The sequence below is a fragment of the Mesorhizobium salmacidum (SeqCode) genome (assembly GCF_037179605.1).
Classification (GTDB): Bacteria; Pseudomonadota; Alphaproteobacteria; order Rhizobiales; family Rhizobiaceae; genus Mesorhizobium; species Mesorhizobium salmacidum.
The window spans coordinates 115,344-171,091 of sequence record NZ_JAPYKS010000008.1 but is presented as its reverse complement, the minus strand read 5'-3'; the positions used below and the strand labels follow the sequence as shown (position 1 = coordinate 171,091).

57 protein-coding genes and 1 pseudogene (2 of these 58 cut by a window edge) are annotated in these 55,748 nt (G+C 63.8%); 28 read left to right on the top strand and 30 right to left on the bottom strand.

All coding sequences use genetic code 11. The features are described from left to right. Nucleotides 1-256, top strand: partial view of a histidine utilization repressor gene (gene hutC, locus O7A60_RS13325; RefSeq protein ID WP_337106704.1) — the final stretch only. Its footprint begins 476 nt before the window's first position; only the last 256 of its 732 coding nucleotides appear in the window; its start codon lies beyond the left edge, outside the window; its stop codon occupies nt 254-256. A gap of 28 nt (nt 257-284) precedes the next feature. On the opposite strand, the gene O7A60_RS13320 is transcribed toward hutC, so the two are convergent. After that, nucleotides 285-500, bottom strand: coding sequence for a hypothetical protein (locus tag O7A60_RS13320; protein ID WP_337106703.1), 216 nt, complete (start codon nt 498-500; stop codon nt 285-287). 188 nt (nt 501-688) lie between these two features. On the opposite strand from O7A60_RS13320, the gene O7A60_RS13315 reads away from it, so the two are divergent. The 3 genes from O7A60_RS13315 to O7A60_RS13305 are packed head-to-tail and all read left to right on the top strand — an operon-like array spanning nt 689 to nt 3,381. Continuing rightward, nucleotides 689-1,696 (top strand): ABC transporter substrate-binding protein, encoded by a 1,008-nt coding sequence (locus O7A60_RS13315; RefSeq protein WP_337106769.1) that lies wholly within the window; start codon nt 689-691, stop codon nt 1,694-1,696. Nucleotides 1,697-1,724: 28 nt separating this feature from the next. Continuing rightward, nucleotides 1,725-2,588, top strand: a complete 864-nt coding sequence (locus tag O7A60_RS13310; protein WP_415926822.1) for an ABC transporter permease — start codon at nt 1,725-1,727, stop codon at nt 2,586-2,588. 10 nt (nt 2,589-2,598) lie between these two features. Further along, nucleotides 2,599-3,381 carry an ABC transporter ATP-binding protein gene (locus O7A60_RS13305; protein ID WP_337106701.1) on the top strand — a complete coding sequence of 261 codons (783 nt, stop codon included), beginning with the start codon at nt 2,599-2,601 and terminating at the stop codon, nt 3,379-3,381. A gap of 562 nt (nt 3,382-3,943) precedes the next feature. Here O7A60_RS13305 and O7A60_RS13300 read toward each other — a convergent pair. After that, nucleotides 3,944-5,836, bottom strand: a complete 1,893-nt coding sequence (locus tag O7A60_RS13300; RefSeq protein WP_337106700.1) for an ABC transporter ATP-binding protein — start codon at nt 5,834-5,836, stop codon at nt 3,944-3,946. Next, the gene (locus O7A60_RS13295) at nt 5,836-7,689 is read right to left on the bottom strand and encodes an ABC transporter ATP-binding protein (RefSeq protein ID WP_337106699.1); all 1,854 of its coding nucleotides are present in this window, start codon (nt 7,687-7,689) and stop codon (nt 5,836-5,838) included. Before O7A60_RS13295 ends, O7A60_RS13300 begins: the two co-directional genes overlap by 1 nt. A 139-nt stretch (nt 7,690-7,828) precedes the next feature. On the opposite strand from O7A60_RS13295, the gene O7A60_RS13290 reads away from it, so the two are divergent. Both O7A60_RS13290 and O7A60_RS13285 read left to right on the top strand, forming a co-directional pair. Further along, on the top strand, nt 7,829-7,954 hold the full coding sequence (locus tag O7A60_RS13290) for a hypothetical protein (protein ID WP_337106698.1): 126 nt from the start codon (nt 7,829-7,831) through the stop codon (nt 7,952-7,954). Between the two features lie 52 nt (nt 7,955-8,006). Then, a complete protein-coding gene (locus O7A60_RS13285) occupies nt 8,007-9,449 on the top strand; it encodes an NAD(P)-dependent oxidoreductase (protein WP_337106697.1) in 1,443 nt (480 codons plus the stop codon). 10 nt (nt 9,450-9,459) lie between these two features. Here O7A60_RS13285 and O7A60_RS13280 read toward each other — a convergent pair whose 3' ends face one another. The 5 genes from O7A60_RS13280 to O7A60_RS13260 form a co-directional block, all read right to left on the bottom strand. Beyond that, a complete protein-coding gene (locus O7A60_RS13280; RefSeq protein ID WP_337106696.1) occupies nt 9,460-10,956 on the bottom strand; it encodes an HAL/PAL/TAL family ammonia-lyase in 1,497 nt (498 codons plus the stop codon). A 148-nt stretch (nt 10,957-11,104) separates the two neighbouring features. Next, complete coding sequence (locus O7A60_RS13275) at nt 11,105-12,208, bottom strand: alcohol dehydrogenase family protein (protein WP_337106695.1); 1,104 nt, start codon at nt 12,206-12,208, stop codon at nt 11,105-11,107. Nucleotides 12,209-12,217: 9 nt separating this feature from the next. Continuing rightward, nucleotides 12,218-13,597 (bottom strand): aspartate aminotransferase family protein, encoded by a 1,380-nt coding sequence (locus O7A60_RS13270; RefSeq protein WP_337106694.1) that lies wholly within the window; start codon nt 13,595-13,597, stop codon nt 12,218-12,220. A 36-nt stretch (nt 13,598-13,633) separates the two neighbouring features. Beyond that, nucleotides 13,634-15,127, bottom strand: coding sequence for an NAD-dependent succinate-semialdehyde dehydrogenase (locus O7A60_RS13265; protein ID WP_337106693.1), 1,494 nt, complete (start codon nt 15,125-15,127; stop codon nt 13,634-13,636). Nucleotides 15,128-15,256: 129 nt separating this feature from the next. Next, nucleotides 15,257-15,748 carry an Lrp/AsnC family transcriptional regulator gene (locus tag O7A60_RS13260; RefSeq protein ID WP_015319082.1) on the bottom strand — a complete coding sequence of 164 codons (492 nt, stop codon included), beginning with the start codon at nt 15,746-15,748 and terminating at the stop codon, nt 15,257-15,259. Nucleotides 15,749-15,831: 83 nt separating this feature from the next. Between O7A60_RS13260 and ehuR the strand changes: the two genes are divergently transcribed. The 10 genes from ehuR (at nt 15,832) to doeB (ending at nt 25,696) form a co-directional block, all read left to right on the top strand. Continuing rightward, nucleotides 15,832-17,217 carry a MocR-like ectoine utilization transcription factor EhuR gene (ehuR, locus tag O7A60_RS13255; RefSeq protein WP_140505768.1) on the top strand — a complete coding sequence of 462 codons (1,386 nt, stop codon included), beginning with the start codon at nt 15,832-15,834 and terminating at the stop codon, nt 17,215-17,217. Nucleotides 17,218-17,361: 144 nt separating this feature from the next. Then, nucleotides 17,362-18,153: an ectoine/hydroxyectoine ABC transporter ATP-binding protein EhuA gene (gene ehuA / locus O7A60_RS13250; RefSeq protein WP_027145205.1), complete on the top strand. Its 792-nt coding sequence runs from the start codon at nt 17,362-17,364 to the stop codon at nt 18,151-18,153. A gap of 70 nt (nt 18,154-18,223) precedes the next feature. Further along, entirely contained in the window at nt 18,224-19,075 is an 852-nt protein-coding gene (ehuB, locus tag O7A60_RS13245) for an ectoine/hydroxyectoine ABC transporter substrate-binding protein EhuB (protein ID WP_027145206.1), read from the top strand. A 171-nt stretch (nt 19,076-19,246) separates the two neighbouring features. Beyond that, entirely contained in the window at nt 19,247-19,906 is a 660-nt protein-coding gene (gene ehuC, locus O7A60_RS13240) for an ectoine/hydroxyectoine ABC transporter permease subunit EhuC (protein WP_027145207.1), read from the top strand. Nucleotides 19,907-19,940: 34 nt separating this feature from the next. Continuing rightward, complete coding sequence (gene ehuD / locus O7A60_RS13235; protein ID WP_027145208.1) at nt 19,941-20,600, top strand: ectoine/hydroxyectoine ABC transporter permease subunit EhuD; 660 nt, start codon at nt 19,941-19,943, stop codon at nt 20,598-20,600. 3 nt (nt 20,601-20,603) lie between these two features. Continuing rightward, complete coding sequence (gene eutA / locus O7A60_RS13230) at nt 20,604-21,383, top strand: ectoine utilization protein EutA (protein WP_337106691.1); 780 nt, start codon at nt 20,604-20,606, stop codon at nt 21,381-21,383. Nucleotides 21,384-21,388: 5 nt separating this feature from the next. Beyond that, a complete protein-coding gene (eutB, locus tag O7A60_RS13225; protein ID WP_337106690.1) occupies nt 21,389-22,381 on the top strand; it encodes a hydroxyectoine utilization dehydratase EutB in 993 nt (330 codons plus the stop codon). After that, entirely contained in the window at nt 22,378-23,370 is a 993-nt protein-coding gene (gene eutC / locus O7A60_RS13220; protein WP_337106689.1) for an ectoine utilization protein EutC, read from the top strand. The genes eutB and eutC overlap by 4 nt, the downstream gene beginning before the upstream one ends. A 140-nt stretch (nt 23,371-23,510) precedes the next feature. Then, entirely contained in the window at nt 23,511-24,689 is a 1,179-nt protein-coding gene (gene doeA, locus O7A60_RS13215) for an ectoine hydrolase DoeA (protein WP_337106688.1), read from the top strand. 5 nt (nt 24,690-24,694) lie between these two features. Continuing rightward, a complete protein-coding gene (doeB, locus tag O7A60_RS13210) occupies nt 24,695-25,696 on the top strand; it encodes a N(2)-acetyl-L-2,4-diaminobutanoate deacetylase DoeB (protein ID WP_337106687.1) in 1,002 nt (333 codons plus the stop codon). 114 nt (nt 25,697-25,810) lie between these two features. Here the strand turns inward: doeB and O7A60_RS13205 are convergent, their stop codons facing one another. From O7A60_RS13205 to O7A60_RS13170, 8 genes are all read right to left on the bottom strand, one after another. Next, entirely contained in the window at nt 25,811-26,263 is a 453-nt protein-coding gene (locus O7A60_RS13205; protein WP_337106686.1) for a MaoC/PaaZ C-terminal domain-containing protein, read from the bottom strand. Between the two features lie 8 nt (nt 26,264-26,271). Next, the gene (locus O7A60_RS13200; protein WP_337106685.1) at nt 26,272-27,348 is read right to left on the bottom strand and encodes a Gfo/Idh/MocA family protein; all 1,077 of its coding nucleotides are present in this window, start codon (nt 27,346-27,348) and stop codon (nt 26,272-26,274) included. Beyond that, nucleotides 27,341-27,670, bottom strand: a complete 330-nt coding sequence (locus tag O7A60_RS13195) for an L-rhamnose mutarotase (protein ID WP_027145216.1) — start codon at nt 27,668-27,670, stop codon at nt 27,341-27,343. Before O7A60_RS13195 ends, O7A60_RS13200 begins: the two co-directional genes overlap by 8 nt. Before the next feature lie 10 nt (nt 27,671-27,680). Beyond that, nucleotides 27,681-28,793: a mandelate racemase/muconate lactonizing enzyme family protein gene (locus tag O7A60_RS13190; RefSeq protein ID WP_337106683.1), complete on the bottom strand. Its 1,113-nt coding sequence runs from the start codon at nt 28,791-28,793 to the stop codon at nt 27,681-27,683. 5 nt (nt 28,794-28,798) lie between these two features. Continuing rightward, complete coding sequence (locus O7A60_RS13185) at nt 28,799-29,896, bottom strand: ABC transporter ATP-binding protein (RefSeq protein WP_337106682.1); 1,098 nt, start codon at nt 29,894-29,896, stop codon at nt 28,799-28,801. Nucleotides 29,897-29,900: 4 nt separating this feature from the next. Continuing rightward, nucleotides 29,901-30,767, bottom strand: coding sequence for a carbohydrate ABC transporter permease (locus O7A60_RS13180; RefSeq protein WP_337106681.1), 867 nt, complete (start codon nt 30,765-30,767; stop codon nt 29,901-29,903). A gap of 17 nt (nt 30,768-30,784) precedes the next feature. Then, nucleotides 30,785-31,678 carry a carbohydrate ABC transporter permease gene (locus O7A60_RS13175; protein WP_337106680.1) on the bottom strand — a complete coding sequence of 298 codons (894 nt, stop codon included), beginning with the start codon at nt 31,676-31,678 and terminating at the stop codon, nt 30,785-30,787. Nucleotides 31,679-31,801: 123 nt separating this feature from the next. After that, nucleotides 31,802-33,121 (bottom strand): ABC transporter substrate-binding protein, encoded by a 1,320-nt coding sequence (locus O7A60_RS13170; protein WP_140505742.1) that lies wholly within the window; start codon nt 33,119-33,121, stop codon nt 31,802-31,804. Nucleotides 33,122-33,289: 168 nt separating this feature from the next. Here O7A60_RS13170 and O7A60_RS13165 point away from each other — a divergent pair, with 168 nt between their 5' ends. Continuing rightward, nucleotides 33,290-34,087, top strand: coding sequence for an IclR family transcriptional regulator (locus O7A60_RS13165; protein ID WP_337106679.1), 798 nt, complete (start codon nt 33,290-33,292; stop codon nt 34,085-34,087). Between the two features lie 53 nt (nt 34,088-34,140). Next, nucleotides 34,141-34,980, top strand: coding sequence for an amidohydrolase family protein (locus O7A60_RS13160; protein WP_337106678.1), 840 nt, complete (start codon nt 34,141-34,143; stop codon nt 34,978-34,980). Nucleotides 34,981-34,999: 19 nt separating this feature from the next. Here O7A60_RS13160 and O7A60_RS13155 read toward each other — a convergent pair whose 3' ends face one another. The 6 genes from O7A60_RS13155 to O7A60_RS13130 form a co-directional block, all read right to left on the bottom strand. Beyond that, nucleotides 35,000-36,121, bottom strand: a complete 1,122-nt coding sequence (locus O7A60_RS13155) for an extracellular solute-binding protein (protein WP_337106768.1) — start codon at nt 36,119-36,121, stop codon at nt 35,000-35,002. Nucleotides 36,122-36,153: 32 nt separating this feature from the next. Continuing rightward, complete coding sequence (locus O7A60_RS13150) at nt 36,154-37,314, bottom strand: CaiB/BaiF CoA transferase family protein (RefSeq protein WP_337106677.1); 1,161 nt, start codon at nt 37,312-37,314, stop codon at nt 36,154-36,156. A 2-nt stretch (nt 37,315-37,316) separates the two neighbouring features. Further along, complete coding sequence (locus tag O7A60_RS13145) at nt 37,317-37,868, bottom strand: MaoC family dehydratase (RefSeq protein WP_337106676.1); 552 nt, start codon at nt 37,866-37,868, stop codon at nt 37,317-37,319. Nucleotides 37,869-38,223: 355 nt separating this feature from the next. Further along, a complete protein-coding gene (locus tag O7A60_RS13140) occupies nt 38,224-39,216 on the bottom strand; it encodes a Tim44 domain-containing protein (RefSeq protein ID WP_337106675.1) in 993 nt (330 codons plus the stop codon). A gap of 74 nt (nt 39,217-39,290) precedes the next feature. Beyond that, nucleotides 39,291-39,590, bottom strand: coding sequence for a TFIIB-type zinc ribbon-containing protein (locus tag O7A60_RS13135; protein WP_337106674.1), 300 nt, complete (start codon nt 39,588-39,590; stop codon nt 39,291-39,293). Between the two features lie 185 nt (nt 39,591-39,775). After that, on the bottom strand, nt 39,776-40,765 hold the full coding sequence (locus tag O7A60_RS13130; RefSeq protein WP_337106673.1) for a zinc-dependent alcohol dehydrogenase family protein: 990 nt from the start codon (nt 40,763-40,765) through the stop codon (nt 39,776-39,778). Between the two features lie 102 nt (nt 40,766-40,867). On the opposite strand from O7A60_RS13130, the gene O7A60_RS13125 reads away from it, so the two are divergent. Both O7A60_RS13125 and O7A60_RS13120 read left to right on the top strand, forming a co-directional pair. After that, entirely contained in the window at nt 40,868-41,770 is a 903-nt protein-coding gene (locus tag O7A60_RS13125; RefSeq protein ID WP_337106672.1) for a LysR substrate-binding domain-containing protein, read from the top strand. 94 nt (nt 41,771-41,864) lie between these two features. Continuing rightward, entirely contained in the window at nt 41,865-43,511 is a 1,647-nt protein-coding gene (locus O7A60_RS13120; RefSeq protein ID WP_337106670.1) for an acetolactate synthase large subunit, read from the top strand. Nucleotides 43,512-43,572: 61 nt separating this feature from the next. Here O7A60_RS13120 and O7A60_RS13115 read toward each other — a convergent pair whose 3' ends face one another. The 3 genes from O7A60_RS13115 to O7A60_RS13105 are packed head-to-tail and all read right to left on the bottom strand — an operon-like array spanning nt 43,573 to nt 44,553. Continuing rightward, nucleotides 43,573-43,752 carry a hypothetical protein gene (locus O7A60_RS13115; protein WP_337106669.1) on the bottom strand — a complete coding sequence of 60 codons (180 nt, stop codon included), beginning with the start codon at nt 43,750-43,752 and terminating at the stop codon, nt 43,573-43,575. Between the two features lie 34 nt (nt 43,753-43,786). After that, on the bottom strand, nt 43,787-43,909 hold the full coding sequence (locus tag O7A60_RS13110; protein WP_337106667.1) for a hypothetical protein: 123 nt from the start codon (nt 43,907-43,909) through the stop codon (nt 43,787-43,789). Further along, the gene (locus O7A60_RS13105; RefSeq protein WP_337106666.1) at nt 43,906-44,553 is read right to left on the bottom strand and encodes a GNAT family N-acetyltransferase; all 648 of its coding nucleotides are present in this window, start codon (nt 44,551-44,553) and stop codon (nt 43,906-43,908) included. Before O7A60_RS13105 ends, O7A60_RS13110 begins: the two co-directional genes overlap by 4 nt. A gap of 174 nt (nt 44,554-44,727) precedes the next feature. On the opposite strand from O7A60_RS13105, the gene O7A60_RS13100 reads away from it, so the two are divergent. The 4 genes and pseudogenes from O7A60_RS13100 to O7A60_RS13085 all read left to right on the top strand — a co-directional run bounded on the left by O7A60_RS13100 (nt 44,728) and on the right by O7A60_RS13085 (nt 49,056). After that, nucleotides 44,728-46,029, top strand: a complete 1,302-nt coding sequence (locus O7A60_RS13100; RefSeq protein WP_337106665.1) for an ArgE/DapE family deacylase — start codon at nt 44,728-44,730, stop codon at nt 46,027-46,029. Beyond that, nucleotides 46,026-46,844: pseudogene (locus O7A60_RS13095) on the top strand (phosphotransferase); the annotation flags it as partial. The gene O7A60_RS13100 and the pseudogene O7A60_RS13095, both read left to right, overlap by 4 nt. A 240-nt stretch (nt 46,845-47,084) precedes the next feature. Next, nucleotides 47,085-48,383: an aspartate aminotransferase family protein gene (locus O7A60_RS13090; RefSeq protein ID WP_337106767.1), complete on the top strand. Its 1,299-nt coding sequence runs from the start codon at nt 47,085-47,087 to the stop codon at nt 48,381-48,383. A 16-nt stretch (nt 48,384-48,399) separates the two neighbouring features. Continuing rightward, the gene (locus tag O7A60_RS13085; RefSeq protein WP_337106664.1) at nt 48,400-49,056 is read left to right on the top strand and encodes a GntR family transcriptional regulator; all 657 of its coding nucleotides are present in this window, start codon (nt 48,400-48,402) and stop codon (nt 49,054-49,056) included. A 22-nt stretch (nt 49,057-49,078) separates the two neighbouring features. Here O7A60_RS13085 and O7A60_RS13080 read toward each other — a convergent pair whose 3' ends face one another. Genes O7A60_RS13080 through O7A60_RS13060 form a run of 5 tightly spaced genes read right to left on the bottom strand, consistent with a single transcriptional unit; the run spans nt 49,079 to nt 53,814 of the window. Beyond that, nucleotides 49,079-50,386, bottom strand: coding sequence for an NAD(P)/FAD-dependent oxidoreductase (locus O7A60_RS13080; RefSeq protein WP_337106663.1), 1,308 nt, complete (start codon nt 50,384-50,386; stop codon nt 49,079-49,081). Further along, nucleotides 50,383-51,366, bottom strand: a complete 984-nt coding sequence (locus O7A60_RS13075; protein WP_337106662.1) for a branched-chain amino acid ABC transporter permease — start codon at nt 51,364-51,366, stop codon at nt 50,383-50,385. The genes O7A60_RS13080 and O7A60_RS13075 overlap by 4 nt, the downstream gene beginning before the upstream one ends. Then, entirely contained in the window at nt 51,363-52,271 is a 909-nt protein-coding gene (locus O7A60_RS13070) for a branched-chain amino acid ABC transporter permease (protein ID WP_337106661.1), read from the bottom strand. The genes O7A60_RS13075 and O7A60_RS13070 overlap by 4 nt, the downstream gene beginning before the upstream one ends. Then, nucleotides 52,268-53,017: an ABC transporter ATP-binding protein gene (locus O7A60_RS13065; protein WP_337106660.1), complete on the bottom strand. Its 750-nt coding sequence runs from the start codon at nt 53,015-53,017 to the stop codon at nt 52,268-52,270. Before O7A60_RS13065 ends, O7A60_RS13070 begins: the two co-directional genes overlap by 4 nt. Next, nucleotides 53,014-53,814 carry an ABC transporter ATP-binding protein gene (locus O7A60_RS13060; protein WP_337106659.1) on the bottom strand — a complete coding sequence of 267 codons (801 nt, stop codon included), beginning with the start codon at nt 53,812-53,814 and terminating at the stop codon, nt 53,014-53,016. Before O7A60_RS13060 ends, O7A60_RS13065 begins: the two co-directional genes overlap by 4 nt. Before the next feature lie 125 nt (nt 53,815-53,939). Here O7A60_RS13060 and O7A60_RS13055 point away from each other — a divergent pair, with 125 nt between their 5' ends. The 4 genes in view from O7A60_RS13055 to O7A60_RS13040 are tightly spaced (each overlapping or abutting the next) and all read left to right on the top strand, a layout consistent with a single transcriptional unit that may run on beyond the window. After that, nucleotides 53,940-54,674, top strand: coding sequence for a GntR family transcriptional regulator (locus tag O7A60_RS13055; RefSeq protein ID WP_337106658.1), 735 nt, complete (start codon nt 53,940-53,942; stop codon nt 54,672-54,674). Next, complete coding sequence (locus O7A60_RS13050; protein ID WP_337106657.1) at nt 54,671-55,162, top strand: DUF3830 family protein; 492 nt, start codon at nt 54,671-54,673, stop codon at nt 55,160-55,162. Before O7A60_RS13055 ends, O7A60_RS13050 begins: the two co-directional genes overlap by 4 nt. Further along, nucleotides 55,155-55,508 (top strand): TIGR04076 family protein, encoded by a 354-nt coding sequence (locus O7A60_RS13045; RefSeq protein ID WP_337106656.1) that lies wholly within the window; start codon nt 55,155-55,157, stop codon nt 55,506-55,508. The genes O7A60_RS13050 and O7A60_RS13045 overlap by 8 nt, the downstream gene beginning before the upstream one ends. Continuing rightward, nucleotides 55,505-55,748 carry the 5' portion of an aldo/keto reductase gene (locus O7A60_RS13040; protein WP_337106655.1) on the top strand. The gene runs 812 nt beyond the window's last position, so only the first 244 of its 1,056 coding nucleotides appear in the window; the start codon lies at nt 55,505-55,507; its stop codon lies off the right edge, out of view. Before O7A60_RS13045 ends, O7A60_RS13040 begins: the two co-directional genes overlap by 4 nt.

The following is a 55,748-nucleotide window of genomic DNA, read 5'->3' as shown; positions in this document are numbered from 1 at the left end:
GCAAGACTTCACCAGGACGGCGACCTACGACTACCTCATGCAGAAGACCCCGGTGACCGAGGTCGAGCATATCATCTCCGCCATCCCGGCCGACAAGGAGACGGCGCAGCATCTCGGCATCGATGTCGGCAGTTGCTGCCTTCTCCTGCATCGCCGGACATGGACGGGGGCGGTCGTGGCCACGATAAGCAAGCTGACCTATGCCGGCAGCCGCTACTCGCTCGGCAGCCGCTACTCGCCTTCCAGGGCAAGCTGAAGCCAACGAGCCAATGCAAGCCGAGATTTCACGGCGACAGGAAAAGTCCTGATCGCAGCATTGCTCGCCAATCCACCGGCAGCATGCCGCGACGCTCGAGTTCCAACAGCAAGGAATGGTCGGCGGCGCGCCCGATGGCGGAACCGACCGGATGACCGGTTTTCTCGATCGGATCGATCCTGAAAAAGCGTGAGCACTCGGGCGGGAGATTCGCCGGTTCAAACGTAAAATTGGACTCCACCAACTTGTATATGCATGTATGTATTTCAGCCTTGACATCCGCTGCCGCTGACGCTGAGATATGTCGGCACTTCAACCATGAAGTGGCGGGCAAGACGCCGAGGCACAGTGCCGCAAGAGCAGAACCCCGCAGTCTCACCAGACCGGATGCCTGGGTAAAAGCGGTCTGATCATCAAGGGGAACGAAAGATGATGCTCAACCTAGCAGGACAATTTCGCGCATTGGTGATGGCCGTTGCCGTCGGGCTCACCGCCGCCCCGGTGGCCCATGCGGCCGATGCGGCCATTCCCACGACGCCCGAGGCCGGATCGTTCAAGATCGGCATCGAGCCCTGGCTTGGATATGGCCAGTGGCACGTCGCCGAGGCCAAGGGCCTGTTCAAGACGAACGGCCTGTCGGACGTCCAGATCGTCAATTTCGCCGAGGACAAGGATATCAACGCGGCACTCGCCAGCGGCCAGCTCGACGCCGCCAACATCGCCACCCACACGGCGATGGGCATGGTTGCGGCCGGCCTGCCGGTGAAGATCGTGCTGCTGCTCGATGTCTCCATGACGGCCGACGCCATCGTCGCCGGCAAGGACGTCACCTCCATCGCCGATCTCAAGGGCAAGCAGGTCGCTTTCGAGGAAGGTACGACGAGCGACATCCTGCTCAAATACGCGCTCGCCAGGAACGGCATGTCGGTAGCCGATATCCAGCCGGTTCCAATGCCTGCAGCCGACGCTGGCAGTGCTTTGATCGCGGGCCAGGTGCCGGTCGCGGTCACCTACGAGCCGTATCTCACTGTCGCCATGGCACAGAACAAGGACGTCAAGCTGTTGTTCACCGCCGGCGAGGATCCCGGCCTGATCAGCGACGTGCTGGTGGTGCGCGACGAGGTGATCAAGTCGCGGCCCGGCCAGGTGCTGGCGATGATCAAGAGCTGGGACGCCGCACTCAAGGACTATAAGGCCGATACATCAGGCGGTCGCGCCATCATCGCCAAAGCCGTCGGTTCCGACGTCAAGGACCTCAACACCGCCTTCGACGGCGTGCGCTACTACTCCCTGTCCGAAAACAAGACGGCGCTCACCGGCGATTTTACCACCAAGACATTCGCCGATGTCGAAGCGGCGGCCAAGAACGCCAAACTGCTTCAGGCCGATGTAACGCCGGAGCAGATGATCGACCCGTCCTTCGTCAAGGCGGCGCAATGACGAGATCCGGATCGCGGTGGTAACGCAGATGTCCGGGGAGCCTCCCGCGAAAACCGGTTTGGCCCGCCCGACGCCGGCGCCCGCCGCAAAACCGGCGAGGCGTCGCCGATCCTCCGGGATCGGCGTGCCCATCGCCAGGTCGCGTTTCCTGGCGATAGCGGTGGCTGTCTTTGTCGGTCTTGGTCTCGCCTGGTGGGCGGCGACCGGGCTGGAATGGGTGAAACCCATCTTCCTGCCGTCGCCAGGCAGCGTCGCGACCCAGATCACCAAGCTCGCGGCCGACGGCACCTTGTGGCTGGACCTCAGGGCCTCGATGTACCGCATTTCCATCGGCTTTCTCTTCGCCTCGGCATTGTCCATACCGATCGGGGTGCTGATCGGCAGTTTCCGCTCCTGGGAGGCGGCCATCGAGCCGCTGGTGGATTTCATCCGCTATATGCCGGTTGTCGCCTTCGTGCCGCTCTCCATCCTGTGGGCCGGTACCGGAGACACCCAGAAATTCCTGATTATCTTCATCGGCACCTTCTTCCAGCAAGTGCTGATGGTCATGGACAATGTGAAACGGGTTCCTACCGACTTCATCGGCCTTGGCCGCACGCTCGGTCTGCCGGACCGCAAGATCCTGACGCGCATCGTCGTACCCAGTGCCTTGCCGGGCATCTGGGACACGCTGCGCATCAGCCTTGGCTGGGCATGGACCTGGCTGGTGCTGGCCGAGCTCGTCGCGGCGACATCCGGCCTGGGCTATCGCATCACCGTGTCGCAGCGCTATTTCCAGACAAACACCATCATCGGCTACATCCTGCTGCTGGGCGTGCTCGGCCTCATTACCGACCAGGTCATGAAGGCCTTGGAGAAGGTACTGTTCCGGCAGGAGGGCCACCCGCAATGAGGAACCGCCGATGACAGTTCCCAAATTGCGCATCGCCGGTCTCGACAAGAGCTTCGGCACCGGAGAGCGGCGTACGCAAGTGCTGCGGGACATCAATCTCGACCTTGCCGACAATGAGTTCGTCTCCCTCGTCGGCACGTCGGGCTGCGGCAAGAGCACGTTGCTGTCGATCGTCGCCGGACTGCAGGATTTTGACGCCGGCGACCTCAGCATCGATGGCGCACCGATCTTGCAACCGGGTCTCGACCGTGGTGTCGTGTTCCAGTCTTACACGCTGCTTCCCTGGCTGACGGCGCGGCAGAACATCGAGTTTGCCCTCAAGGCCGCCGGCTATGACCGATCCTCGTGCCGCGAGATCGCGCTCGAGCATCTCGACCTCGTCAAACTGTCGCAAAGTGCTGATCGTTTCCCGTCCGAACTGTCGGGCGGCATGAAGCAGCGCGTCGCCATCGCGCGCGCGCTCTCCTATCGCCCCAAGATGCTGCTGATGGATGAGCCCTTCGGTGCGCTCGATGCCTTGACGCGGCATCAAATGCAGGAACTGCTGACCCAGATCTGGGAAGAGCATCGGCTCACAGTGCTGTTCGTCACGCATGACGTCGAGGAGGCAGTCTACCTCTCGGATCGCATCGCAGTCATGGGGATCGGCCCGGGACGCATCATGCAGACCTTCAACGTCGACATCGAGCGCCCGCGCCGGGAAGAGGTGATGGAAACTCCGGCCTTCATGGATTTGCAGCGCGGCGTGCACAAGGCGATCCGCGAGGCGTCAAGACGTCCCGAAATGGCGTGATACCAGCAAACTTCGTTGGCCACCGACGGTCAGGAATCAGGGGCCGTGGGGACTGCATATGTCGAGCGTCCATGCGATGGTGCCGCAAAAGTCGCCGGCATACCCACGGTAACTGCCGTAACCATTGTAATAGCTGTCCATCCAGTTGCTGTTATCGGTCGAATTCCCGCCGGTCCAACCGCTACCGACCCAACCGTAACGGTGTCCGTGTCTGCGGTTCGCGGCGTGCGTGTGGCCATTATGGGCGGTGGTGACGCGGACATAGTGATGCCTGGTGACTGCGGCATCGGCGACAGTGGCAAACGGGACAGCGCTCGTGGCCAACGTCAACACGATGGAACAGAGGAATACGCTTGGCTTTCTCATAAGCATGTCTCCTTTTCATTCGAGACATATGGAAAAGAACGCGCGCCTCCCCGCACACGTTCCTTCACGAAATCGGGCCTTCACGATCCCGAGGACGGCGTGCGGGTCAGCGGCCACATCAGGGGATCTCGCAAATAGGTCTTCTCGGCAAGGGGTATGGAAGCAATCCGTCCGTTCGCACCCCGCCAGCACGAGCTTACGTTGCTTTGCCGGCCGCCGCGTCCATTCCCATCTCTTCCTCGGAAATGTCGTCGAAGGAAGCGTAGTTCATATTGTAGAGGCGGGCATAGAGGCCTTTCCTCTTCATCAGCTGCTCATGATTGCCGCTTTCGACGATCTCGCCGTTCTGCAGCACGATGATGCGGTCGGCGCCGCGGATGGTGGCCAGGCGATGCGCGATGACCAGCCCGGTGCGGCCCTCCAGCAGTTTGATCAGCGCCTTTTGGATCAGCATCTCGGTGTAGGAATCGATGCTGGCCGTGGCCTCGTCGAGGACGAGGATCTTGGCGTCGGCCACCAGCGCCCGCGCGAAGCTGATCAGTTGGCGCTGGCCGAGCGAGAGGTTGCCGCCGCGCTGTTCGAGCTCGGTGTCGTAGCCGTCAGGCAATTGCTCGATGAAGTCGTGCGCGCCGACGGCCTGGGCGGCGCGCACCACCTCTTCACGGCTGGCACCGGTCTTGTGATAACGGATATTCTCCAGCACGGTGCCGGAGAACAGGAACGGCTCCTGCAGGACCATGGCCACCTGGTCGCCGAGCGAGTCCTGCGTCAGGTCGCGCACATCATGGCCGCCGACCAGGACCTCGCCCGACCAGACATCGTAGAAGCGGTGCACAAGCGCCATCGAGCTCGACTTGCCCGACCCGGTGGGCCCGACAAGCGCGACCGTTTCGCCGGGATTGACCCGAAAAGAGATGTTCTTCAGCACCGGCTGGTTCGGCCGGTAGCCGAAAGTGACATTCCGGAACTCGACCGAACCGTCCATGTCGCGCGACAATGCCACCGCATTTTCCTTGTCGCTGACATCCACCGGCACGTCGAGCACTTCGGAGATGCGCTGGCCCGAAGCCATGGCGCGCTGCATGACGCTGTATTGCATGGTCAGCGAGCGGATCGGGTCGAAGAAGCGCTGGATGTAGAACAGGAACGCCACCATCACGCCGATGTCGAGACTGTGCGACAGCACCATCGACCCGCCGACGACGATCACGGTCGCCATGGCGATGCCGGTCAGCGTATCGACGATGGGCACCATCACCTGCGCGTATCTCGCCGATCGCAGATGCGCGTTGAGATTGGCCAGCACCTTCTCGTCGTAGAGGTCGAAATTGACGTGCTGGCGCTCCAGGCTCTGCACGGTGCGCACGCCATGGATGCCTTCCGCAAGCGCGCCGTTGGCGATGGAGTTGGTCTCGTGGGCGGCCATGAAGGCGACCTTGGCGCGCGGCAGCCAGAAAAGGCGCACGATGAACAGCATCGGCATGGTCGACAGCGTCAGCAGGCCGAGCCGGAAGTCGAGCCACAGCAGGACGGTGACGATGCCGAACAACAGCACGATGTCGCCCACCGACATCACGGAGGTCTCGAGGAATTCCTGCATCGAATTGACGTCGCCCTGCAGGCGCGACATCAGCCGGCCGACCTCGGTCCTGTCCATGAAGCCGAGAGAGACCCGCTGCAGATGGCTGAACATGGCACGACGCAGGTCGGATAGCACGTTCTCGGCCACCTTGCCGACGACGCTCTCCTGGACATGGCTGGCGGCGTAGTTGATGAGGATGATGACGGCAAAAGCCACGATCGCGGAGATCATCACCGATCGGTCGAGCTTGCCTGGCGCCATGCCGTGATCGATGGCGTAGCGGATGACCAGCGGGATCGCCAGCTGCGTCAGCGTGAACACCAGCACCGCGGCGACCGAGATAAAGATCCGGCCCTGATATGGTCTGACAAAGCTCCAGATGCGCCTGACGATGCGCGGATCGTAGGCCTTGCCGAAGACCTCTTCCTCATCGCGGTGCGAGCCGACGACCGCCTTGGTCGGGCGCCGGCTTGTGTCTTCCTTCTCGTCGTCGTCCTGCGTCGACATCAGGCGGCTCCCTCGAGCCGATCTTCGTCCGGCCGCAGCTGCAGGTCGTAAAGCGCGCGGTAGCGTCCGCCGAGCGCCAGCAATTCCTCATGCGTGCCGCGTTCCACGATCCGGCCGCCCTCGACGAACAGGATCTGGTCGGCATGCATCAGCGAACTCAGCCGATGCGAAATGATGAGCGTCACGCGATCCCTGGCGAAGCGCTTCATCGCCGCCCGGATCCGCTGCTCGGTGCCAGCGTCGACGGCGGCCGTGGAATCGTCGAAGACCAGCACCGATGGCCGCAGCATCAGGCTGCGCGCGATGGTCAGGCGCTGCCTCTGACCGCCGGAAAGCGACGCCCCACGTTCCCCGACGACCGTGGTGTAGCCGGCCGGAAGGCCGATAATGTAATTGTGCAACTGGGCATACTCGGCGGCTTGCCCGATGCGGGTCTCGCGCGCCCAGGGATTGCCATAGGCGATGTTGTTCTCGATCGAGGTGGTGAACAGGAACGCGTCCTGCTGCACGACGCCGACTGCCTTGCGCAGCGATTGCAGCGTGACTTTGCGGATGTCCTGCCCGTCAATGGTGATCGCGCCCGAGGTCACGTCGTAGAAGCGCGGGATCAGATGCGCGATGGTCGACTTGCCGCTGCCCGGCGGGCCGACGATGCCGACGGTCTCGCCGGGCCTGGCTTCGAAGGAAACGCCGGAAAGCGTCGGACGTTCGCCGGCGCCCTCATAGCGGAAGCCGACATTGTCGAAGCGCAGCACGCCGTCGGTGATGACCAGATCTTTGGCATCGGGCGCGTCCTCGATGTCGAGCTCCGCATCGAGCAGTTCGAACAGCCGCGTGCCGCAGGTCGAGGCGCGCGCGAAGGAGTTGACCATCAGGCCGAGCTGGCGCACCGGCATCTGCAATATGGTCATGAAGGTGAGGAACTGGGCCAGCGTGCCGACGCTGATCTGGCCCGCGATCACCTTCTGGCCGCCGAACCACAGTACCAGGCCCATGGCGGCCAGGAACGAAAAGTTCATGGCGCTGGTGTTGGAGACGCGGATGTCGACGCGCTCATTGGCGAGCTCCAGAGCATCCTGCTTGGCGCGGTCGAACTTTGCCAGCTCATGCCGCTGAGCCGCGAAGGCGCGCACGACACGGATGCCGCCGAGATTCTCGTCCATCACTCGGCTCAGCACCGACAGCCGCTCCTGCAGCGTCAGCCAGGTGCTGCGCAGCCGGAGCTGCGTCACCGAGGAGCGCCAGGCGACGAATGGTACAAAGCTGAGGCTCAACAATCCGAGCACGAGATCGGTGCTGATCAACAAATAGGCGCCGACGCCGATCAGCACGCCAAGCAGCACCACGCGCAGGATGCCGGTGGAAAAGAACATGCGCACGCCGTCGAGATCGAGCAGCCCGAGCGTGATGAGGTCGCCGGTATGGACCTTGTCGTGGAAGGAAAAGCTCAGCCGCTGGATCTTCTCGTAGAAGGCGAGCCGCAGCTCATAGCCGGTCTGATGGCCGACGGCCTCGCCATAGTAGTTCTGCGCCATGGTGAAGAGGCCGCGCAGGATGCTCACGACCAGCAGCGTCAGCGCGGTATTCCACAGCGCCTGCTCGGCCGCGATGCCGGCACCCGCGGCCATCACCCCTTGCGCCTGGTCGATGGCGCGGCCCAAGAGGCGCGGAATGAAGAGTTGCAGCGTCGCTGCGACAAAGGTCGAGATGAGGGTGATGGCAACCTGCCAGGGATGGCGTAGCGTCATGCGCACAATGCGCAGCAACGTGCTGAGGCCCTTGCCCCAGGAGGCTTCCGCCACATGGGCAAATGATTTGCCACGCTTGGCCGCGCTGGTTGCATCCGTGTGCAAGGAAATACCCAGACCGATCCGGACATTAGCCCGAACGAATGTAGCAGACTCAATCAGATAGCGCGATTTTACGCGCGTCCGGCTTGCCCGTTCAAGGGGTCAATCACGGCATCGCACTGTACCTGAAAGGCGGTGCCGCGTGCCATCTCGGCCAGGCCATCAGCGCCTGATCTGCGGAGCGCTCACCGGCAAGATCGTGTCGCAACTCGCCGCTGGTCTGCCGCCGGTGATCGATCTCGCGACTTTGCGGGCGGATAGGTTCTGATTATTCAGCGCCTGCTCTTCCAGCGGGCTTCCATCCTTCATGAGGGAACGACGTGACCGCGACAACAGACACACACGTCGTTGAATCGATCGATCCGCAACGCGCCTACGCCGTTCTGATGTGCGATCTGATCGGCCTGCGCTTTGATGCTGACGGAGAACCCGACCCTTCGGAGGTGCGTGCCCATATCGAGGCCAAGGGCGGCCGCTTTCATGCGACCGGACTTGGCGACAAGACCGCTCTCGAACCTGGCCGAGTGCATTTCTTCTACCAGCCGGATCTCAGCACCCGCGAAGAGCTGATCGGAGCCGCCGGCGACGGGCGCTATGACGCCGTCATTGCCGCCGCCACCTTCCTGCCGGCAGAGACCGTCTTTCCGCTGGCCGGTGTGCGGATCGGCGCCGGCACTGGCAATATGGGCTCGCGCTCGTGGGGCGGCGGCAGTGGCGAGGGCGGCTCGGCGGTCCTGATGAACACGCCAGGCATCAACAGCCGCGCAACCGCGCAGATGGTGATGAAGGCGATCCTGAAAGTGCTGCCGGATCTCCCGGTGGACTTGCTTCACGACCGGGTGGCGCGGGGCCTCTTCGACACCGGCAGGGAGCTGCGCGATTTCCCCACCGGAAAGCTCGAAGGCAAGACCATCGCGATCATCGGCTATGGCAATATCGGCAGGGAGGTGGCCAAGCTTGCCCGCGCCTTCGGCATGCGCGTGGTGATCCACGCGCGGCCCCGGCATCGGGACTGGATAGAAGCCGAGGGCTTTGCCTTTGCGGCGGACCTCGCCGACGCGGCTGCAGGCGCCGATGTGCTGAGCGTTCACGTCGGCCTGGGCAACCAGGATGCGCGGACCGGCCGCTATGCCAATGCCGGGCTCATTGGCGCGGACATTTTGTCTCGCATGAAAGGCGGCGCGGTGCTGGTCAACTACGATCGCGGCGAGCTCGTCGACGTCGCGGCCTTGGGCGACGCCCTGAATGCAGGGCAGGTGCGCCACGCCGCGATCGATGCCGACCTGTTCAGGGATTCCTCCACTGGCAGCCTGTCCGGCCCGATGCTGCCTTATCTCGATCTCGTCGAGAGGCATGGCGCCAGGCTTGAGCTCCTGCCGCATGCGGCGGCCGACACGGATCATCCCTCGCGCGTCGCCGGCGCCAAGCAGGCCGTCGACCAGATCTTCGATGTCATCTGCCGCAAGACAGTGACGAACGCAAAAGGCACCGTGCCGCCAAACTATCTTTCCGTTGGAGCGACCACGCCTCCAGGCATCGGACCGGTGACCTCCGACCACCTTTTGAAACTGACCGCCAGCGAATGCTGCGAGTTGGCGGATCTCTGTGATCGCCAAAGCCGGTTGTGGAAAGCTCTCTCGGATACTCCGCCTGCCGAGCGAGGCGCGATTGTCGCCGAACAGGGCGAAGACCTTGTCCGGTTGATCGACCGCTTCTGCCTTCTGGCCGAGAACCTCGATCTCAGGGGACCTTTCCAGCAATAGGCCGGAGCTCTCAATCTCGGGGACCGGCCACCATACGGGCGACCCGCGTCATGTCGGCGCTCATCTCACGATCGTCGTCGAGCGGGCTGACGAGCGCGCGGATGGCGGCAAAGGTGCGCTGCGGTCCTTCGCCCATGCTGTCGACGACGCCACGCAACTCCACGCCCGTCGCCGCGAAGATCAGCTCCATCGCCACGAGATAGCGCAGGCGTTCGACAATCTCGGCGGTCTTGGCCACCACCCGTGGCGCCATCGACGACTGGTCCTCGACGCCATCCGATACGGCAAGCGGGCTGAGCGACATCGGGTTAGCCAGATGCCGGATCTCGGCTTCCAGCGCGGCGAGCGGCTTTTGCAGTTCAGCGTAGCCCTGGCGGCTGCCGCCCCTGGCCGACAGGAAGCGCGGCAGCTCCGCAATTGTCGGCGACATCAGCTTCATGCAGCGGTTGGCGGTGCCCACCGCGCAATGCGCGAGCGCCTGGCCGAGATGCTCCCAGGCCAGCGTCATCGCCGTGAGGTCGAAATTGCCGTTCGAGACGACGCGTCCGCCTTCGGGCAGGATCACCGGGTTGTCGCCGGAATGGGTCAGTTCGATCTCCGTCGCCAGCTTCGCCTGTTCGAATGCATGCAGCAGGCCGCCCAAGACCTGCGGCACGCAGCGATAACTGAGCGGATCCTGGAGCCGCCGCGCCGCTTTGTCCTTCCACAGGCCGCTTCCCGCCAGTTCCGCACGCAGCCGCGCGCCGATCTCGCGCTGGCCGAACGCCGGCCGGGCGGCCAGGGCATCTTTGTCGATCGCGGTCAGGGAAGAACGGAACGCCTCATAATTGAGCGTCACCGCCGCCAGCGCCCAGTCGATGAGATGCGCGACATCTTCGAGACACAGGCACGCCGTGCCGGTCGACAGGCTGTTGGCGACGATGATGGCGTGGCCGTCCTTCTCGCGCAGATCGAGCGGTTCGAGCCCGGCGAGTGCGAGCGCCTCGGCCGACGGCATGATCTTGCCCTGGTATTCCGTCTCGCCGTCGCCGCGCAGCGCTCGCGCCATATGGCCGAGATGGGCAAGGTCCGCCGCGCCAATCGATCCCCAGGTGGGGATCACCGGATGGACGCCGGCGTTGAGCGCCGCCACGAGGCCCATCACCACGCGTTCGGAAGTGCCGGTGCCGCCCGCGGCCATGCCCGAGATGCGCGCGGCCATCAGCGCCCGCACCGCCTCAGTCGGAAGGGCCGGGCCGATACCCATGCTGTGGCTGAGCGGCACGCTGTGCTGGAAGGCGATCAGATCGGCCTGCGCGAGCGGCGTGTCGACACAGGCGCCAAGGCCGGTCGTGACGCCATACATCGGCTTGCCGAGTTGCGTCAGCTGCTCGATGAGCGCGCGGCTCGCCCGGATGCGCCGCATCGCCTCCTCGCCCAGCATCAGCCGCGCATTGCGCCGCGCGATCTCGGCGACGTCAGCCGCGCTGAGCGGCTTGGCGTCGAGCAGTATCATTCGGGCTGTCATGTCTCGCCTGTATCCCGTGACCGGATGCCCGGGCCGGTGGCGCTGCGAGCGTCATCGTTTGTGGCGCCTTGCTGGCACGACTGCAAGCCATTCCGATTATGGCAGCGATGAGAAGGCAGGCAGAAGCAAGGGAGCAGGATTTCCGCGACTACGCCGATCGCTCCGCGACAGCGTCGGGCACCACCACCAGCTTGCCGACGAAATCCTTGGCGATGAAATCGGCCTGCGCGTGGTGGAAATCGGACAGCTTGTAGACGCCGCCGACCAACGGCCTGATCTTGCCCTCCTCGATGTAGCGAACGATGCGGCGGAAATCGGCGCGCGTGCCCTGGCTCGAACCATGCAACTGCAGCTGCTTGAGATACATGGTCCTGAGGTCGAGCTGGACGACCGGACCTGCAATCGCGCCGGCGGTGGTGTAGCGGCCTTCGGGTCGCAGGATGCGCAGTAGATCGTTGAAGATCGCGCCGCCGACGAGATCGGCGACCACGTCGATCGGCTGGCCGCCGGTCGCTTCGGTCACGGCTCGCGGCAGGTCTGCGACGCCACGGGTGATGACCGCCTCGGCGCCGATGTCGAGTACGGCCTGTTCCTTGCCTTTGCCGACGACGGCATAGGGAATGGCGCCACGCGCCCGCGCCAGCTGCACGATGCCGGAACCGACGCCGCCCGAGGCGCCGGTGACCAGCACCCGTTCTCCGGCCTTAAGTGCGGCGCGTTCCAGCATCTGCTCGCCAGTAAGGTAAGCGCAGCAGAACGTGGCGAGTTCGACGTCGCTCAAGGTGGTGTCAACGACATGCGCGTTGTCAGCCGGGACGGTCTGGTATTCGGCATAACCGCCATCGCGGCCATGGCCCATGTAGTCGATGTCGGCGAGTGAATCGTCGTCGCGGTTGTAGATGGAGAAATCGACCATCACCCGTTCGCCGATGCGATCGGGCGAAACGCCTTCGCCGACGGCAACGATGGTGCCGACCGTGTCGGTGCCCTGGATGCGCGGGAAGGTCAGCGTATTGCCCTGCCTTCGCCAGGTCGACACCGCGTCCGCGTCCTCCTCGGTACCATAGGCGCCCTGACGCACCCAGACATCGGTGTTGTTCATCCCGCAAGCGCTGACCCTTATCAGCACTTCACCTGAAGCGGGGGCAGGCACTTTGACATCGGTGCGGTAGACGAGCTTTTCCGGTCCGCCGTGCCCGGTGAGCAGCACGGCGGCCATGGTGGCGGGGAGCGTTTTGGTCATGGCATTCATCGGTTGGTCTCAGAGATTGGCGAATACGCTGTTCACGGCATCGGTGGTCTTGGCCACCACGATGTCGGCTTCCTCGCGGGTCAGGCACAGCGGCGGCGCGAAGCCGAGGATGTCGCCCTGCGGCATAGCGCGGCCTATGACGCCGCTTGCGGCAAGGGCCGTGGCAATTTGCGGTCCGATCTTCAGCGAAGGGTCGAAGAAGACACGGTCGTCACGATCTCTCACGAATTCGACCGCTGCCAGCATGCCGTCGCCGCGCACCTCACCGACGTGTTTGTGACCGCCGACGGCCTTGGCCAGTTCGGCACGGAAATAAGCGCCGGTCTCGCCGGCATTCCGCACCAGGTCCATCTCGTCGATCAGTTCGAGATTGGCGACCCCGGCGGCGACGCAGATCGGATGCGCCGAATAGGTCCAGCCATGGCCGAGCGAGCCGAGCTTGTCGGAGCCCTGCACCAGCACCTGCCACATCTTGTCGGCGACGATGACGCCCGACAGCGGCGCATAGGCGGAGGTCAGACCCTTGGCTATGGTGATCAGGTCCGGCTTGATGCCGTAGTGATCGGAGCCAAACATCGTGCCCAGCCGGCCGAAACCCGTCACCACCTCGTCGGCGACCAGGAGCACATCATACTTTTTCAGCACCGCCTGGATCTTTTCCCAGTAGCCGGCGGGCGGCGGCACGATGCCGCCAGTGCCGAGGATCGGCTCGCCGATGAAGGCGGCAACCGTGTCGGGACCTTCGGCCAGGATCATCTCCTCGAGCTTGTCGGCGCAATGCTGCGAGAACTGCTCCTCGCTCATCGAGCGGTCGGCGCGGCGGAAATAATAGGGCGCCTCGGTGTGCAGGATCGGCGCGCGCGGCAGGTCGAAGGCGTTGTGGAACAGGTCGAGCCCGGTCAGCGAGCCCGTCATCACGCCCGAGCCGTGATAGCCGCGCCAGCGCGAGATGATCTTCTTCTTCTCCGGGCGGCCCAGGACGTTGTTGTAGTACCAGATCAGCTTGATGTTGGTTTCGTTGGCATCCGAACCGGACAGGCCGAAATAGACCCTCGACATGCCCTTCGGCGCGCGGTCGATGATCATCTTGGCCAGCGTGATCGAGGCCTCGGTGCCATGCCCGACATAGGCGTGGTAATAGGCGAGGTTCTTCGCCTGGGTCGCGATGGCATCTGATATCTTCTGGCGGCCATAGCCGACATTGACGCAATAGAGGCCGGCGAAGGCATCGATGCTCTTCTTGCCGTTGTTGTCCCAGACGGTGACGCCTTCACCTCCGGCCATGATCCGCGTTGGGCTCTCGCCCCGGGCATGGGTGCCCATATGCGTCGAGGGATGGAAGAAGTGGTCGCGATCCCAGGCGGCGAGTTCGTTGGACTGATCGAGCATCTTTTTTGACTCCTTGAAAAAGATCCGGGTGCGAGCCTACGCCACATCCAGGCAAAGGTATTTGAGGTCGGTGAAAGCTTCCAGCCCGTGGCGCGAGCCTTCGCGGCCGATGCCGGACTGCTTGACGCCGCCGAACGGGATCGGCGCGCCGGTGATCTTCACACGGTTGATGGCGACCATTCCATAGTCGAGCGCGCGGCCCATGCGCTGTTGGCGGGCGCCGTTCTCTGTCACCACATAGGCGACGAGGCCATATTCGGTCGCATTGGCGCGGGCGATCATCTCGTCCTCGTCGTCGAATGCTTTCACCGCGGCGACCGGACCAAAGGTCTCCTCGCGCATGATCAGCGCTTCGTCGGCGACATCGACGAGCAGTGTCGGCTGGTAGAACAGCGGCCCGGCCTGATGCCGCTTGCCGCCGGTGAGGCAACGCGCGCCAAGGGCCATGGCGTCAGCAACCTGTTCCTCGACCTTCTTGACGGCGCGCTCATGCATCAGCGGCCCGATGTCGATGTCATCGGCCAGGCCATTGCCGGCCCGCAGCGCCTCGATGCGCTTGGCGAAAGCAAGGCAGAAGCGGTCGTAGAGCGGACGCTGGACATAGATGCGGTTGGCCGCAAGGCAGTCCTGGCCCGAGGTGGCGAATTTGGCGTCGATAGCGATGGCCACCGCTTTGTCGATATCGGCGTCGGCAAAGACGATCAGCGGCGCGTGGCCGCCAAGCTCCATCACCAGCCGCTTCATCGTCGGCGCACTTTGCGCGGCGATCAGCCGGCCGATCTCGGTCGAGCCGGTGAAACTCATGGCCCGCACGCGCGGGTCTTCGCACATGCGTCCAACGATCGTCGCGGCCTTGCCGGTGACGATGTTGAAAACGCCGGCGGGCAGGCCGGCGCGTTCGCCGAGTTCGGCCAGCGCCAGCGCCGAAAGTGGCGTCTCCGAGGAGGGATGCGCGACGATGGTGCAGCCGGCGGCGAGTGCGGCAGCTGCCTTGCGCGTCAGCATGGCCGACGGAAAATTCCACGGCGTGACCACGCCGACGACGCCGAGCGGTTCGCGCCGCACCATCATCTCCGCGTTCGGTAGATGGCTGGTGACACTCTCGGCGTTGAGGCGTTTTGCTTCCTCGGCATACCATTCGATGAAGGAGGCGGCGTAGTCGATCTCGCCGAGCGACTCCTTCAACGGTTTGCCCTGCTCCAATGTCATCAGCAGGGCGAGGTCGTCTTTCGCCGTGATGATCAGGTCGAACCATTTCCGCAGGATTTTCGAGCGCTCCTGCGGCAACAGCGCCCGCCATGCCGGAAAGGCGCGCGCGGCGGCGTCGATTGCCTTTGTGGTCTGCCCGGCATCGAGCGCTGCAACGAAGGCCACGGTGGCGCCGGTCGCCGGATCGGTGACCTCGAAGCTCTCCGCAGCCTCACTCGCCGTCCAATGGCCGTCGACGTAAGCGAGTTCGCGCAGCAGCCGGCGGTCGGCGAGCCGGTCTAGCGCTTCGTGGCGGTGCGAGCGGGCGAAATGCGCGGACATGGTCGAAGCCTCCCGGTTCGGTTTGATGCGGGGAGACTATCCATCAGGGGCAGACAGAGAGGCTGTTTGGACGCCTGGCCGTAGAGAGAATCTCTCTATTGCGACGAGAGGGCAGTAGATCTCTCTGGTCTACGTCGATGCCGGCAACAGGTCCGCTATCGGCAGCGCGATATCATCCTTCACCGTCTTGATGACGATGTAGGTGAAGTAGCGGTCGATGCCGATCTCGCGATCGAGCAACCCGTCGACCAGCCGCTGATAGGCGTCGATGTCGCGTGCCATTACCTTCAACACATAGTCGACGCCGCCACCCACCGACCAGCAGGCGACGATCTCGGGGATGTCGCGAATGACGCGCTCGAAGCGGTCGAAATCGGCCTGGCGGTGGCTGGCCAGCGTCACCTCCATCAGCACGGTGGCGACCGGCGCCACGACGCGCATGGCGATCCGGGCGTGATAGCCCGAAACGATGCCGGCTTTTTCGAGCTTGCGCAGCCGCATCCAGCACGGTGTTGGCGACAGCCCGACCTGCTCGGCCAGCGCCAGCTTGGTGATACGTCCGTCACGCTGGATGGCGTCGAGGATTTTGAGGTCGATCGCGTCGAGTTTCGCAGCAGTCATCAGCGCTCACTTTTTCGTCGATCGTACCATGACGGCGCATTATTTCGATTGTCAATTGCACTGATTTCGATCTCTAATAAGTCATGACATTGTGGCAACCCGATCCTACGCTCATCCGGCGGCCAGCCTATCAATCGTTGGCCGATCAGTTCGCGCGCGCCATCCACGACGGACGCCTTGCCAATGGCGCGCGGCTGCCGACGCATCGCAGGCTGGCGGACGATCTCAAGCTGTCAGTGCAGACCGTGAGCCGCGCCTACGAGGAGTTGATCCGGCGCGGCCTGATTTCGGGCGAGATCGGCCGCGGCAGCTTCGTCCAGACGCAGCGCCGCGAACCGGAGCCGCCTTATCTGCCCGAGCGCCTCGGCGAGGTCATCGACCTGTCGATTCTGAAACCGGTCTGCGAGCCGATGCACCTGGAGCGCATGAAGCAGGCGCTGGGCTGGCTCGCCGAAAACCTGCCGTCGAGTTCGGTGCTGTCGTTCCGGCCAAACATGGTATTCCCGCGCCACCGCGCCGTGGCGGTCGAGTGGCTGAAACTGTGCGGCCTCGATGCCTCCCCGCAGAACATCAGCCTGACCAATGGCGCCACCGCCGGCATGACGGTGGCGCTGATGAGCGTGGCGCCGCCGGGCTCCACCGTCGCCACCGAGGCGATCGGCCATCACACGCTGGTGCCGCTCGCCCGTTATCTCGGCTTCAATCTCGAAGGCCTGCCGATTGACGGCAATGGCTTGATTCCGGAAGCGCTGGACGAGGCCTGCCGGCTTTCCGACATCCGCGCCGTGTTCGTCCAGCCTTCCGTCATAAATCCCACGGCAACGCTCATGGATGCGGCGCGCCGCGAGCAGATCGCGGCGGTGGCGCGCAAGCACGACATCGCAATTATCGAGAACGATGTGCTGGGTCCGCTGGTCGAGGATCGACCGCCGCCGGTCGCCGCTTTCGCACCTGAGCGGACGCTCTACGTCACCTCCTTCACCAAGATCACCGTGCCCGGCCTGCGCATCGGTTATCTCGCCGCGCCCGATCGTTACGTCGCGGCCGTCGCCAACCGGCATCTTGTCTCGAACTGGATGGCGACACCAATGGTGGCCGAGATCGCCACCAAATGGGTGACCGACGGCACCGCGATGGAACTGGTGCGCTGGCAGCGCGCGGCGTTGCATCGCCGGCAGGATATCGCTGGCGAGGTACTCTCAGGCGTCGACTACCGTGCCCGCCGCGACGGATTGCATATCTGGCTGCAACTGCCGGCCGACCGCTCCGAGGAGAGCTTTGTCGCCCAGGCCCGATTGCAAGGCGTGGCCATTGCGCCGGGCACCTCCTTCCGCATTTCGGATGCGCCCTGGCATCCGGCGGTGCGCATCTCGCTGGGTTCGACCACCGAGGGGGAACTGCGCGCCGGTCTCGGCGTTGTCACCAAACTCTTGCTTGGCGATCCCGAGCATTTGCTGCTCGCAATCTAAGCCTGCCCAAAAAGCCGGGCTGTGCTTGACTGAAAAATGTGCGCAATCGGAATAATTGTCATGATATTATTTTCTCAATTGACATGATTTGGCGCGTTCCGCATCGTTAAGGGCACCAGCCTTCTCCAGCACGGGGAAATTCATTTGTCCGCATCCGCACCCATCATCAAGGTCGACAGCATCTCGAAGAGCTTTGGCAGCTTCAAGGTCCTGGACGGCCTCTCGATGCAGGTCATGCCGCGCGAGAAGCTGGCGCTGATCGGCCCCTCCGGCTCGGGCAAGACGACGATCCTGCGCATCCTGATGACGCTGGAGCGCATCGATGGCGGTCACATCCAGATCGACGGCGAGCAGCTCTACCATATGGAGCGCAACGGCCAGCTGCTGCCGGCCGACGAGCGCCACCTGGCGCGGATGCGCCAGAAGACCGGCATGGTCTTCCAGCTGTTCAACCTGTTTCCGCACAAGAGCGTCATCGACAATGTGACGTTGGCGCCGATGTTGACCAAGGGAACGCCGCGCGCCGCTGCCGAGAAGCGGGCGATGGAACTGCTCGAGATGGTCGGCATGGCCGACAAGGCGAAGGCGATGCCGGCCCAATTGTCCGGCGGCCAGAAGCAGCGCGTGGCGATCGCCCGCGCGCTCGCTTTGCAGCCGAAGATCATGCTGTTCGACGAGGTGACGTCGGCGCTCGACCCGGAACTGGTCGAGGAAGTGCTTAACGTCTTGTGGCGCCTCTGCGCCGAGACCGACATGACCATGCTGCTGGTCACGCACGAGATGGGTTTCGCCCACGACTTCGCCGACCGGGTGCTGTTCTTCGATCGCGGCCGCATAGTCGAGGAAGGCAAGCCAGACGAGATTTTCCGCAATCCCAAGCAGGAACGCACGCAAGGCTTCCTGAAGAAGATCATCGCGGCCGGACACCGTGTCTGACCGCATGCCAAAGGCGGCCAAGCCGTCTTGAAATCACGCAAACCAGGACAAGAACAAGGAGTTGGGAACAATGAAGAAACTTGGCATTCTCGCCGGCGTCGCTGGCCTCGCACTGACTGCGGTGCTTGCGACATCAAGCGTGGGCTCGGCCGCGGACAAGAAGCTCGAACAACTCAAGGCGCAAGGGTTCGCACGCGTCGCCATCGCCAACGAGCCGCCCTATACGGCGGTCGCGGCCGACGGCAAGGTGTCTGGTGCCGCGCCTGACGTGGCGCGCGAAATCTTCAAGCGTCTCGGCGTCGGCGATATTGTTGCCTCCATTTCCGAATACGGCGCCATGATCCCCGGCCTGCAGGCTGGTCGCTTCGACGTCGTCACCGCCGGCCTGTTCATGAAGCCGGAGCGCTGCGCGGCGGTCGCCTATTCGGAGCCGGTGCTGTGCGACGCCGAGGCGATGCTGGTGAAGAAGGGCAATCCGAAGGGCTTCAAGAGCTATGAGGATGTCGCCAAGGACACGTCCGCCACCATCGGCGCGCCCGGCGGCGGCACCGAGGAGAAGCTGGCGCTCAACGCCGGCGTGCCGCGCGAGCGGGTCATCGTCGTGCCGGACGGCCAGAGCGGCCTGAAGATGGTGCAGGACGGCCGCATCGATGCCTATTCGCTGCCTGTGCTGTCGATCAATGATCTGATGAAGAAGGCCGCCGATCCGAACCTCGAAGTCATCGCTCCGGTGCAGGGCGCGCCGGTCTATTGCGACGGCGCCGCCTTCAAGAAGGGCGACGAGGCTCTGCGTGATGCCTATGATGTCGAACTGGCCAAGATGAAGAAGTCGGGCGAGTTCGCCAAGATCATCGAGCCCTACGGCTTCTCGGCGGCGGCGGCAATGTCGACCACGCGCGACAAGCTCTGCTCGGCGAAGTAGCGCGCGCTTTTCTTGCCTTCTCCCCGCTCACGGGGAGAAGGTGGTCCCGAAGGGCCGGATGAGGGGCGGCGCCCCGTTTGCCGAACTGGCGCTGCCCCTCATTTGCCTGCCGGCAATCTTCTCCCCGTAAACGGGAAGAAGGACCCTAGTCCTACAAACGTTGGAATCTCAATGACCCAGTGGTCCGGCTATTTCGGCCTGATATTGCAGGGAGCGCTTGTCACCATCGAGCTGACGCTGATGGGGTCCGTGCTGGCCCTGATCATGGCCTTTCTCGCCGGCTTGGGGCGCCTGTCGCGCTTCTTCGCGCTGCGGGCCCTGGCGACGGCCTATATCGAATTCTTCCGCGGCACATCGATCTTCGTGCAGCTGTTCTTCGCCTATTTCGTGTTGCCCCTGCTGGGTCTCGAATTGACCCCATTGCAGGCCGGCGTATTGGCGCTGGGCCTGAATGTCGGAGCCTATGCCGCAGAGGTGGTGCGCGGCGCCGTGCAATCGATCGGCCGCGAACAGCATGAGGCCTGCATCGCGCTCAATCTGGGCCGCTGGCAAGGCATGCGCCACGTCATCCTGCCGCAGGCGTTTCTGGTGATGCTGCCGACCTTCGGCAACAATGCCATCGAGCTGCTCAAGGCGACATCGGTCGTCTCGCTGATCTCGCTTGCCGACCTCACTTTCCAGGCACAGGTGGTGCGCGCCCAGACGGGCAACACCATGGTGCCGTTCACCACCATTCTTCTCATCTATTTCATCCTGGCGCTGCTCATCTCGTGGGGTGTGCGCTCGCTGGAACGCCGCATGGCGCGCGGCCTCGACGGGGTGCGGGTCTGATGGCCGGAACATTCCTGATGAATTGGGTTCGCTGATGGATTGGGATTGGGATTTTGTCCGGCAGATCCTGCCGACCCTGATCCAGGGGGTGAAGATCACCATCCTGGCGACGCTGCTCGGCTCGGTGCTGGCGGCGATCGTCGGCTTGGGCATCGCGCTGGCGCGCCGCTCGCCCAACAAAGCGGTGGCGCGTACCGTCGGTTGGGTGGCCGAATTCATCCGCGGCACACCGCTCCTGGTGCAGCTCTATTTCATCTTCTATGTGCTGCCCGACATCGGCATCCTGCTGCCGCCCCTGGTCGCCGGCGTCATCGGGCTCGGCCTGCACTACGGCACCTACACGGCGGAGGTCTACCGCGCCGGCATCGACAATGTGCCGCGTGGCCAGTGGGAAGCCGCCAAGGCCTGCAATCTCAGCGCCCGGCAGACCTGGACGCATATTATCATCCCGCAGGCCATTCCGCCGATGATCCCGGCATTGGCCAACTACTTCATCGCCATGTTCAAGGAGACGCCGCTGCTCTCGGCGATCACCGTTCTGGAACTGATGAACCAGGCAAAAAGCGTCGCCAACACCTATTATCGCTACCTCGAGCCGATCACGTTGGTCGGTGCCTTCTTCCTCGCCATCAGCCTGATTTCGGTCGTGCTGCTGCGCTGGCTGGAACGCCGCTATGGCAAGATCGAAAGATAAAAGATGAAGCCCTTGCCCGAGATCAAGCTTGTGCCCAACCGGCCAGCGCTCGATGAGCGTCCGCTGGAGCGGCGCGTCGGCCTCATGATCCTGGCCACCGACCATACGACCGAGCCGGATTTTCGCCGCATGGTGGCGAGCGAACGGATCGGCGTCTATGTCGCGCGCATCCCCTATGCCAATCCGACGACGCCTGAGAACCTGCGCAAGATGCAGCCGGCGCTGACGGCGGGCGCGGCCTTGATCCTGCCGGACGAGCCGCTCGACGCCATCTGCTATTCCTGCACGTCGGCCTCGGTGGTGATTGGCGATGGAGAGGTCGAGGCTGCGATCCAGGCCGCCAAGCCAGGCGTGCCCGTCGTCACGCCAACAATGGCCGGCGTGCGCGCGCTGAACGCGTTCGGCGTGCGCAGGATCAGCATCCTCACACCCTATACCATGGAAACCTCCAGGCCGATGGCGACCTATTTCGCCGAACGTGGCTTCGAAATCCTAAGCTTTACCTGCCTCGGCTTCGAGGACGATCGCGAGATGGCGCGCATTGCTCCGGCAGCGCTTGTCGATCTCGCGCGCCAGGCGATGCACCCGCAGGCCGATGCGCTGTTCGTATCCTGCACGGCACTGCGCGGCGCACTCGCGGTCACCGGCATGGAAGAGGCGATCGGCCGCCCGGTGGTGACCAGCAACCAGGCGACCGCCTGGAACTGTCTGCGCCTTTGCGGCGACGAGACAGCCCATCCCGAATTTGGCCGTCTGATGACGCTGCCCCTGCCGCGCGACTGACGATCATGGCAACAGTAACCCTTGGCGATATCCGCGCCGCACGTGAGCGAATTGCCGGCAAGGTCGAGCGCACTTCGATCGTGCTTTCGGCGAGTCTCTCCGAGCGGCTGGGCGTCCCGGTTCATCTCAAGCTCGAGCACCGCCAGACCACCGGCAGCTTCAAATTGCGCGGCGCTTCGAACGCCGTCGCTTCGCTGGATGCCGAGGAGAAGGCGCGCGGCGTCGTCGCGGCATCGACCGGCAATCATGGCCGTGCGCTTGCCCATGCGGCGAAGCTCGAGCGTATGCGCGCGGTTATCTGCATGTCGCGGTTGGTACCCCAGAATAAGCTCGACGAAATCCGCCGCCTCGGCGCGGAAATCCGTATTGTCGGCAACAGCCAGGACGATGCCCAGCAGGAGGTCGAGCGGCTGGTGGCGGAGGAAGGGCTTGTCATGCTGCCACCCTTCGACCATCCCGCGATCATCGCCGGGCAAGGCACGCTCGGGCTGGAGATGATGGAGCAGGTCCCGGATGCCGCTCTGGTGCTGGTGCAACTCTCCGGAGGTGGCTTGGCTTCCGGTGTCGCCGCCGCCATCAAGGGCGTTCGTCCCGGGACAAAAGTCGTCGGCATCTCAATGGCGCGCGGCGCCGCGATGAAGGCGAGCCTCGATGCCGGCCACCCCGTGCTGGTCGAGGAACTGCCGACGCTGGCGGATTCCCTCGGTGGCGGCATCGGCCTCGACAACCGGCTGACCTTCGCCATGTGCCGCGACCTGCTCGATGATGTCGTCCTGCTCAGTGAGGACGAGATCGCCGCCGGCATTCGCCATGGCTATGAACAGGAACGCGAGATCGTCGAAGGAGCAGGTGCGGTAGGCATCGCGGCGCTGCTCGCTGGCAAGGTCAAGGCGGAGGGGCCGGTCGGGGTTCTGCTTTCCGGCCGCAACATCGACATGGAACTGCACAGGAAGATCGTCTGCGGGGAGATACCATCGATTTCGGAGCGCGCCGCATGAGCAGGATGACTATCCTCACTGAAGCTGAACTGCGCGCAATCGTGACACTCGATCTCGATGCCGTCGCCTGTGTCGAGAATGCCTTTCGCGCGCTTGCCACGCTGCCCGTGGCGATGCCGCCGATCCTGCGGCTCGATATTCCGCAGCATCGCGGCGAGGTTGATGTGAAGACCGCCTATGTGCCTGGTATCGATGGCTTCGCCATCAAGATCAGCCCCGGCTTCTTCGACAATCCCAAGCTCGGCCTGCCCAGCGTAAACGGCATGATGGTGCTTTTGTCAGCCAGAACCGGCCTGGTCGAAGCCTTGCTGCTCGACAACGGCTATCTCACCGACGTCCGTACCGCTGCCGCGGGAGCAGTCGCGGCTAAACACCTGTCACGGCCGGACTCATCCGTCGCCGCGATCTTCGGCGCTGGGGTCCAGGCAGGGCTGCAACTGGAAGCGCTGATGCTGGTGCGGCCGATCAGGCAGGCGCGCATCTGGGCGCGCGATGCCGCCAAGGCGGAGACCGCCGCGGCTACCTTGCGCGAAAGGCACGGCATCGACGTGCGTGCCGAACCCGATGCGGCCAACGCCGTTGCCGGCGCCGACATCATCGTCACCACCACGCCGTCGACCGAACCGCTGATCAAAGCCGGGTTTGTCTCGGCCGGCCAGCATATCACCGCCATGGGTTCCGACGCCGAGCACAAGAACGAGATCGCGCCGGCGATCCTGCGCATGGCTGATCTCTATGTCGCCGACAGCGCGAAGCAGACGCGGCGGCTGGGTGAATTGCACCATGCCATCGCGGCAGGCGTGATGGCCGCTGACACGGATGTGACCGAGCTCGGCCAGATCATCGCCGGCGCGAAGCATGGCCGGCGCTCGGCCAGCGACATCACCATCGCCGATCTTACCGGCACCGGCGTGCAGGATACGGCGATCGCCACGTTCGCCCGCGACCGTGCGCTGGCCGCGAAAGCCGGAACGGTTTTTGAAAGCTGATCCCGGCCGCAGGAGCATGATCCGGAAAGAGTGGCGACCGGTTTTCCCGGCAGATCATGCTCCGACAAAAAAGAATTACCTGGAGCCGGATTCAACAAAGTTGAAACGGGCTCCAGCCCCAAAAAACGAGGACCAACACTATGCAGCTGAACCTGAAATTCTCGCGAAGCGAATATGCGGAACGCCTCGCCAAGACGCGGAAAGCCATGGAGGCGAAGGGCGTCGATCTTTTGATCGTCAGCGATCCCTCCAACATGGCCTGGCTGACCGGCTATGATGGCTGGTCGTTTTACGTCCACCAGGCGGTCATCGTGCCGCCGACGGGCGAGCCAGTCTGGTATGGCCGTGGCCAGGACGCCAACGGCGCCAAGCGTACCGCCTATCTCGCCCATGACAACATCGTCGGCTACGCCGACCATTATGTGCAGTCGACCGAGCGCCATCCGATGGATTTCCTGTCCAGCGTGCTGACCGATCGCGGCTGGGGCAAGCTCACCGTCGGCGTCGAGATGGACAATTACTGGTTCTCCGCCGCCGCCTTCGCCTCTTTGCGGCAGCATCTGCCCAACGCCCGTTTCGTCGATGCCACCGCGCTGGTCAACTGGCAGCGCGCGGTGAAGAGCCCGACCGAAATCGACTATATGCGCAAGGCCGCCCGCATCGTCGAGGCGATGCACCAGCGTATCGTCGACAAGATCGAAGTCGGCATGCGCAAATGCGATCTGGTCGCCGAGATCTACGATGCCGGCACGCGCGGCGTCGACGGCATCGGCGGCGATTATCCCGCGATCGTTCCGCTGCTGCCGTCGGGCGCGGACGCCTCGGCGCCGCATCTGACTTGGGACGACAAACCGATGAAGCGGGGCGAGGGCACGTTCTTCGAGATCGCCGGCTGCTACAACAGATACCATTGCCCGCTGTCGCGCACCGTCTTTCTCGGCAAACCGACGCAGGAATTCCTCGATGCCGAGAAGGCGACGCTGGAAGGCATGGAAGCAGGTCTTGCCGCCGCCAGGCCGGGCAACACATGCGAGGATATCGCCAACGCCTTTTTTGCCGTCCTGAAGAAATACGGCATCGTCAAGGACAACCGCACCGGTTATCCGATCGGTATTTCCTATCCGCCGGACTGGGGCGAACGCACGATGAGCCTGCGTCCCGGCGATCGCACCGAGCTCAAGCCCGGCATGACTTTCCATTTCATGACCGGCCTCTGGCTGGAGACAATGGGACTGGAGATCACCGAGTCGATCCTGATCACCGAAGCCGGTGTGGAGTGCCTGGCCAATGTGCCGCGCAAGCTGGTGGTGAAGGATTGAGCCCGATGTCCAGTCTTCGCCCGTCGCCCATTACGCCGACCGTCGATTTCGATCGCGGCGGCGTCCAGCATGGTTTCCTGCGCCTGCCCCATAGCCGCGACGACTCGGCCTGGGGCTCGGTGATGATCCCGATCTGCGTCATCCGCAACGGCAAGGGGCCGACGGCGCTGCTGACCGGCGGCAATCATGGCGACGAGTATGAAGGGCCGCTGGCGCTCTACGAACTCGCCAGGACGCTCGATCCCGACCAGGTCAGCGGCACGGTGATCATCGTGCCGGCGATGAACTATCCGGCCTTTCGGGCCGGCACGCGCACCTCGCCGATCGACAAGGGCAATATGAACCGCAGCTTTCCCGGCCGGCCCGACGGCACGGTGACGCAGAAGATCGCCGATTATTTCCAACGCGAGCTGCTTCCCCGCGCCGACATCGTCTTCGACTTCCACTCCGGTGGCAAAACGCTGGATTTCGTGCCGTTCTGCGCCGCCCATACCTTGCCCGACAAGGCGCTGGAGCAGAAAGCCTTTGCCGCGGTGGCGGCATTCTCGGCACCGTTCTCGATGCGCATGACCGAGATCGACGCAATCGGCATGTATGACACGGCGGCCGAAGAAATGGGCAAGGTCTTCGTCACCACCGAGCTCGGCGGCGGCGGCACTTCGCGAGCCGAGACGGTGCGGATCGCCCGGCGCGGCATCCTCAACGTGTTGCGTCATGCCGGTGTCGTCGCCGGGGCGGTCGAGACGGGCAAAACCCAGTGGCTGGACATGCCCTCGGGAGATTGCTTCTGCTTCGCCGAGGACGACGGCATGATCGAAACCATGGTCGACCTCGGCGAGCCCGTCGAAGCGGGCGTGGTTCTGGCGCGTATCCATTCCACCGGCCGCACCGGCGTTGCACCGCAGGATATCCGGGCGAAAATGTCGGGCATGCTGGCGGCGCGGCATTTTCCTGGCCTGGTCAAGGCTGGCGACTGCGCCGCGGTGGTCGCCGTGAAGGTCGATTGACTGATGTGATTTCCCCGCCCGGACCATACCGGGCGGACGCCGCTGCCAGCGGACCGGTTCGCTGCTCTGGAGCGAATCACCATCTGCCACCGGTTCGCGGAATGGCGCGGAGTTTCAGCCCTGCGCCGGCTTGCGTTCGACGATGTAGATGTGGTCGGCCGCCAGCACCACCTCGCCACGCTGGTTGATCACCTCGCAGCGCTCGATCACCCGCCCCGAGGTGGGCCGCTTGGGGTCGTCCTCCTTGGCCGCGATGGTGGTGCGCGTGCGGATCGTGTCGCCGATGAACACCGGCTTGATGAAGCGCAGCCGGTCATAGCCATAGGAAAAGGCGACAGGGTTGACCACGTTCGCCGTCAGCCCGATGCCGACCGAGAACACCAGCGTGCCATGCGCGATGCGCTGGCCGAACGGCGTCGTCTTCATGAACTCGGCGTCCATGTGGTGCGGGAAGAAATCGCCGGTGTGGCCGGCATGGACGATGAAGTCGGTCTCGGTGATCGTGCGGCCGCTGGTCAGCCGCGTCGAGCCGATCTCGTAGTCTTCGAAATAGGTGATCTGTTCCATGTCCTGCCTTACGGCTTTTCGGCCAGCGGCGTCGCCGGCGCCGCGCTCGATTTATAGGCGGCTTCCACCAGCGCCATGGTGGTCCAGGCGTCTTCGACCGAACTGACCAGCTTGTCGTCCTCTCCGCAAGCAAAGCGCTGGACATTGGCCATGCGCCCGACAAAGGCGTCGGGAAACCATTCGCCGGCCAAAGGCACGGCTATCCAATCGGTCCCGCCTTTCGGATAGATATCCAGAATGTCCGGTTCGCCACGGGGATAGTCGAGGTTGAGGCCGAGCTTGAGATAAGCGGCACCTTCCGTGCCGCAGATGCGGAACTCGCAGGCCTGATGCCGGCGTCCGAACTTGTGGTCGTGATTGATCGACAGCGCGCAACGCACCGTGTCACCATAGTCGAGAATGGCGCTGGTGCGCGTCTGCGCCACCTTGTGGTTGGGATGGCCGAGTGTCTTGGCGTGGACGCCCCTGGGGTCGCCGAGCAATTGCCGGATCAGATCGAGATAATGGATCGAATGCATGGCGATCTCGACGCGCGGCGCCTTGAGCAGGAATTCCCACAATTGCCACGGCGTCGCCAGCGCCAGCCAGGCGTCGAAGTCGACGACCTCGCCGAGCCAGCCCTTGGCGATCGCGTCCTTCAGCGCCAGCATCATCGGCGCGAAGCGCAACTGGAAATTCACGGCCGCTTTGAGGTTCTTGGCGCGACATATCTCGAGGATTTCGGTTGCCTCGCCGAGATAGTTGCCCATCGGCTTCTGGATCAGCGCGAACGCACCGTCGGGCAGGACCTTCAGGATCTCGGCGTGCCGCCCCGGTGGCGTTGCCAGATCGAAGATCGCGTCCTTCACTTCAGCGGCCTCTTCCACCGAGCGGAACGCCGTCACGCTCCATCTATCGGCCAGGGCCTGCGCCTTGGCCTGGTCCGGATCGTAGAGGCCTGCGATTGGAAATGTCGCCTTCCGGTAGGCCGGAAAATGCGCGTCGCCGACGATAGATCCGGCACCGAAGGTGACGATCGGCCGGGGTTTTGAGGGCTCTGGCCAGGACTGGATGAGCGAGGCGGGGTCGAAACCGGCCTCAGTCATGGTGGAAGACTTCGTCCATCGAAGCCCACCACTCACCTTCCTTGCGGGTTGCAAGCGGCTCTTGGCAGGGCACGCAGACGGACCACCATTCCTGCGTCTTCGGGTCGGCCGCCATCTTGGCCATATCGGCCGCGTAGTCGGTGCCGTGATATTCGTAATAGGAAAACAACAGGTTCTCCGGCCGCTTCAGGTAGATCGAATAATTCTTGATGTTGCAGGCCGAGATCATGGTCAGCACATCCGGCCAGACAGCGGCATGGAGGCGGACATATTCCTCGACCTTTTCCGGCTTCAGCCCCAGAACCATTCCCATCCGCTGCATGTTCGTTCCCCTATTTCGTGATCGCCGTGGTGAATTCGGCGATGCTCATGGCCTTGACCGCGGCCCAGTCCCAATCGATGCCGATACCGGGCTCGTCGGGCGCCAGCGCATGCCCATCCTCGATGCGCATGTGCCTGCCGGTCAACTGGTCGAGTTGCGGAATGTACTCGACATACCTGCCGTTCTGAACAGCACAGGTCAGGCTGACATGCAATTCCATCAGGAAATGCGGGCAGACCGGAATGTCGAAGGCTTCCGCCGCATGGGCGATCTTGAGCCAGGGGGTGATGCCGCCGATGCGGCCGACATCGACCTGCACGACCGAGCAGGCGCCTTTCTGCATATATTCGCGGAAATGGCGCATGGAATAGAGCGATTCGCCAACCGCGATCGGCGTCGGCGTCGAGTTCGACAACCTGATATGTCCGTCGATGTCGTCGGCCGGCAGCGGCTCCTCGATCCATGCGAGATCGAGTTCGCGCAACCTCGCCGCACGCCGGATCGCCTCGTCCACCGAGAAGCCCTGATTGGCGTCGGTCATGATCTCGTAGCCGTCGCCGACCGCCTTTCGCACCGCCGACAGGCGCGCGAGATCCTCAGACCCATGCGGCCTGCCGATCTTCACCTTCGAGCCACGAAATCCCTTCGCCTTGGCGGCCAGCGCATCGTCGACCAGCGCCTGCGTCTCGATATGCAGCCAGCCGCCTTCGGTCGTGTAGAGCGGGCAGCGGTCCTTGGCGCCACCGGCGAGCTTCCACAGCGGCAGGTTCTGTTTCTTCGCCCTGAGGTCCCATAGTGCGGTGTCAATCGCCGCGATGGCGATCGCCGTGATCGCACCGATCGTGGTGGCGTGGGTGGCGAATTCGAGATCGTGCCAGATCGCCTCGATCATATCAGGATCGCGGCCGATCAGGCGCGGCACCAGGTGGTCGGACAAGAGCCGCATCACCGACGAACCGCCGGTGCCGATCGTGTAGCTGTAACCGGTGCCGACCGCGCCGTCGGAATCGGTGATCGTCACGATAGGCGTTTCCTGGCTGACGAAGCTCTGGATGGCGTCTGTGCGCTTGACCTTGGGCACAAGGTCGATCATCCGCAGTTCGATTTTCTCGATCCTTGCCATGTCGGTCAGCTCCGCAATGTCTTTCCGGTCCCGGTGGCAAACAGATGCGCCTGCGACAGGTCGAGGCTCATGGCGACGCGCTCGCCGGATCGCAACGGCCTCGGGTTCAGCATGCGCGAGACCCAATCGCTGCCGTTGAACTCAACGAACACCAGCGTCTCGTTGCCGAGCGGTTCGGTGACGGTGATCGGCAATTCGATCTGGTGCACGTCGGCGGAACTTCCCGAACTGATGCCATGGCCGGTCGGGTAGATGTCGTCGGGCCGCAGCCCGAACACGACTTTGTCGCCGATAGCGACATTGGCCTTGAACTGGCTGGGCAGCGGCAGCTTGGCGCCGCTGGCGAAAGCCAGCTGGCCGTCGTCTATCGTGGCCTCATGCAGGTTCATCGGCGGCGAGCCGATGAAGCCGGCGACGAAGCGTGTCGCCGGGCGCCGGAAAACCTCGTCTGGCGTGCCGACCTGTTCGATGTAGCCGTCGCGCATGATGACGATGCGGTCGGCAAGCGTCATCGCCTCGACCTGGTCGTGGGTGACGTAGATCACCGTCGATTGGACCTTTGCATGCAGCTTCTTGATCTCGGTGCGCATCTGCGTGCGAAGCTTGGCATCGAGATTGGAAAGCGGCTCGTCGAACAGGAAGACATCGGGGTCGCGCACGATGGCGCGGCCCATGGCGACGCGCTGGCGTTGCCCGCCGGAGAGTTGCGACGGGCGGCGGTCGAGCAAAGTATCGAGCCCGAGGATGGCTGAAGCCTCGGCGACACGGCGGTCCATATCCTCCTTGGCGGCACCGGCGATCTTCAGCGAGAAGCCGAGATTTTCGCGCACCGTCATATGCGGGTAGAGCGCATAGGACTGGAACACCATCGAGATATTGCGCGAGCGCGGCGGCAGGTCGTTGACGACGCGCCCTCCGATCTCGATCGAGCCGGCGCTGATCTCTTCCAGCCCGGCGATCATGCGCAACGTCGTCGACTTGCCGCAGCCTGACGGGCCGACCAGCGCGATGAATTCGCGGTCCGTGATGTCGAGGTCGATGCCATGCACGATCTGGATATTGCCGTAGCGCTTGGTCAGCTTTTTGAGGGAAACCGTTGCCATTGGATCAGCCTTTCACCGCGCCGGAGGTCAGGCCGCCGACAAGGTGTTTCTGGACGATGAAAGTGAGGGTGAGCGCCGGGATGATCATCACAACGGCGAGCGCGCACATGCCGCGCCAGTCGATGGTGAACTCGGCCGTGTAGTCGAGCAGGCCGACCGGCAGCGTCTTGGCGCTGACCGAGCGGGTCAATTGGGAGGCCAGCGCGAACTCGTTCCAGCAGGTCAGGAAGGCGAAGATCGCCGCCGACGCAATGCCCGGTCCGGCGAGTGGGAATTCCACCTGCCAGAAGGCCTGCCAGCGCGTACAGCCGTCGATTTGTGCTGCTTCCGCGAGGTCCTTCGGCACCTGGCGGAAGAAGCCGTCGATCAGCCAGATGGTGAAAGGCACGTTGAGTGCGACATAGGCGAGGATCAGCCCGAAATGCGTGTCGATGATGCCGAGCCGCACATAGAGGAAGAACAGTGGCAGCGACAGCGCGATGCCCGGCACCGTGCGCGTCAGCATCAGGCCGAGGAAGACGCTCGACTTGCCGCGGAAGCGGTAGCGCGCGAAGGCATAGCCACCGGCCATGCCGATGGCGACCGCGATCACCGTCGAGGTCACCGAGATGATCAGCGAGTTGCGGAAATACTCGATGACCGGAATGCCGCCCTTGCCGATGCCCGAGAACATCGCGACATAGGCGTCGAACGAAATGTCCTGCGGGATCCACACCGGCGGCTTCGCCATGATCTCGACCGTCGGCCGCAGCGACGACAGCACGATCCAGAGGCCGGGCAGGCAGATCGTCAGCATCGCCACGAACAGGCCGATGCGGTAGACGATATCAAGCAGCCGGCGCTTGAGGCGGGCGGAAGAATTCTCGTCCATCTTCACCACCCCGCCCTTCACCACTCGGCACCGATCTGCGTGCGCGCCGCGGCGAGCTTGTTGAAGAAGTAGACTGTGAAGGCGATCGACAGCAGGATCGAGAAATAGGCCATGGCGTTGGCCATTCCCATGCGTCCGTCGCTATAGGCGGTGCGCGCCACCAGCGTCCAAAGCAGTTCGGTGCGGCCGGCCGGTCCGCCATCGGTCATGATCTTGACGATGTCATAGGCGCGCGCCACGTCGAGCGAGCGGATGGTCATGGCGATGTAGGCGAAGGGCATGACGAACGGCCACGTCACATAACGGAATGTCTGCCACGGCGTGCAGCCATCGACGCGAGCCGCCTCGATTGGTTCCTTGGGCATGGCGAGCAGCCCCGCCAGGATCAGGATGGCGAAGATCGCCGTCGACGACCAGATCTCGGCGACTGAAATGGCGATGAAGGCGAGATGGCCTTCGATCAGCCACGGGATGGCGTCGCTGGTGATGCCGAGCGACTGCAGCGCGTTGTTCACCAGGCCGATATTGTCGTTGAACATGAACTTGAACTGAAAGCCGACGAGGATCGGCGAGAACATCATCGGAAACATCATCAGCGTGCGCAGGATGCGCTGGCCGCGTGTCGCCTTCTCGACCAGCATGGCGAGGCCGAGGCCAAGCAGCATTTCAAGATTGAGCGCGATCGTCAGCAGCAGAACCGTGCGCCCGAATGCCCACCAGAAATCGATATTGGCCAGGATCGAAAGATAGTTCCGCAAGCCGATGAAGACGAAAAACGTCTCGGGCTTGGTCAGCCGGAAGGGCGTGAAGCTGGAATAGAGCGAGAGAAGCAACGGCACCACCACGACCGCCGCCAGCACGATGAACGCCGGAAGCAGCAGGAATGGTGCGGATGGCTTGATGCCCTTCATCGGGGTCCTTTGGTATCTGGCATGCAATTTTGGGGCCGGGGCCTGACCGGTGAATGGACAGCACCGGCAAGACGCGATCGCCTCCCCCTTTGACAGTGGGGGAGGCGGTCTTGGGAACAATGCCTAGAGTTTGCCGGCGTCCTGCAGGATCTGCGTCGCCTTGGCGGCGGCTTCATCCAGTGCTTGCTTGGAGGTCTTGTCGCCGAGGATAGCGGCCTGCAACTCGGGATAGACGGCGTTCGAGATCTCGATCCACTCAGGCGTCTGCGGCACGGCAAAGGCGTGCTTGGCTTCTTCCTGGAAAGCCGACAGAACCTCCTTCTTGTAAGGATCGTTCGCGGCCTGCTGCAGGTCCCAATCCCAGACTGCGGTGCGCGTTGGCAGCGGGCCGGCGGCGGCCTCGAGCTTCTGGCTGTCCTCGTTGGTCAGCCACCATACGAGCGACGCGGCTGCCTCCTTGTTCGGGCAATTCTCGGTCACCGAGAAACCATGGAAGCCCGACCAGCCGGTGCGCACTCCAGCGGAGCCTTTCGGCGCGACCTTGACGCCGACATTGCCGGCGACCTTCGACGACTTCGGGTCGTTGAAGAATCCGGCCCAGCCCGGCCAGTCCAGATTGATGGCGACGGTGCCCGAAGCAAAGCCCTGGCCGAGATCGTCCCAGAGATAGTTGGTGGTTCCGGCCGGCACGGCCTTAGCCTTGTAGAGGTTGACGAACCAGTCGAGCGCCCGGATGCCGGCCTCGGAATTGAAGACCGGCTTGCCGTCCTTATCGAGATATTCGCCGCCCTCGGCGACGACCATTTCGTAGAAGCGGCCGTTGATCGCCTCTTCCTTGCCGGCGAACTGGGTGCCGTAGAAATTGGGCGGGTTGGCGAAGAATTCGGCCTGGTCGGTGACTTCCTTCCAGGTGTCCGGTGGCACCAGGTCATACCCGTATTTGGCCTTGAATTTGGTCTTGTTGTCGGCGTTTTCGTACAGGCTCTTCTGGTAGTAGAGCGCCGAAACGTCGAACTGCGCACGCGGCAGCATCTCCAGCTTGCCGTCGATGGTTGCCGCCTTGATCGTCGACGGCACGAAGCCGTCGATCTCTGACTTCGGCAGGAGCTTGCTGAGATCGGTGTAGAGGCCGGTGTACTGCGGCGCGAAGGAGGAATGGTTCCAGCCGACGCACCAGTTGGTGCTGCCCGAGGCGATGTCGGACTTCAATTCCTTGTCGATGTCGAAGCCGTTCTTCTTGGTCAGGATATTGACCTTGGCGCCGGTCGCCTTCTCCCATTCAGGTATGCGCTCGTAGAGCTTTTCATATTGCTGGCCGCCGATCAGCTTTACGTCGACGGTCACGCCTTCGAACTTGCCGGGCAGGTCGCCGGCAAGGGCAGCACCCGCGCCAAATGCGAGTGCCAATGCGCCGGCGGACACGCCGGAAAGCAGTCTGTTCATTGATATCCTCCCTTGGTGCGCCTCAGCGGCGACCGCAACTCGTCTGATGACAAGAAGTCCTACATTCATATACAAACAAAACATTCATGGATACGTCAAGGCGAAATTTGTTTCCGCTAGCCGCGTTCCTGCGTATATGAAGAGCTGAATTCACTGGAGGGACGAGCCATGGACGACAGCGAAGACGAGCGCTACCGCGCGCCGGCGCTCGACAAGGGGCTCGACATCCTCGAACTGTTGGCTGGCCTCGATGGCGGCCTGACGCAGGCGGAAATCGCCAAGAAACTCGACCGCAGCCCCAATGAATTTTATCGCATGCTGGACCGGTTGGTGCGGCGTGGCTACGTCACGCGACTGGACGGCGACCGCTATTCGCTGACGCTCAAGCTGTTTGGCCTGGCGCAATTGCACGCGCCGGTGCGGCGGCTGGTTTCCTATGCGACGCCGCTGATGCGCGAGTTGGCCGAGACCTCGCAGCAAGCCAACCAACTCGTTGTTTTCGATCGCGGTTCCGCTGTCGTGATCGGCCAGCAGGAGGCGCCGAACTACTGGGGGATTTCGATCCGTGTCGGCTCCCACATTAGCCTGTTCGATACCGGTTCAGGCCACGTCCTGCTCGCCTTCCGTTCGCCGGAAGAGCGGCAGATGATGATCTCGGAGCATGTCCGCAGCACCGACAAGACCGCGCAGCCGGCCGAGTTCTTCGCCCGTCTCGACCAGATCCGCGACCGCGGCTACGAGATGATGGCTTCCATGCAGACCGCAGGCGTCTTCAACCTCTCCGCCCCGGTGCGCGGTTCCGACGGCAAGGCCATCGCGGCGCTGTCGATCCCCTACATCACCGTGGTCAACGCGCCGTCCGCGCCCGATATCACCCGGACCATCGAGTTGTTGCTGGCAACTTGCGAAAAGCTGTCGCACCTGGCTGGGTCGGCCGTCGGTTCATCGGCAGGAATTCTTATTTGAATGAAGAATTCCCCCGTGAGATGATCTGAGAAAACCAGCGGAGGAGCATCGTCATGATCATCGATACCCATTTGCATCTCATCGATCGCTCGGTGCTGCGCTATCCCTGGCTTGCCGGCGAGCCGGCACTGAACCGCGATTTCTCCTATGAAGAATACGCCACGGAGGCCCAGCGTGTCGGCGTCGGGTGCGTGCTGCATATGGAGGTGGATGTCGACCCGGCTGACATCGAGGCGGAAACCGCCCGTGTCGAGGGCCTGTCGCGGCAAGCGGGCAGCATGCTCGCCGGGGCGATTGCATCTTGCCGTCCCGAGGAGGCGGATTTCCCTGCCTATCTTGAACGCCAGCGGGCAAATCCCTTCGTCAAAGGCTTTCGCCGTGTCCTCCACGTCGTGCCGGACGATCTTTCGGAAGGGGCATTGTTCCGTGACAACATCAAGCGGCTTGGCAGCACCGGCCTGACGTTCGACCTCGTCGTGCTGCCGCATCAGATCCCCAGGGCGATGGCGCTCGCCGATCTGGCTCCCGATGTCCAGTTCGTGCTCGATCATTGCGGTGTCCCCGACATCAAGGGCAACGCGGAGCATCCCTGGCGTGAACACATGAGCGAGATCGCGCGGCGTCCGAACGTCATGGCCAAGGTCTCAGGGGTGGTCGCCTATGCGGACTCCGGCAGTTGGACGGTCGAGACACTGCGGCCTTACGTCGAACACACCATCAATTCATTCGGCTGGGACCGTGTCGTCTGGGGCAGCGATTGGCCGGTCTGCACACTTGGCGGCGGACTTTCGACTTGGGTGGCGGCGACACATGCGCTGCTTGCTGGCTGCAGCGTCTCGGAACGTGACAAGCTGTTGTCGGGAAATGCCCGCAAGCTGTGGCGGTTGAAGTAAGAATCCTGTTCAGGTCCCCTCAGGTGGCAGCCTGCGTACTGGCCCGGAACAGGTTGATGAGATCGGCGACGACCTGACCGGCCGGGTGGCCGGAGGTCAGGCCGGAATTGATGCGGTCGGACGCCGCCTGCTGGAACGCCATGTAGCCGTCACGACGCGGCCGCACCCAGGCGCCCTCCAGCGTCGCCCGCGTGTCCCGATAGAAATTACCGGTCGCTTCATTGACCGTCTGGTCTTCCCAGGCAGCCGCATGGCCCGGCTGGCCGCCGGCGGCTGCATAGATGCCGCGCTGGACATCGCCGCTGGCGATCCAGTAGGCGAAGTCGATCGCGGCGTCTTTCGCCTTGGAAAAGGCCGAGACCGCAATGCCTGTGCCGCCGAGCGCCGAGCCGATCGGGCCATTGGAACCAATGACCGGGATATCGGCAAAGGCCAGCCTGTTCGCGCGAAAACCCGACGCCGCATAAGAGACATAGCCATAGATCAGCGGCGCACAGACAATGCGGGAGCCGGCCTCGGCGATGCGCTCCGAGACGGCGATCGGATCCATGTCGAAGCAGGTGGGGTCGACCAGCGCCGCGATCTCTCGCATCGTCTCGAAGACTTCGCAGCCCGTCTCGACGTCGATAAGATCGCCCGACGGATCGGTCGCGCAGGGATGCCCGAGATTGCCGGCCAGCGTGTAGAATGTCATCAGGCAATGCGGTGGCCGCAGTGGCAGCAACACGCGGCCCTGCCGGGCGACAGCGAGCATCTCGCTCCACGTCGCCGCCGGCGCATCGAGCGCGTCCGGCCGCCAGGCCTGCACCTGCGCCGCCGCGTCGATCGGAAACGCCCATTGCCGGCCCTGCCAGGTGTAACTCGGATAGGATTGGCCGACGCTGCCCGAGGCAAGCGCGGCCCGCTCCGCCTCGCGGCCGGTGACGTCGAGCGGCTCAAGACAGCGCTCCGCGGTGATCTGGCCGACATGCGGATGATCGATGACGATCAAATCATAGGCGCGCGCCAGCTCCTCGACCGGATAGGATTCGAAATCCTGCAGCGAACGCTTGTCCCACTCGATCGCAACGCCGGTTTTCTGCTCCCACAGAGATGAACACGCGACCGTCGGATCATAGCCGCGCGGGTGGCTCCAGGTCATGCCCCTGAGTGTGGACTTAAGGAAGCGCGTGCTCACAGGCCGAACTCCTCGCGGATTTTCGCACTGTGATCGCCGATGCGCGGCGCCGCGCGGTCAACCTTGGCTCTGATTCCATCAACCCTGAGCGGTGAACTGGTGGTCAGGATCGAGACGTCGTCCTCACGCGTCACCGTCTGCAGCATGTCGAGCGACTGGAAACCTTCGCTTGCCAGCATCTCCGGCCAGTTCAACACCTTGGCGCACCAGATATCGGCCGGCTCCAGGATTTCAAGCCATTCGTCGATGGTCCTGGTGGCGATCCTCTGGGCGATGATTGCCTTGATATCGTCGCGCGCGGTGAACCAGGATGCCGGCTTGTCGCGATAGGGGGCCAACTCGCTGAGCGACAAGAGGTCGGCGAGCTTGGGGATAGGCGTCATGGCGATGGCGAGATATCCGTCCTTGGCCGGATAGACGCCATAAGGCGCGGAGAGATAGGCATGCGCGCTGCGGAAACTTGAGCGCCTGGGCAGGCGACGACCGTCATTGAGATGCGTGGTCAGCACCTCGAACTGGAAGTCGACCAGCGCTTCCAGAAGGCTGGTCTCGATATGGCTTCCCTGACCGGTGATGCCGCGCCGTACCAGTGCTGCCAGGATGCCTTGCGCGCAGGCCGCACCCGCCAGCATGTCGCCGATGGCGAGCCCGAACGGCACCGGCCCCTGGTCTTCGTCGCCATTCAACCACATCACGCCGGAGCGCGATTGCGCCAGAAGATCCTGGCCCGGGCGCTTCACCCACGGACCCTCCTCGCCATAGCCGCTGATCGAGGCATAGACCAGGCGCGGGTTGATCTGGCGGACGGCCTCGTAGTCGAGGCCAAGGCGTTCGATGACGCCGGGCCGGAAATTCTGGATCAGCACATCGGCCTTGGCCAGCAGCCCGCGCAATACCTTGAGGTCCGCCTCCTTCTTCAAATCGATGGCGAGGCTTTCCTTGGCCCGGTTGATGGCATGGAAGATCGTCGAATCGCCGCCGATCTCGGTGTCGCTGAGATAGAGCCGGCGCGACAGGTCGCCTCCGTCAGGACGCTCGACCTTGATGACGCGGGCGCCGAGATCGAGCAGCCTGAGCGAGCAGTACGGCCCGGACAGGAATTGGCTCATGTCGACGACGACGAGGCCGGCCAGCGGCAATTCGGCTGCTGCCGGCATCTCTATTTCTCCGTCTTGCCGACGAAATCGGCAGGGTGGCGGTACTTCACCGTCTGCAGATGCTCGCAATAGAGCACCAGCTCGCCTTCGCCCTTGAACACCTCGTAGCTGGCGCGGATCAGCCCCATCTCCTTATAGCGGGGCTTTTTGTCGAGGTTGGAACGGATCGAATAGATCGTGTCGCCGATGAAGACGGGCTTTATGAAGCGGAGCTTGTCATAGCCGTAGGAGAAGGCGTTGACGCAGTTGGTGGCGACCAGCCCCAGCCCAGCCGAGAAGATGAACGCGCCGGCGATCAGCCTCTTGCCGAAAATGCCTTCGCTCTCGGCGAACATCTGGTCCTGCACGTAGGGGTGGATGTCGAGCACCAGCGTGTTGAAGAGGTGGCTGTCGCCTTCCGCCATGGTGCGTCGCAACGAACGGATCTTCTGGCCGACCGGCCAGTCTTCGTAGAACCAGTTCTCGGCGTTCCACACCGGTAGCGCGGCATGATCTGCAGGCATATTCTTGGGGTACGTCGAGGCAACGCCGACGGTTGGCGCGAAATCGTTCATGGCTCAATCCACCGGTCTCGCGAGAGCGCCCAGGTGACCATTCGAGCACGCATCGAAGCGCCTGATTGCACGATGTCTCCTCCCCGCCAATCTTCTTTTGTAAATACTATTTTCACATATGGGGCTATGTTGCAAGCGAGGACAGGCGAAATTTTGGCCGGTTTTGCGCGTGGAAGCGCGGGTAGGGCAGGAGCAAATCATGCGCGGTGCATGAAATGGCCTGTCTGGTGTTTGTCGGCAGCTGAACCGGGAGACGCCTTATTTTCACGGCGCCGGCGGTGCTGTCTCCGCCGTCGAGATCAGCACGCCGATGTGCGTCAAGATCGTGGCTTGATCGCCAGTAAACTCGCCAGGCTCAAGCCTCCTGTATCGCCGAGAGCTTCCAGTTCGAGCCGTTCTGACGCGTGAACGTCCACAACTCGGTCGTCTCGGTGGGATGGCCCTCGTCGCCCTCGACGACCTTGCCGCTCGCCCGTTCGCGCATCACGTCGCGCGACTCATAACGCAATGCGGCGGTGGCGTAGTCGCGGTCATCCTCGCGCCAGCTTTCCGCGATGTCGGCCTGCAGCAGGGTGACATCTGACACCTCGTTTCTGAGACCTTTCTGGGCATTGTCGGCCAGTTCTTCCGACAGATAGGACACCATCTCGGGCGTCACCGACCGGCGCAATGCGGCATGGTCCTCGCGGCCGAATGCTTCCTGGACCTCGGTCAACAACTGCTGGAAGGCATCGAGGTCGGTCTGGGCCAGCGTGATCTCCTCGGACCGGGTGGCCTGATAGCCTCCGCCCGAACCGCCGCCAAAGCCGGGAATGGTGAAGGAGCCCGCGGTTCCCGTCTCCTGCTGTGCCGTTGCGCGGTTCTCAAACCGCGAAGCCTGGGCATTGTCCATGCCGGCGAGCGCGGGCGCGGGGCCACGCGCGGACTGCGACCGGAAGAACCTGATGGCCAGCATGATCGCGCCACCGATGAGCAGGGCCTGGAGCAGGAATCCGAACATGCCGGCGAGGCCGCCGAAACCCTGGCCCACGAGCAGTCCGATCAGGCCGCCGAGCAGCAGGCCGCGCATCATCGTTCCGCCGAAGCCGCTCATGAAGCCGGGCCTCTGCGGGCCGGCCTGCGGCTGCCGGGCTGCATTGTTCACGCCGGTATTGGGTGTCATCGAACGCTCGACCGGCGCGGTCGGCGCCGGCGCGGTCCTGGTCGGCGGTGCCGATTGGAAGGTGCGCGCGCCACGACTGCCGAAGCTGCCGCCGCGCCGCGCCTCGGCATGATCGATCGCGACCATGGAGAAGGCGAGGAACAGGCCGGCAAAGAGGGTAGCGAATCGGCTTGTGCGGGAAATCATCTGATAGAACCTTATCGATGTCGTTTCGGAAAATTTCAGCGAGGCGCTGGCCCGGGTCGCGGGCGTCATAAGGGTCAGTCGAACAGCTCTTCGAAGAATGATTTCTTTCGCTTCGGATAGCGTTGGCCATGCGAGCGTGAGTAATCGTCATCACGCTCCCGGCCATGGTGCGGCTGGGAGAACGCTGCCGGCTGTGGCTGCGGCGCGGGCGACGCATCCCTGCCGGAACGTTCGATGATCTTGTCGAGTTCGCCACGATCAAGCCAGACGCCGCGGCACTGCGGACAATAGTCGATCTCGATCCCCTGGCGTTCGCTCATCACGAGGGCGACGCGGCAGGAGGGGCAAGCCATGCCAAGGAGAGATGATGTCATCAGGGGCTCCTAACCAGAAAGGAATGAGCCCGCTCGACCGAAAGGAATGGAAACGGGCCCGTTGAAGCGGTCCGACATCACGGTCGCCAGAAGCGACAGTCAGAGGGGCCCGGCCCGCATTCGGGATTTAGGAATGCGGGGCGGCGCCTTCAAGGGGCAATATTGCCGGTGAGAATGATTGCTGCTCAAACCGTGACGACGATCTTGCCGAACTGTTCGTTCGATTCGAGATAGCGATGCGCCTCGACGATTTGGTCGAATGGAAACGTTCTGTCGATGATCGGCCTCAGCGTGCCGTCCTCGATCCCTCCCAGGATGAACGCCTTGGCAGCCTCCAACTTCTCCGGATTGCCGGTGATCTCGTGGACGAGATAGCCGCGCAACGTCAGCGTCTTGCCCAGTACCGCGGGCAACGGAAACGGTGTCGGGTCGCTGCTGAGGCCGCCATATTCGATCAGAATGCCGCCCTTCGACATGGCCGCCGTCAGCGGTTCGAAGATCGGGCCGCCGACTGCATCGAGCACGACGCGCACGCCATCCTGCCCAGCGATCCCACTCAGCCGCATGGCAAGATCTTCGTCGGCGAGGACCACGACTTCAGCCGCTCCGGCGACAAGCAGGGCCTGTCTCTTTGCGGATGTCCGCGTCACCGCGATCGCTGTCGCGCCAACCCTGTTGGCGATCTGGATCGCGGCAAGTCCGACGCTGCTCGAGGCCGCGGTGATGACAACGGCATCTCTACTGTTCAACCTGGCGATATCGATCAGGGCGCCGTAGGCAGTGAGGTACTGCATCCAAACCGCCGCCGCGGTTTGCCAGTCGAGGGACGGCGGATGTTTGACGATGAGCCCGGCGGGGAAAATGACAAGCTCACCGTAGGCCGGCCAGCGGACCATCGATTGCGGCGGGACGACACTGACCGCGTCACCGGGCGCCAGCCCTGTCACGCCTTCGCCAATTGCCTCGATGACGCCTGCCGCTTCCAGCCCGAGCCCGGAGGGGAGGGAGGGTGTCTCGATATAGCTGCCCGCGCGCAGCAGCGCCTCGGCGCGGTTGAGGCCGAATGCCCTGACGCGGATCTGAACCTCGCCCTGGCCCGGTGGGGGCAGGTCGACCTTCTCGATGCGCAGGGCCTCGGGACCACCATGCTGGTGAAAGCGGACTACACGGGTCATTCGGCCAACTCCAAATTATCTGAACCAAATGAACTATGATGCGAAGCCTGTTGGCGATAAATGGCTATTCAGATTGTACAGTAGAAACCAGGAGTTTCGAATATGGATAGGCTTGAAAGCATGGCCGTGTTCGTCAGGGCGGTTGATCTCGGCTCGTTCGCAGCGGCCGCCTCAGCGCTCGATCTATCTGGTCCGATGGTCGGCAAGCACGTCCGGTTTCTTGAGGACAGACTTGGCGTGCGTCTTATCAACCGGACCACGCGCCGCCAGAGCCTGACCGATTTCGGCCGCGCCTACTATGAGCGGTGCCGCCTGGTGCTGGCCGAGGCCGAGGCCGCCGATGCACTCGCCGCCGACCAGCTCTCGCAACCGCGCGGAAAATTGCGCGTCACCATGCCTGCGCATTTCGGCCGCCACTGCGTGACTCCCGTATTGCTGCAACTGGCGCGGCGGTATCCGATGCTGGAGCTCGACCTCTCGCTCAGCGACCGCTTTGCCGATCTTGTCGAGGATGGCTACGACCTCGCCATCCGGACCGGTGAGCTGGACGACAAGGCCGGCGTGATCGCGCGCCGTGTTGCACGCCAGGACATGGTCGTCTGTGCCGCGCCTTCCTATCTCGAAATTCATGGCGAACCACGGCGGATCGAAGATCTCGCCGATCATCAGGCGATTGTCTATCGCCGGCTCGGTATGATCATTCAGCCCTGGCTGTTCGCGCGCGAAGGACAAGCCGCGCTCGAGTTCATCCCAAACGGCCGGCTGCGGCTCGACGATCTCGATGCCATCGCCGATGCCGCTGTCGGCGGCATGGGGCTGGCGTGGTTGCCTTACTGGCTGGCTCGCCAGCGCATCCAGGTCGGCGCGCTGGTCGAGCTGTTGCCGGACCAGCCACGCTATCCCTACGACTGTCATGCACTCTGGCTGCAGACGCCGCATCTGCCGCTCAAGGTCCGGCTGGCCGTCGACGCATTGGCGGCCGCCTTGCCGAAAATGATGGCGTGATCGCCAGTAGACGACCAGCGCTCTTTGAGGCGTCGCGTTCCGGTGCCATATGAAGATGGCTGACGAATTGCGCGCATCGCAGGAGAGACGGTTCATGACCAAGGGTTCGGATCTGTTCGTGGCGGCCCTCGAGAATGAAGGGGTCGATCGGATCTTCGGCATTCCGGGCGAAGAAAATCTCGACATCGTCGAATCCATCCGCCGCTCGTCGATCCAGCTGATCCTGACCCGCCACGAGCAGGCGGCCGGCTTCATGGCCGCCACCTATGGCAGGCTCACCGGCAAGGCAGGAGTGTGCATCACCACGCTCGGCCCCGGCGCGCTCAATCTGACGACCGGCTCGGCCTACGCGCTGCTCGGTGCGATGCCTATGATCATGATCACCGGCCAGAAGGGCATCCTGTCGTCCAGGCAGGCGCGCTTCCAGATCGTCGACATCGTTGCGGCGATGAAGCCACTGACCAAGCTGTCGCGCCAGATCGTCTCGCCGAAGATGATCCCGTCGCTGGTGCGCGAAGCCTTCCGCGTCGCACAGGAAGAGCGCCCCGGCCCCGTGCACCTGGAACTGCCGGAAGACATCGCGGCGGCGGAGTGCGAACCGATCGCGTTGGTGCCGACGCATCCGGTCGAGTTGCCCCTGGCCAGCGCTGGCGCGCTCGATCGCGCCGCCCGCATGATCCTCGAGGCCAAGCGCCCGCTGCTGATGTTCGGCGCCGCGGCGTCACGGCCGCGCGTGACCCCCGACGTCGCCCAGTTCGTGCTGCGCACGCAGATTCCCTATTTCACCACGCAGATGGGCAAGGGCACCGTGCCCGGCGGCACCGAGCTTTACATGGGAACGGCGGCGCTTTCGGAGCGCGACTATGTCCACGAGGCCATCGAACAGGCCGATCTGATCATCACCATTGGCCACGACACGGTCGAGAAGCCGCCGTTCATCATGGGCGCGAAGGGACCGAAGGTTATTCATGTCGGCTACCAGTCGGCTGATGTCGAGCAGGTCTATTTCCCGCAAGCCGAGATTGTCGGCGACCTCGGCCCGTCGCTGGCGCTGCTGGCCGACCGCATCGAAGGCAAGATCCCCAACGCGCAGGCGCTGCTGCCGCTGCGCGAAGGCATTTTGAGCCGCATCGCCGCGCGCGCCACCGAAGACCGCTTCACGCCGCAGCGCATCGTGCACGACGTGCGCGCCGTGATGCCGGCCGACGGCATCCTCGCGCTGGACAACGGCATGTACAAGATCTGGTTCGCGCGCAACTACCGCACGCGCATGGCAAACACGCTGTTGCTCGACAACGCGCTGGCCACCATGGGCGCCGGGTTGCCGTCGGCGATGATGGCGGCGCTGCTCTATCCCCAGCGCCGTGTCATGGCCATCTGCGGCGATGGCGGCTTCATGATGAACAGCCAGGAACTGGAGACGGCTGTCAGGCTCAAGCTGAACCTCGTCGTCCTGCTGCTGGAAGACCATGCCTATGGCATGATCCGCTGGAAGCAGGCGATCGACGAATTCCCGGATTTCGGCATGACCTTCGGCAATCCCGACTTCGTCAGATACGCCGAGGCCTATGGCGCCAAGGGGACCAGGGTCGGCGCGATCGCCGAGTTGCGGCCGGCGCTTGAACAGGCCTTCACCGGCGGCGGCGTGCATCTCGTCGTCGTGCCCATCGACTATTCCGAAAACACCAGGGTGCTTGTCGACGAATTGCGCGAACGGCTGCCGGCGCCGCAGGCGACCTGACGGTTGCCGATATGACGGCTGCGCGGCGTGGAAGTCCAGATCGCCGCGCAGCCGGAAATCCCTACAGCTTGCAGTAAGGCGTCACCGGCGCGATCGTCGCGAAATCCTTGACGATCTCATAGCCGATGTCGTCCGCCGCCTTGCCGACATAGGAATGGCAGAGCGTGTGATTGTCGCTGGCATCGACTCGGATCTTGCCTTGCGGCGCGTCGAACTCGATCGTCGGCAGCGCCTTGAGCACATCGTCGTCCTTCAGACCACGTCGAGCGGCGCGATCAGCGGCTGTCGAAGCTACGATACTGCTTGAACTGGGTGACGGCGTCGTTGTCGACCACCATCGACCAGACGACATCGGCTTCAGCGACTTGATCTTCTGGAAGGCCGGGCCGAAATCTCATCTGGCGCCGGGCAGCCATTCCGTTTCGATCAGCGGAATTTGCGGAGCCGCATCGCGCGGCAGGGTCCCCTTGATCCGCGGATCGTCGGTGATTTCGAAACCAACCGCATAGGGTTCAAACCCGCAAGCCCTGTAGAAGCCGATGACGCTGTGATGATCGAAGCTGCTGGTGTGCAGCCAGATGCGGCTGGGCTCTAGGCGCCATGCCTGATCGAGCGCGCCCGCCATCAGCCGTCTGCCGAAGCCGCGGCCGGTCAAAGAGGGGAACAGGCCGAAATAGGTGATCTCGATCTCGTTGCTGTCGGCGACCGAGAATTCGACCATGCCGACATGGCCGCCGTTTTCGTCCTGGCCGTAATAGAGATGCTGGCGTGGGTCGGCGAAATGCGCCGCGATGTCGGCGTCCGACATTTCGGCGGCGCGATCCCAGAGCCAGGGAGCGCCGATCTCGAGGAAGACTGCGCGATAGATGGCGGGGTCGGGCTTGGTGACGCGGGTCATCGCAAGCGGATGCGAAAGACCCTGCACCGGGGCACGCGCCTCCATCCACGTCACCGCATTGACGATCTTGCCGGCCGGCACGCGCCGGTAGCCGGGCGCGAGGTCGGTGATTTCAGCCGGCAATGTGCCTTCGGTGACCTGCATCTGTCCTCGATCTTCCGCCGCGCAGCCTTGCCGGCGCTTCAAGCTGATGCCAACTCTGCTGCCGCCTGCCAAGAGGCTCCAGCGGTGGGCCATGATTTTGGCCGCCTGCCTTCTTGCCTTTCCGGGAAATGGCATATGAGATATGATACATCATTTCTGGGAAGGCGGAATATCATGCCTGAGCGAATTGCGGATGAGGCCATCTTGCGGGCGGTCGACGATGGCTTCGACTGCCAGCTCGCTTTCCTGGCCGATCTCGTGCGCTTTCCCTCCCAACGCGGTGAGGAACATGCCGCGCAATCCTTCATGGCGGCTGCCTATGAAGCCAATGGCTATGCGGTCGACATGTGGCGTGTCGATGTCGATGCGATTCGCGACCTGCCTGGCTTCTCACCCGTCGCGGTGTCCTACGATGACGCCTTCAACGTCGTTGCCACCCATACGCCGAAAAATGCCACCGGTCGCTCGCTGATCCTCAACGGCCATATCGATGTGGTGCCGACGGGACCGCTCGACCGCTGGCTGCGCGACCCCTACGATCCGGCGATCGAGGATGGCTGGATGCATGGCCGTGGCGCCGGCGACATGAAGGCCGGCCTGTCGGCATGTCTCTATGCCCTGGCCGCCTTGCGCGGCCTTGGCTACCAGCCGGCGGCGAAAGTGTTCCTGCAGTCGGTGGTCGAGGAGGAGTGCACCGGCAACGGCGCGCTCGCTTGCCTGCAGCGCGGCTACCGCGCCGACGCCGCCTTCATTCCTGAGCCGCTGGAGCCAAGGCTGATGCGAGCGCAGGTCGGGCCGATCTGGTTCAGGGTCGAGGTCGACGGCGATCCGCAGCACGCGTCGGGCGCTTTCTCGGCCGGCGCCAACGCCATCGAAAAGGCCTTCCTCATCATCCAGGCGCTGAAGCAGCTCGAAATCGTCTGGAACGCGAGAAAAGTCGATGACAAGCATTTCTGCGATCATCCGCATCCCATCCGCTTCAACCTCGGCAAGATCGAGGGCGGCGAGTGGACATCGAGCGTTCCGGCGCGCTGCGTCTTCGAAATGCGTGTCGCGACCTATCCCGGCCAGAAGCTGGAGGATGCGAGGGCCGAACTCGAGGCCTGCATCGCCGACGCGGCGCGCGCCGATCCGTTCCTCGCCAATCGCCCGCCCAGGATGACCTATAACGGCTTCATGGCCGAGGGCTATGTGCTGGAAGGCGCCGACGAGATGGAAGCCGTGCTGCGGCGCAGCCATACCGCCGTGTGGGGCGAGCCGCTGACGGAGCATGTCACCTCGGCCACCACCGATGCGCGCTTCTTCGGCCTTTATGCCGACATGCCGGCGATCGTCTACGGCCCCATCTGCCGCATGCCGCATGGCTATGACGAGGCCGTCGATCTCGACTCCGTGCGCAAGGTCACCCAGACCATCGCGCTCTTCATCGCCGACTGGTGCGGTCTCGAACCCCTTGATGCCGAGGTCAGGTCATGAACGCGGCCGTGTCGGATGCCTTCGGCGAAACGCTCGCCGAGGATGCGCCTGACGTTTCGATCGCCGAGGTGCTTGTCATATTGGGCCGGCACTACGGGCTCACCGGCAGTGCGCGCCCGCTGCCGGGCGAGCGCGACCATAATTTCCATATACAGACAGAAAGCGAGGGCGAGTTCGTCCTGAAGGTCTCGCATCCGGCGGAAGAGGCCGGCTTCACCGATTTCCAGAACAAGGCGCTCGATCATATCATGACGGTCGACCCGGCCTTGCCCGTTCCCTCGGTGCGCAAGAGCCTCGAAGGCGAAGCGCAGTTTATGGTCAGCGTCGGCGGATCGGCGCCGCGCGTCGTCCGGCTGGTTACCTATCTGCCCGGCCAGTTGCTTTCGCGCTCGCCCACGTCAGCGGCGCAGGATCGCAATCTCGGCATCTTCCTGGCCAGGCTTGGCCGGGCACTGCGCGGCTTCTTCCATCCGGCCGCCGGCAGCGACCTTTTGTGGGACATCCGCAAGGTCGCCAAGACACGGCCGATGCTGGCGTACATCGCCGATGCCCGCCACCGCGCCATGGTCGAGCGCGTCATCGACGCTTTCGAGCAGCACGCGGCGCCGGTCATCCCCGGGCTGCGCGCGCAGATCGTCCACAACGACATGAACTCCTACAATGTAGTGATGGATGCCTCGCGGCCGGAAATGGTCAGCGGCATTCTCGATTTCGGCGACATGATCCACTCGCCGCTGATCTGCGATCTCGCCATCGGTGCCGTCTATCGCTGGCCGGCTGAAGGTCATCCGCTGGCGCCTGCGGCACGCTTCGTCGCCGGCTATCAGTCCGTGCAGCCGCTCGAGATTGAAGAGCTTGGCATCCTCTTCCACCTCATTCGTGCCCGCCTCGCACTCATCGCCAATATAGCCAGCTGGCAGGCCGAGCGGTTTCCGGCCAAACGTGATTATGTCCTGCGCCTCATCACCGAAGTCTGGGCCTCGCTCGAACGGCTGGACGGTCTCTCGTCCGCTGAAGCCCGCCGCTATTTTCTCGACCATTCCAAGCCGGAGCAGATGCCCGTGTCCCAGCCCTCGCCCGCAAGTGCTTCTGCCGATGCCGAGCGTGCGCTGCTTGAACGCCGCGCCAGGTTGCTCGGACCGACCTATCGCGCCTTCTACCGCAATCCGATTCATCTGGTGCGTGGCAGCGGTGTCTGGCTCTACGATGCGCAGGGCCGAAAATTCCTTGATGCCTACAACAACGTCGCCTCGGTCGGACACTGCCATCCGCGCGTCGTCGAGGCATTGTCGGGGCAGGCAGCCACGCTCAACACGCACACGCGTTATCTCAGCGAGATCATCCTCGACTACGCGGAAAAGCTTCTCGGCACGCTTCCGTCCCATCTCGGCCACGCTATGTTCACCTGCACCGGCAGCGAGGCCAACGACCTCGCCATCCGTATCGCCCAGCATTCGAGCGGCGGCACCGGCGTGATCATCACCGACTTCGCCTATCACGGCGCCACCATCGCCACCGCGCAGCTGTCGCCGGCGGCGGTCGGCGCCAAGGGCGTACCCGCGCATCATCGAGCCGTGGCAGCGCCGGACACGTTCCGGGACGGCGGCCGCGCCGCGCGTGATTTCGCCAGGAATGTCGCCGCCGCCATTGACGACATGCGCGCGCAAAACATCCGCCCGGCGGCGCTGCTGCTCGATTCGGCCTTTTCCAGCGATGGCATTTTCTTCCCCGATGGTTCTGTCATCCGCGAGGCGGCCGATCACGTCAGGAAAGCCGGCGGCATCGTCATTGCCGACGAGGTCCAGTCCGGTTTCGGCCGGCTTGGCCAGGGCATGTGGGGCTTCGCCAATTACGGCCTTGAGCCTGATATCGTCACGTTGGGCAAGCCGATCGGCGACGGGCATCCAATGGGTGCGGTGATCGTGCGGCCGCAGCTGGTGAGCTCGTTCGGTTCGAACACCGGCTACTTCAACACCTTCGGCGGCAATCCGGTCGCGGCCGCCATCGGCATCGCCGTGCTCGAGGTGATCGAGGGCGAGGGGCTGATCGAGAACGCGCGAAACGTGGGCGCCTATACAGGAGCATTGCTTCGCGCCTTGCAGAGCCGGCACGGCATGATCGCCGATGTCAGGCACAATGGCCTCTATTTCGGCGTCGAGCTGACGGCCGAGGATGGGGCCACTGCCGCTGCCAAGACCTCTTCCGTCGTCGAAGCCATGCGCGAGGACGGCGTGCTGATTTCGTCCTGTGGCCCACGCGGCAATGTGCTGAAGATCAGGCCGCCGCTGCCCTTTTCCAGGGACAATGCCGAGCAACTGGCCGAGACGCTCGACCGCGCGCTGTCGAAATGGTGAGCCGAGCGGTCCGCGCATGCTGAAGCTCGAGCATCAAACCCTCAATGACCGCGCCTATGGCGCGCTCAAGCAGGAATTGATTTCGGGTGGTTTCAGCCCGGGCCAGACACTGGTCATCCGCAAGCTCGCCGAAACCTTTGGCATTTCGACCACACCGATCCGCGAGGCGCTGCAAAGGCTGGTCGCCGAGCGGCTTCTGGAAATGCAGAACAACCGCTCGATCATCGTGCCGTTGCTCTCCGCGCCCGCTTTCGCGGAACTGACGCGCATCCGCATCGCCGTCGAAGGGCTGGCGAGCGAGATGGCTACGTCACGGATGACCGAAAGCGGGCTGGCCGACATACAAGCCGCGCTCGCCGGCATGCAGCGGGCCGTCGAGGCGCAGGACGCCACGACCTATCTTTCCCTGAACGAGGCCTTCCATTTCGCTATCTATGAGCATGCCGGCGCGCCCATCCTCTTGAACATGATCCGCGATCTCTGGGGTCGGGTCGGGCCCTATCTCAAGCTCCTGATGCGGGCCGATCGCTACATCCCGCAGTCCAATGACGCACACCACAGGATCGTCGTCGCGCTGGAACAGCGCAACGGTCCAGCCGTTCGGGCTTCCCTCGAGCAGGACATTGTCGCGGCAGCCGCTATCCTCTCCGAAAACCTTTGCACGACGGACTGATCGCACGGCAGGCTCGGTCGGCCTATGGCGTCTCGTCTATCCGGTCGCGCAGCATGCTCCAGCCAAGCAGCATGTTGGGTGCGTGCCGCAGCAGGGCATGGAACGGGATCGGCGCCGGCGGTGCAAAGGGCAGCGGCAAATCACGCGCGTCGGTTCCAGCGGCCCAGTCGGCCAGCACCTTGCCCATCGCCGTGGTCATGGCGATGCCGCGTCCATTGCAGGCGCGGCCGGCAATCAGCCCCGGGTCGAGATCCAGGAGGTGCGGCAGGAAATCCGGTTCGACCGCCGCGATTCCCGACCAGCTGTAGGCAAGCGGCGGCAAATCGGGCAGGTCGAGGTGGCTGGCAAGCCGCCGCAAGATTGTTTGCGGCACGCGCGTATCGGCGCCAGTGCCAAGAATATGCATGCCGCCGCTGATCAGCCGGTTATCGGCGTCGAAGCGAAAGGTGAAGAGATTGCGCCTGGTATCGCCGACGCCTTGCCCCCCGGGAAGCAGTCGCGTGCGGATTTCGAGCGGTAGCGGCGCGGTCGCGATCTGGAAAACCTTCAGCGGAATATAGGTTCGCCGCAGCAACGGGCTGAGCGACCCGCCATAGGCGTTGGTGGCGATCAAGACCTTGGCCGCGCGCACCAAGCCCAACCCTGTTTTAAGCACCCAGCCATCGGCCCCGCGATCGATCGAGGTGACCGGCGTGTGTTCGAAAATCTTCGCGCCAGTCTTCTCCGCCGCATCGGCCAGTCCGCGCGCATAGGCGACCGGATTGAGCACGCCGCCGGAACGATCCATCCAACCACCGACATAGCCGCGCACGCCGGTCAGCGCTTCGACCTCCTGCCGATCGAGGGTGACGGCAGGCCGGCCGCGCCGCGCCCATTGGTCCGCACGTGATTTGGCCTTCTCGAGGGCGGCGGGCGAGTGCGCCGGCTGGATCCATCCGTTCTGCACGGCGTCGCAGTCGATGCCGTGCCGCCGGATCAGACCGAAAACGAGGTCGGCACTGCCGGCGGCGAAATTGATGAGGCGTTCACCACCGCGCTCGGGGCCGAGATGCGCAAGGATGTTGTCCGGATCCATCCTGGCGAAGTTCGGCACGACGAAACCGGCGTTCCTGCCGGTCGCGCCCCAGGCGATGATCTCGGCTTCGAGCACAGCGACCGAGATGCCTTTTTCAGCGGCGTGCAGCGCGGTCGACAAACCGGAAAATCCACCGCCGACGATGGCCAGATCGACATCGAGCCTGCCTTGCAGCTTCGGCCGTTCCCGGCGATCGCGGTTGATGGCATGCCAGAGCGAAGTGCCATTCGCACCCTGCCGGACCGGAGCACTCATGAACCGGAACTGCTTTTGTCCGTAGCGATCCGCTTACGCTTGCCAAAGCGCGGCCGCTTCGGCCTGTCGCCGAACAACCCGTTCGGCCGGATCAGCAGGATCACACAAAGCATGACGCCGATGGCGACGATCTGCAGCGAGGCGGCGCGTGCCTGCTGCCCGGGCGGGAAGAACACGCTGGTCAGCGTGCCCGATCCGGCCCATATTCCCCAGACCAGGACACTGCCGATTACCGCGCCGAGATTGCTGCCCGAGCCCCCCACGATCAGCATCACCCAGACCTGAAAGGTGAGGATCGGCAGGTAATTGTCCGGCGCCATGAAGCCGGTGAAGTGCGCCTGCAGCGCGCCGGCCAGCGCCATGATGGCGCCACCGGCGGCAAACGCCTGGACGCGGTAGAAGCGCGCGCTCTTGCCGAGTGAAATCGCCGCCCGCTCATCCTCCCGCAGCGCCTTCAGCACGCGACCCCACGGGCTTCGCGACAGATGCTCCAAAGCGAGATAGGCAATCAGCGTCACGGCACAAACGACAGCAAGGTTCGACAGGTTGAACAGCAGCGGCGTTTCGGCCAGGCCGCCGAAGGGACGCGGGATGAAGCCAATGCCGAACGGTCCGCCGGTCAGCTTCTGCGCGTTGAGCGCGACCAGCTGTACGACGACGGCCACGCCGAAGGTGGTGATCGCCAGATAGTCGGATCTAAGACGCAGCGTCGCCATGCCGGTAAGCGCGGCGGCAATGCCGCCGACGATCATGGCGCCCGCCCAGCCGGCGAGGATGGGCAGGCCGAAGCCGCCGAGGCGCGCGGGATCGTCCGGTGTCGTCAGCAGTGCCGAGGTGTAGGCGCCTATGGCGACAAAACCGGCGAGGCCGACATTGAACAGGCCGGTCAGGCCCCATTGCAGGTTGAGCCCCAGCGTGACCAGCGAGAAGATCAGCGCCGTGGTCAGGAAGAAGGCGCCGTAGCCGATGAGATCGATCATCTTTCCCGAACTCCGAAAAGGCCGATCGGCCGCACGAACAGCACCGCCATCAGGATGATGAAGGAAACGGCGGCGCGCCATTCGGCGCCGATCAGTTGCACCGCGCCGGCTTCGGCGAGCCCGATGATCAGGCCGCCGAGCACCGCGCCTGGGATGCTGCCGATGCCGCCGAGGATAGCGGCGGCGAACATGGGCAGCAGCATGTCGAAGCCCATGAACGGGCGGATCTGCACCAGAATGCCGATCATCACGCCAGCCACGCAGGCGAGCGCGCCGCCGATGATCCAGGTGACGCGCACCACCTTGGCGACGTCGATGCCGACGATGCGGGCCAGTGCCGCGTTCTGGCTCAAGGCCTGCATCGAGCGGCCGGTCTGCGTACGCGTCATCAACAGATGCACGCCGAGCACGAGCACGGCGGTCAGCAGCAACAGGGCGATCTGGTCGGGCGTGATGCGGATGCCGAAGCCGACCGGCATGGCGATCTGGATCGCCCGGCTGAAATAGGTCGGCCGTGAGGTGAAGGTGAATTCGAGCAGGCTGCGCAGCGCCATCGAGGCGCCGAAACTCGCCATCACAACGATGATTGCCTGGCCTTGCGCGCGCAGCCGCGAGAACAACACCTTGTCGAGCAGCAGCGCCAGCAAAGCGGTGAACGCCATACCGACGACCAGTGCAACAAGGAGCGGCCAGCCGAAGGACAGCGGCCCGATCGGCGCCACCTTGCCGAATGTCGCGCCGATGGCGCTGACCACGGCCAGCGTCGCATAACTGCCCCAGGCCATAAAGTCGCCATGCGCGAAGTTCGAGAAGCGCAGGATCGAATAGGTGAGCGTGACGCCGATGGCGCCGAGGCCGATCATCGAGCCGGTCAGCAATCCGTCGACGATGAATTGCAGGCTCATGCCGCGCCTCCCTTGCCGGCTTGAGAGGGGCGCTGGCCAAGATAGAGCTCGGCCACGACAGGATCATTCCACAATTCGGAGGCGACGCCTTCGTGCCGGTCCTTGCCCTCGACCAGCACATAGGCGCGGTCGCCGATGGCAAGCGCTGCCTTGGCGTTTTGCTCGACCAAAAGAATTGTAACGCCGGATTTGCGGATGCCGGCCAGCATCTCGAATACCATCGCGACGAATTTCGGCGACAGGCCGGCCGACGGCTCGTCCAGCACCAGCACCTTGGGATGAATGATCAGCGCCCGCGCCACGGCAAGCATCTGCCGCTGTCCCCCGGACAGATTGCCGGCGGCGGTGCGCCGCTGGCGGACGAGGTCGGGGAAGGCGGCGTACATTTCCTCGATACGGACAGGGATTTCGCGCCGCTCGAGAATGCCGCAGGCGACCCTGAGGTTGTCCTCCACCGACATCAGCGGAAAGATGTTCTCGGTCTGCGGCACGAAGGCGAGGCCAAGTCGCACCATGGTGTGGGCGGGCGCGGCGGTGATGTCCCTGCCATCCAGCAGCACCGTGCCGCCGGTGATCGGGACAAGGCCGGCGATCGCCTTGATGAAGCTCGACTTGCCGGCGCCATTGGGGCCGAGCACGACGACGATCTCGCCTCTGCCGACGGTGATCGAGGCGCCGCGCACGATCGGTACGCCGGGTTCATAACCGGCTTCGAGATCACGGACATCGAGGACGGTCTCGCTCATGCGGCACCTCCGAGATAGGCCTCGATGACGCGCGGGTCTCGGGCGACTTCTTCCGCGGTGCCTTCGCTCAGCAACTGGCCGCTCGCCATGACCAGGACGCGATGGCAGAGGCGCGTCACCATGTCGATATTGTGCTCGATCAGCAGGAAGGTGATGCCGCGCGCGTTGATGTCGCGGATGCGGTCGATGATGACTTCGAGCAGCGTCGCGTTGACGCCGGCCGCGGGTTCGTCGAGCAGGATGATCGCCGGATCGGCCATCATCACCCGGGCGAGTTCGAGCAGCTTGCGCTGGCCACCGGAAAGCACGCGCGCCGGCTCATGCGCGAGATGGCTGAGGGTGACGAGTTCCAGCAGTTCGAGCGCCTTTGTCCGGGCAGCTCTTTCCTGCGCCGCCACCCGCCAGGGCGTGATGAAGTTGGCGAGCAGCCTTTCGCCGGCCTGGCCCTGTGCCGCCAGCATGATGTTTTCGATCAGCGTCAGATTGGGCAGCGGGCGGGGGATCTGGAAGGTGCGGCCAAGACCACGGCCGATGCGCAGGTGAGCGGCTTCGCCCGAGACGCGCGTGCCGTCGAGAAGGATATCGCCGCTGGTGGGCAGGATGCTGCCGGCAAGCAGGTCGAACATCGTCGTCTTGCCGGCGCCGTTGGGTCCGATCAGGCCAAGGATTTCGCCCGCTTTGACATCAAATGAGACATCATTGACGGCGACAAGGCCGCCGAACCGCCTGACGACGTGGCTTGCCGTCAGAACCGGCGGACGGGTCTCCTTCCCCTGCCTTTCCGCTGCCTCGCTCATCAAACCCTCTGGCGAAGACGGTCGTCGCCGTCTCCTGATTATGATTTGTGATCACACTTGTTTTGATCACGCTATTCGGCTTTAATTTCATCCGCAAGCCGAAAACCCGCCGAGAACGGAATTCCATGCAAAGGGCTGCCATCGAAAAAAACAACGAGGCGATCGCGGCCCAACTTGCGCCTGTCGGTCGCGAAACGGTGCAGGATCGCGTCTATTCCGAGCTGCGTCGGGCCTTGATCGGCGGTCTGTTCGAGCCGAGCCAGGTGCTGACGATCCGCGGTCTGGCCGATGCGCTGGTCACCTCGACCATGCCGGTGCGTGAGGCGCTTGGTCGGCTGATCACGGAAAAGGCGCTGGAGGCGCTGCCCAACCGTTCAGTGCGGGTACCGCCAATCACGCTGGAACGTCTCGATGATCTTTTGCGGGCCCGCATCCTGATCGAGGGCGAGGCGATCGCGCTGGCCGCCGCTCGCATGGGGCCGCGCCAGATAGCCACCATCGAAACCATTCTCGGCGAATGGGACGAGATGCGGGCGCTGAAACACAAGAAGGATGTCGACCGCGAAGTGACGCTCAACCAGAGCTTTCACTTCGAGATCTACCGCTCCTGCGGCTCGGCCGTGCTGATCCCGATGATCGAGAGCCTGTGGCTGCAATCAGGTCCTTGCATCCGCGTCGCCATCTACGCCTTCTCGGAAGCCGGCGAGGTCGACACCGCCCAGTATCACCGCCGCATCGTTGAGGCGCTGGCCACGCAGGACGCACGCGCGGCGCGCGAAGCGCTTGCCGCCGACATCAGCCGGCCCTTCACCTTCCTACGCAGCAAACTGCAATCCGCCGCCGCGAAAGGCCAGATATGACCTCCATCAGGATCAGCGAGCCGCGCTCGAAGCTTTCCGTCACGGCGCTGCTGTTGCCGGGGAAGGCGCCGGAAAACGCTGCCTTTCTCACGGCCTATCTCGCCACGCCACGTGTCGTCCCCGCCATTCACGCCATGTGGACGGGACCTGAGATTTCCTGCCCGGTTCCCGCCGCCGATCTCGAGGGGCGGGCCTATGCCCAACCGCTGCCGGCCGAGAACGCGACGCTGACGCCGCAGCCGGGCGACATCGTGTTGTCCTACGTTCCGCCGCGCATGTGGGGCGGCAATCCCAATGCCATCTTCGACATCGGCCTGTTCTACGGGCAGGGCGCGCGTCTGCTGTTCCCGATCGGCTGGCTGGCCGGAAGCGTGGTGGCGCAGGTATCTTCTGGGGAGCGCGATCAGTTCGCCGCCGCCTGTGGGATAATCCGGCGCAACGGCGCCTGCGATATCACCTTCAGCCTGGTGGAGACCTCAAATGGCTGACGACAGTTTCGAGCTCTTCGATCTCCGCGTCGAGGCGGTTATCCCGCAGGGCAAGCCGATCTATTGCGGCGCCAAGGCCGGCGACTATTTCGAACTCAAGGGCGAGATGCTGTCGATGCCGGCGGGGCGGGGCTTCTCGATCTATTCGATCTCGGCGGTGCTGCCGCTGCTGGCGGCGAAGCAGCGCGCGACCCACCCGAATGACTGGATGACCTCGGACGCCGAGATCGCCTGTCCCGATCCCAACTGCGCCAGCCGGCTAAGGATCATCAGGACCGGTAAGCGGCGGTTCAGCCATGCCGAAACCACGGCCGTGCCGCTGCCGAAGGAGAATGACCTGACATGACCGCCAAGGCCTTCGAGCTCAGCCCCGGCTATACCGTTTCGCGTGTCATACGAGGTGGCTGGCAACTGGCCGGCGGCCATGGCGCCATCGATCGTAGCCAAGCCGTGACCGACCTCATCGCCACCTTCGACGCCGGCATCTGGACCTATGACTGCGCCGATATCTACACCGGCGTCGAGGAGCTGATCGGCGCCGCGCGCCTGCGGCTGGCCAATGAGCGCGGCCTTGATGCAGCGGCCA

Coding starts and splice junctions, on each gene's coding strand:
- O7A60_RS13315 (WP_337106769.1), top strand. CDS start 689: ATGCTCAACCTAGCAGGACAATTTCGCGCATTGGTGATGGCCGTTGCC.
- O7A60_RS13310 (WP_415926822.1), top strand. CDS start 1,725: ATGTCCGGGGAGCCTCCCGCGAAAACCGGTTTGGCCCGCCCGACGCCG.
- O7A60_RS13305 (WP_337106701.1), top strand. CDS start 2,599: ATGACAGTTCCCAAATTGCGCATCGCCGGTCTCGACAAGAGCTTCGGC.
- O7A60_RS13300 (WP_337106700.1), bottom strand. CDS start 5,836: ATGTCGACGCAGGACGACGACGAGAAGGAAGACACAAGCCGGCGCCCG.
- O7A60_RS13280 (WP_337106696.1), bottom strand. CDS start 10,956: ATGACAGCCCGAATGATACTGCTCGACGCCAAGCCGCTCAGCGCGGCT.
- O7A60_RS13275 (WP_337106695.1), bottom strand. CDS start 12,208: ATGAATGCCATGACCAAAACGCTCCCCGCCACCATGGCCGCCGTGCTG.
- O7A60_RS13270 (WP_337106694.1), bottom strand. CDS start 13,597: ATGCTCGATCAGTCCAACGAACTCGCCGCCTGGGATCGCGACCACTTC.
- O7A60_RS13265 (WP_337106693.1), bottom strand. CDS start 15,127: ATGTCCGCGCATTTCGCCCGCTCGCACCGCCACGAAGCGCTAGACCGG.
- O7A60_RS13260 (WP_015319082.1), bottom strand. CDS start 15,748: ATGACTGCTGCGAAACTCGACGCGATCGACCTCAAAATCCTCGACGCC.
- ehuR (WP_140505768.1), top strand. CDS start 15,832: ATGACATTGTGGCAACCCGATCCTACGCTCATCCGGCGGCCAGCCTAT.
- ehuB (WP_027145206.1), top strand. CDS start 18,224: ATGAAGAAACTTGGCATTCTCGCCGGCGTCGCTGGCCTCGCACTGACT.
- ehuC (WP_027145207.1), top strand. CDS start 19,247: ATGACCCAGTGGTCCGGCTATTTCGGCCTGATATTGCAGGGAGCGCTT.
- ehuD (WP_027145208.1), top strand. CDS start 19,941: ATGGATTGGGATTGGGATTTTGTCCGGCAGATCCTGCCGACCCTGATC.
- eutA (WP_337106691.1), top strand. CDS start 20,604: ATGAAGCCCTTGCCCGAGATCAAGCTTGTGCCCAACCGGCCAGCGCTC.
- eutB (WP_337106690.1), top strand. CDS start 21,389: ATGGCAACAGTAACCCTTGGCGATATCCGCGCCGCACGTGAGCGAATT.
- eutC (WP_337106689.1), top strand. CDS start 22,378: ATGAGCAGGATGACTATCCTCACTGAAGCTGAACTGCGCGCAATCGTG.
- doeA (WP_337106688.1), top strand. CDS start 23,511: ATGCAGCTGAACCTGAAATTCTCGCGAAGCGAATATGCGGAACGCCTC.
- doeB (WP_337106687.1), top strand. CDS start 24,695: ATGTCCAGTCTTCGCCCGTCGCCCATTACGCCGACCGTCGATTTCGAT.
- O7A60_RS13205 (WP_337106686.1), bottom strand. CDS start 26,263: ATGGAACAGATCACCTATTTCGAAGACTACGAGATCGGCTCGACGCGG.
- O7A60_RS13200 (WP_337106685.1), bottom strand. CDS start 27,348: ATGACTGAGGCCGGTTTCGACCCCGCCTCGCTCATCCAGTCCTGGCCA.
- O7A60_RS13195 (WP_027145216.1), bottom strand. CDS start 27,670: ATGCAGCGGATGGGAATGGTTCTGGGGCTGAAGCCGGAAAAGGTCGAG.
- O7A60_RS13190 (WP_337106683.1), bottom strand. CDS start 28,793: ATGGCAAGGATCGAGAAAATCGAACTGCGGATGATCGACCTTGTGCCC.
- O7A60_RS13185 (WP_337106682.1), bottom strand. CDS start 29,896: ATGGCAACGGTTTCCCTCAAAAAGCTGACCAAGCGCTACGGCAATATC.
- O7A60_RS13180 (WP_337106681.1), bottom strand. CDS start 30,767: ATGGACGAGAATTCTTCCGCCCGCCTCAAGCGCCGGCTGCTTGATATC.
- O7A60_RS13175 (WP_337106680.1), bottom strand. CDS start 31,678: ATGAAGGGCATCAAGCCATCCGCACCATTCCTGCTGCTTCCGGCGTTC.
- O7A60_RS13170 (WP_140505742.1), bottom strand. CDS start 33,121: ATGAACAGACTGCTTTCCGGCGTGTCCGCCGGCGCATTGGCACTCGCA.
- O7A60_RS13165 (WP_337106679.1), top strand. CDS start 33,290: ATGGACGACAGCGAAGACGAGCGCTACCGCGCGCCGGCGCTCGACAAG.
- O7A60_RS13160 (WP_337106678.1), top strand. CDS start 34,141: ATGATCATCGATACCCATTTGCATCTCATCGATCGCTCGGTGCTGCGC.
- O7A60_RS13155 (WP_337106768.1), bottom strand. CDS start 36,121: ATGACCTGGAGCCACCCGCGCGGCTATGATCCGACGGTCGCGTGTTCA.
- O7A60_RS13150 (WP_337106677.1), bottom strand. CDS start 37,314: ATGCCGGCAGCAGCCGAATTGCCGCTGGCCGGCCTCGTCGTCGTCGAC.
- O7A60_RS13145 (WP_337106676.1), bottom strand. CDS start 37,868: ATGAACGATTTCGCGCCAACCGTCGGCGTTGCCTCGACGTACCCCAAG.
- O7A60_RS13140 (WP_337106675.1), bottom strand. CDS start 39,216: ATGATTTCCCGCACAAGCCGATTCGCTACCCTCTTTGCCGGCCTGTTC.
- O7A60_RS13135 (WP_337106674.1), bottom strand. CDS start 39,590: ATGACATCATCTCTCCTTGGCATGGCTTGCCCCTCCTGCCGCGTCGCC.
- O7A60_RS13130 (WP_337106673.1), bottom strand. CDS start 40,765: ATGACCCGTGTAGTCCGCTTTCACCAGCATGGTGGTCCCGAGGCCCTG.
- O7A60_RS13125 (WP_337106672.1), top strand. CDS start 40,868: ATGGATAGGCTTGAAAGCATGGCCGTGTTCGTCAGGGCGGTTGATCTC.
- O7A60_RS13120 (WP_337106670.1), top strand. CDS start 41,865: ATGACCAAGGGTTCGGATCTGTTCGTGGCGGCCCTCGAGAATGAAGGG.
- O7A60_RS13110 (WP_337106667.1), bottom strand. CDS start 43,909: ATGAGATTTCGGCCCGGCCTTCCAGAAGATCAAGTCGCTGAAGCCGAT.
- O7A60_RS13105 (WP_337106666.1), bottom strand. CDS start 44,553: ATGCAGGTCACCGAAGGCACATTGCCGGCTGAAATCACCGACCTCGCG.
- O7A60_RS13100 (WP_337106665.1), top strand. CDS start 44,728: ATGCCTGAGCGAATTGCGGATGAGGCCATCTTGCGGGCGGTCGACGAT.
- O7A60_RS13090 (WP_337106767.1), top strand. CDS start 47,085: ATGCCCGTGTCCCAGCCCTCGCCCGCAAGTGCTTCTGCCGATGCCGAG.
- O7A60_RS13085 (WP_337106664.1), top strand. CDS start 48,400: ATGCTGAAGCTCGAGCATCAAACCCTCAATGACCGCGCCTATGGCGCG.
- O7A60_RS13080 (WP_337106663.1), bottom strand. CDS start 50,386: ATGAGTGCTCCGGTCCGGCAGGGTGCGAATGGCACTTCGCTCTGGCAT.
- O7A60_RS13075 (WP_337106662.1), bottom strand. CDS start 51,366: ATGATCGATCTCATCGGCTACGGCGCCTTCTTCCTGACCACGGCGCTG.
- O7A60_RS13070 (WP_337106661.1), bottom strand. CDS start 52,271: ATGAGCCTGCAATTCATCGTCGACGGATTGCTGACCGGCTCGATGATC.
- O7A60_RS13065 (WP_337106660.1), bottom strand. CDS start 53,017: ATGAGCGAGACCGTCCTCGATGTCCGTGATCTCGAAGCCGGTTATGAA.
- O7A60_RS13060 (WP_337106659.1), bottom strand. CDS start 53,814: ATGAGCGAGGCAGCGGAAAGGCAGGGGAAGGAGACCCGTCCGCCGGTT.
- O7A60_RS13055 (WP_337106658.1), top strand. CDS start 53,940: ATGCAAAGGGCTGCCATCGAAAAAAACAACGAGGCGATCGCGGCCCAA.
- O7A60_RS13050 (WP_337106657.1), top strand. CDS start 54,671: ATGACCTCCATCAGGATCAGCGAGCCGCGCTCGAAGCTTTCCGTCACG.
- O7A60_RS13045 (WP_337106656.1), top strand. CDS start 55,155: ATGGCTGACGACAGTTTCGAGCTCTTCGATCTCCGCGTCGAGGCGGTT.